The 57671-nt window shown below is 72.2% G+C and carries 37 protein-coding genes (1 of these 37 running past the window's edge); 22 read left to right on the top strand and 15 right to left on the bottom strand.

Translation table 11 applies throughout. The features are described from left to right. The 7 genes from AC0OO9_RS03700 to AC0OO9_RS03670 all read left to right on the top strand — a co-directional run. Window positions 1–1695: the 3' portion of a fatty acyl-AMP ligase gene (locus tag AC0OO9_RS03700; protein ID WP_484515580.1), read on the top strand. 1665 nt of this gene lie to the left of the window's left edge; the window shows 1695 of its 3360 coding nt (coding positions 1666–3360); its start codon lies beyond the left edge, outside the window; it ends in the stop codon at window positions 1693–1695. 10 nt (window positions 1696–1705) lie between these two features. Beyond that, entirely contained in the window at window positions 1706–8389 is a 6684-nt protein-coding gene (locus AC0OO9_RS03695; protein WP_484515579.1) for an amino acid adenylation domain-containing protein, read from the top strand. Between the two features lie 34 nt (window positions 8390–8423). Next, window positions 8424–11138 (top strand): amino acid adenylation domain-containing protein, encoded by a 2715-nt coding sequence (locus AC0OO9_RS03690; protein ID WP_484515577.1) that lies wholly within the window; start codon window positions 8424–8426, stop codon window positions 11136–11138. After that, on the top strand, window positions 11135–12409 hold the full coding sequence (locus tag AC0OO9_RS03685) for an MFS transporter (RefSeq protein ID WP_484515575.1): 1275 nt from the start codon (window positions 11135–11137) through the stop codon (window positions 12407–12409). The genes AC0OO9_RS03690 and AC0OO9_RS03685 overlap by 4 nt, the downstream gene beginning before the upstream one ends. Beyond that, window positions 12406–14715 carry a penicillin acylase family protein gene (locus AC0OO9_RS03680; RefSeq protein WP_484515573.1) on the top strand — a complete coding sequence of 770 codons (2310 nt, stop codon included), beginning with the start codon at window positions 12406–12408 and terminating at the stop codon, window positions 14713–14715. Before AC0OO9_RS03685 ends, AC0OO9_RS03680 begins: the two co-directional genes overlap by 4 nt. 284 nt (window positions 14716–14999) lie before the next feature. Further along, entirely contained in the window at window positions 15000–15806 is an 807-nt protein-coding gene (locus AC0OO9_RS03675) for a M23 family metallopeptidase (protein ID WP_484515572.1), read from the top strand. Between the two features lie 105 nt (window positions 15807–15911). After that, window positions 15912–16034 (top strand): hypothetical protein, encoded by a 123-nt coding sequence (locus AC0OO9_RS03670; RefSeq protein WP_484515570.1) that lies wholly within the window; start codon window positions 15912–15914, stop codon window positions 16032–16034. A 10-nt stretch (window positions 16035–16044) separates the two neighbouring features. On the opposite strand, the gene AC0OO9_RS03665 is transcribed toward AC0OO9_RS03670, so the two are convergent. The 5 genes from AC0OO9_RS03665 to AC0OO9_RS03645 form a co-directional block, all read right to left on the bottom strand. Further along, window positions 16045–16776, bottom strand: a complete 732-nt coding sequence (locus AC0OO9_RS03665) for an alpha/beta hydrolase (protein ID WP_484515568.1) — start codon at window positions 16774–16776, stop codon at window positions 16045–16047. 296 nt (window positions 16777–17072) lie between these two features. Then, complete coding sequence (locus AC0OO9_RS03660) at window positions 17073–18035, bottom strand: exonuclease/endonuclease/phosphatase family protein (protein WP_484515566.1); 963 nt, start codon at window positions 18033–18035, stop codon at window positions 17073–17075. A 73-nt stretch (window positions 18036–18108) separates the two neighbouring features. Continuing rightward, on the bottom strand, window positions 18109–18936 hold the full coding sequence (locus tag AC0OO9_RS03655) for a peptidoglycan-binding domain-containing protein (protein WP_484515564.1): 828 nt from the start codon (window positions 18934–18936) through the stop codon (window positions 18109–18111). A 649-nt stretch (window positions 18937–19585) separates the two neighbouring features. Continuing rightward, complete coding sequence (locus AC0OO9_RS03650) at window positions 19586–19882, bottom strand: hypothetical protein (RefSeq protein WP_484515562.1); 297 nt, start codon at window positions 19880–19882, stop codon at window positions 19586–19588. A 190-nt stretch (window positions 19883–20072) separates the two neighbouring features. Beyond that, complete coding sequence (locus AC0OO9_RS03645) at window positions 20073–23117, bottom strand: patatin-like protein (protein WP_484515561.1); 3045 nt, start codon at window positions 23115–23117, stop codon at window positions 20073–20075. Window positions 23118–23417: 300 nt separating this feature from the next. Here AC0OO9_RS03645 and AC0OO9_RS03640 point away from each other — a divergent pair, with 300 nt between their 5' ends. Further along, window positions 23418–25721: an HAD-IC family P-type ATPase gene (locus AC0OO9_RS03640; RefSeq protein ID WP_484515559.1), complete on the top strand. Its 2304-nt coding sequence runs from the start codon at window positions 23418–23420 to the stop codon at window positions 25719–25721. Between the two features lie 75 nt (window positions 25722–25796). Here the strand turns inward: AC0OO9_RS03640 and AC0OO9_RS03635 are convergent, their stop codons facing one another. Further along, complete coding sequence (locus AC0OO9_RS03635; RefSeq protein WP_484515557.1) at window positions 25797–26960, bottom strand: MFS transporter; 1164 nt, start codon at window positions 26958–26960, stop codon at window positions 25797–25799. Between the two features lie 209 nt (window positions 26961–27169). Here AC0OO9_RS03635 and AC0OO9_RS03630 point away from each other — a divergent pair, with 209 nt between their 5' ends. The 3 genes from AC0OO9_RS03630 (at window position 27170) to AC0OO9_RS03620 (ending at window position 32149) form a co-directional block, all read left to right on the top strand. Then, window positions 27170–30451, top strand: a complete 3282-nt coding sequence (locus tag AC0OO9_RS03630; RefSeq protein WP_484515555.1) for an AfsR/SARP family transcriptional regulator — start codon at window positions 27170–27172, stop codon at window positions 30449–30451. Between the two features lie 49 nt (window positions 30452–30500). Further along, window positions 30501–31142, top strand: a complete 642-nt coding sequence (gene wrbA, locus AC0OO9_RS03625; RefSeq protein ID WP_484515553.1) for an NAD(P)H:quinone oxidoreductase — start codon at window positions 30501–30503, stop codon at window positions 31140–31142. Window positions 31143–31252: 110 nt separating this feature from the next. Continuing rightward, on the top strand, window positions 31253–32149 hold the full coding sequence (locus tag AC0OO9_RS03620; protein ID WP_484515551.1) for an NAD(P)-dependent oxidoreductase: 897 nt from the start codon (window positions 31253–31255) through the stop codon (window positions 32147–32149). 161 nt (window positions 32150–32310) lie between these two features. Here AC0OO9_RS03620 and AC0OO9_RS03615 read toward each other — a convergent pair whose 3' ends face one another. Further along, complete coding sequence (locus tag AC0OO9_RS03615; RefSeq protein WP_484515550.1) at window positions 32311–33144, bottom strand: SGNH/GDSL hydrolase family protein; 834 nt, start codon at window positions 33142–33144, stop codon at window positions 32311–32313. A gap of 535 nt (window positions 33145–33679) precedes the next feature. On the opposite strand from AC0OO9_RS03615, the gene AC0OO9_RS03610 reads away from it, so the two are divergent. Further along, entirely contained in the window at window positions 33680–34732 is a 1053-nt protein-coding gene (locus AC0OO9_RS03610) for a S1 family peptidase (protein ID WP_484515548.1), read from the top strand. Between the two features lie 82 nt (window positions 34733–34814). On the opposite strand, the gene AC0OO9_RS03605 is transcribed toward AC0OO9_RS03610, so the two are convergent. Further along, complete coding sequence (locus tag AC0OO9_RS03605) at window positions 34815–35765, bottom strand: acyltransferase domain-containing protein (protein WP_484515546.1); 951 nt, start codon at window positions 35763–35765, stop codon at window positions 34815–34817. A gap of 246 nt (window positions 35766–36011) precedes the next feature. On the opposite strand from AC0OO9_RS03605, the gene AC0OO9_RS03600 reads away from it, so the two are divergent. The 6 genes from AC0OO9_RS03600 to AC0OO9_RS03575 all read left to right on the top strand — a co-directional run bounded on the left by AC0OO9_RS03600 (window position 36012) and on the right by AC0OO9_RS03575 (window position 39491). Next, the gene (locus tag AC0OO9_RS03600) at window positions 36012–36665 is read left to right on the top strand and encodes a hypothetical protein (RefSeq protein WP_484515544.1); all 654 of its coding nucleotides are present in this window, start codon (window positions 36012–36014) and stop codon (window positions 36663–36665) included. Window positions 36666–36671: 6 nt separating this feature from the next. Then, window positions 36672–37262, top strand: a complete 591-nt coding sequence (locus AC0OO9_RS03595; RefSeq protein WP_484515542.1) for a MauE/DoxX family redox-associated membrane protein — start codon at window positions 36672–36674, stop codon at window positions 37260–37262. Further along, a complete protein-coding gene (locus AC0OO9_RS03590; RefSeq protein WP_484515540.1) occupies window positions 37259–37804 on the top strand; it encodes a hypothetical protein in 546 nt (181 codons plus the stop codon). Before AC0OO9_RS03595 ends, AC0OO9_RS03590 begins: the two co-directional genes overlap by 4 nt. Further along, on the top strand, window positions 37801–38736 hold the full coding sequence (locus tag AC0OO9_RS03585; RefSeq protein WP_484515538.1) for a peptidoglycan-binding domain-containing protein: 936 nt from the start codon (window positions 37801–37803) through the stop codon (window positions 38734–38736). The genes AC0OO9_RS03590 and AC0OO9_RS03585 overlap by 4 nt, the downstream gene beginning before the upstream one ends. Next, window positions 38733–38906, top strand: coding sequence for a hypothetical protein (locus AC0OO9_RS03580; protein ID WP_311412517.1), 174 nt, complete (start codon window positions 38733–38735; stop codon window positions 38904–38906). The genes AC0OO9_RS03585 and AC0OO9_RS03580 overlap by 4 nt, the downstream gene beginning before the upstream one ends. A gap of 81 nt (window positions 38907–38987) precedes the next feature. Continuing rightward, a complete protein-coding gene (locus AC0OO9_RS03575; RefSeq protein ID WP_484515536.1) occupies window positions 38988–39491 on the top strand; it encodes a hypothetical protein in 504 nt (167 codons plus the stop codon). A gap of 127 nt (window positions 39492–39618) precedes the next feature. Here the strand turns inward: AC0OO9_RS03575 and AC0OO9_RS03570 are convergent, their stop codons facing one another. After that, on the bottom strand, window positions 39619–42489 hold the full coding sequence (locus tag AC0OO9_RS03570; protein ID WP_484515535.1) for an AfsR/SARP family transcriptional regulator: 2871 nt from the start codon (window positions 42487–42489) through the stop codon (window positions 39619–39621). A 156-nt stretch (window positions 42490–42645) separates the two neighbouring features. On the opposite strand from AC0OO9_RS03570, the gene AC0OO9_RS03565 reads away from it, so the two are divergent. Then, window positions 42646–43059, top strand: a complete 414-nt coding sequence (locus AC0OO9_RS03565) for a peptidase inhibitor family I36 protein (protein WP_421450939.1) — start codon at window positions 42646–42648, stop codon at window positions 43057–43059. After that, window positions 43050–44000: a hypothetical protein gene (locus AC0OO9_RS03560; RefSeq protein WP_484515532.1), complete on the top strand. Its 951-nt coding sequence runs from the start codon at window positions 43050–43052 to the stop codon at window positions 43998–44000. The genes AC0OO9_RS03565 and AC0OO9_RS03560 overlap by 10 nt, the downstream gene beginning before the upstream one ends. 165 nt (window positions 44001–44165) lie before the next feature. Here the strand turns inward: AC0OO9_RS03560 and AC0OO9_RS03555 are convergent, their stop codons facing one another. Continuing rightward, a complete protein-coding gene (locus AC0OO9_RS03555; RefSeq protein ID WP_484515530.1) occupies window positions 44166–44993 on the bottom strand; it encodes an SDR family oxidoreductase in 828 nt (275 codons plus the stop codon). A gap of 274 nt (window positions 44994–45267) precedes the next feature. Between AC0OO9_RS03555 and AC0OO9_RS03550 the strand changes: the two genes are divergently transcribed. Beyond that, window positions 45268–47247, top strand: coding sequence for an acyl-CoA dehydrogenase family protein (locus AC0OO9_RS03550; RefSeq protein ID WP_484515529.1), 1980 nt, complete (start codon window positions 45268–45270; stop codon window positions 47245–47247). 105 nt (window positions 47248–47352) lie between these two features. On the opposite strand, the gene AC0OO9_RS03545 is transcribed toward AC0OO9_RS03550, so the two are convergent. Continuing rightward, window positions 47353–48216 (bottom strand): DUF4328 domain-containing protein, encoded by an 864-nt coding sequence (locus tag AC0OO9_RS03545; protein ID WP_484515527.1) that lies wholly within the window; start codon window positions 48214–48216, stop codon window positions 47353–47355. Between the two features lie 339 nt (window positions 48217–48555). On the opposite strand from AC0OO9_RS03545, the gene AC0OO9_RS03540 reads away from it, so the two are divergent. Next, on the top strand, window positions 48556–50079 hold the full coding sequence (locus tag AC0OO9_RS03540; RefSeq protein ID WP_484515526.1) for a non-reducing end alpha-L-arabinofuranosidase family hydrolase: 1524 nt from the start codon (window positions 48556–48558) through the stop codon (window positions 50077–50079). A gap of 176 nt (window positions 50080–50255) precedes the next feature. On the opposite strand, the gene AC0OO9_RS03535 is transcribed toward AC0OO9_RS03540, so the two are convergent. From AC0OO9_RS03535 to AC0OO9_RS03520, 4 genes are all read right to left on the bottom strand, one after another. Next, entirely contained in the window at window positions 50256–51680 is a 1425-nt protein-coding gene (locus AC0OO9_RS03535; RefSeq protein WP_484515524.1) for a hypothetical protein, read from the bottom strand. A gap of 241 nt (window positions 51681–51921) precedes the next feature. Then, window positions 51922–53607, bottom strand: coding sequence for a glucuronoarabinoxylan endo-1,4-beta-xylanase XynC (xynC, locus tag AC0OO9_RS03530; RefSeq protein WP_484515522.1), 1686 nt, complete (start codon window positions 53605–53607; stop codon window positions 51922–51924). Window positions 53608–53906: 299 nt separating this feature from the next. Next, a complete protein-coding gene (locus AC0OO9_RS03525) occupies window positions 53907–55721 on the bottom strand; it encodes a family 43 glycosylhydrolase (protein WP_484515520.1) in 1815 nt (604 codons plus the stop codon). Next, window positions 55718–57235 (bottom strand): glycoside hydrolase family 27 protein, encoded by a 1518-nt coding sequence (locus tag AC0OO9_RS03520; protein WP_484517843.1) that lies wholly within the window; start codon window positions 57233–57235, stop codon window positions 55718–55720. The genes AC0OO9_RS03525 and AC0OO9_RS03520 overlap by 4 nt, the downstream gene beginning before the upstream one ends. Between the last annotated feature and the right edge of the window lie 436 nt (window positions 57236–57671).

Here is a 57671-nt window from a genome sequence, read left to right as displayed (position 1 = left end):
TTCGTCGGCGGGCGGCTCAAGCTCGTCGTGCCGGCGGTCCCGTCCGCAGCGCCCGGGCGGGCCGCCGCCGACACCCACCCCGGCGACCGGTCCCTCGCGGTGGAACAGCTCGTCCGGCGGTACGCGAACCTCGAAGGGTCCGAGTGGGACGCTTCGCTGCCGCTGGCGGCGCTGGGACTCGGTTCGCTGCGTCTGATCGAACTCAAGGCGGCGGTCGAGCGGTTGGTGGACGGCACCCTGGACGCCGAGCTGTTCTTCGGCGACCGGTCGGTGGCCGAGCTGGTCGCCGCCGCCGCGAGCCCCGGCCCGGCCGCCGTGCCGCTGCCGGCGCAGACCGGCGCGGTGAGCCCCGCCTCGGCCGGCCAGGTCGAGCTGCACTTCTACGACGAGGTGTCGCGCGGCAACCGGGCGAACAACCTGGCGATCGCCCTGCGCCTCTCCGGCCGTGTCGAGGAGGAACTGCTGCGGGCCGCGATCGACGAGGCCGTCGCTCGGCACCCCGCGCTGCGCACGACGCTCGGACCGCTCGGGTCCGGCGTCCAGACCGTGCACGGGCAGGGCACGGTCGACTGGGAGTGCCGGGCCTTCCCGGACGGCCCCGACGAGGCGGTACGCGCCTACCTGCACGAGCGGGCCTACCGCCCCTTTGACCTGGTGAAGGGCCCGTTGGCGCGGGTGGGGGTGGCGTACCCGCCGGACGGCACGGTGCTTCTCGTGGCGTGTCACCACGCGGTCGTCGACCACTGGTCGCTCCAGCTCCTGCTCGCCGAGATCCTGCCCCGGATCACGGGCGGCGACGCCCCGCCGGCCACGGCGGGACCGGGCGCGGCGGACGCCACCGACTGGGCCCGGCTGCAGCAGCAGGCGCGCCTCGATCCCGACCGGCGCGACCGGGTCACGGCCCTGGCGGAGAAGTGGCGGCCACTGCGTGACCTCGTACTCTTTCCGCAACGGCCCGCTGGCGGCGGGTCTGCACGACGACGGCCGGACCCGGACCGGCACCGGGCCGGCTGGCTCGACTTCGAGGCCGACCCGGACGTCGTACGGGCCCTCCACCGGCACGCGGCGCGGCGCGGCTTCACCCCGTTCGTCTCCCTGCTGGCCGCCTACGTCCAAGCCCTGCACGAGGTGACCGGCGAGCCGCGGATCGTGGTCGGCGCGCCGCACCACGGGCGCACCGACCAGCGCTTCGCCGGCACCGTCGGCTACCTGGTCAACATGGTGCCCATCCTCGGCGACCTGACCGACCGGCCCGATCCGTCGGCACTCGAGGAACGCCTGTGGCGGGAACTGCGGGCGGCACTGTCGACGGCGGACGTTCCCTTCAGCGACCTGGTCCGGGCACTCGCCGCGGACCGGCACGGCCAGAATCCGCTCTTCCAGGCGACGCTGACGCTCCAGCAGCCGGTGGACGGCGGCGACGTCGGGTTGTCCGTGCCCTGGAGCCGACGGCGGCGACGGATCGGGTCCCACGACGTCGAGACGGTCGACGTGCCGCCCGTGGACGTCGCCTACGCGACGAGCCTCTACGGCGCCCTCGACGCGGGCGGACTCACGTTCCGCCTCGTCCACCAACGCACCCTCGTGTCCGCGGAGACGGCAGCCGAGGTGTGCCGGCGGTTCTCCGAGAACCTCGCCCGGCTGGTCCGGCGGCCGTCCACAGCACTCGCCCACGACCCGGTTCGACTCAGCTAAGGCGGAGATGATGACTGCTTCCGATGGTGCCGTCGGCAATCTGGTGGAGTCGTTCGACGAGGTCGTCCGCGCTCACCCGGACAGCATCGCGGTGTGCTGCGGGGACCGGCGGATGTCGTACGCCGAGGTGGCCGCCCGCTCGACGGCGCTCGCCGCGGCGATCAGGGCGCGGGTCGACGACCCGTCGCGTCCGGTGCTGCTGCTCCTGCCGCGTTCGGTGGACATGGTGGTCGCGAGCCTGGCCGTGCTGCGGGTGGGCGCGGCGTACGTGCCGGTCGATCCGTCCACCCCCGCCGCCCGGCTGAGAATGATCGTGGCGGACGCGACGCCCTCGGTGGTGGTGACGACTCCCGGGCTGGCGCAGCTGCTGCCGCCGGACACCCCGGTGCTGGGGCCGCAGAACGTCGCGGAGGACCGCGGCGACGACACCGGCGGGCGGTGCCCCGCGGCGTGGGACACCCGCGCCTACGTGATCTACACGTCGGGCACCACCGGGCGGCCGAAGGGCGTGGAGGTCAGCCACGGCAACGTGCTGCGCCTGATCCGGGCCACCCGGCCGCAGTTCGGCTTCGGCGCCGGGGACGTCTGGACGATGTTCCACTCGTTCGCCTTCGACTTCTCCGTCTGGGAGATGTGGGGGGCGCTGCTGTCCGGCGGCCGGCTGGTCGTCGTGGGACAGGACGTCGCACGGGACCCCGTGGCCTTCCGGGCGTTGCTCGCCGACGAACAGGTGACGATGCTCAGCCAGACCCCGACCGCCTTCAACAGTCTGGTGGCGCACGAGGTCTCCCACCCCGACAGGCTGCCGCTGAAGTGGGTGGTCTTCGGCGGCGAGGCGCTGCGCTTCGGTGACCTCCGGCCCTGGGTGGACAGGTACGGCGACCAGCAACCGCAACTGGTCAACATGTACGGCATCACGGAGACGACGGTCCACTCCTCGTACCGCAGGGTCCTGGCGGCCGACCTCACGAACACGGCCAGCCTCATCGGTCGTCCGCTGGCGGACCTCGACTTCCTGCTCTCAGACGAGCAGGGCCGGCCGGTGGCCCCGGGCCAGACCGGCGAGATCGTCGTGACCGGACCGGGGGTGGCGATCGGATACCTGGGCCAGCCCGGAGCGACCGCTGAGCGGTTCCTCGACCTGACCGTCGACGGCAGACCCGTGCGGGGATACCGGTCCGGTGACCTCGCGCGGCTGACTCCCGCCGGGGAGTACGAGTACCTGGGGCGGGCCGACGACCAGGTCAAGATCCGTGGGCACCGGGTCGAGCTCGGGGAGATCCACGCGGCGCTGACCGCGGTGCCCGGCGTCGGACAGGTCGCGGTGACCGTCCGCCGGGCGCGGCCGCAGCGCAATCCGGTGGTGAAACAGGAGGCGGTGTCCGGGGGGATCTCCCCGGTCCGCAGTCTCGTCCGGGCCGGTCAGCCGGCCTCGGGCGCCGGCAACGACCGGACGCAGATCGTCGCGTACGTGACCCACGACCCTGGCTGCGAGCTGGGCGAGATCCCGGAACTGCTGCGGGCGAGCCTGCCGTCGTACATGCTCCCGGCATTCGTCGTCCCGGTGCCGGAGATCCCCGTGAACGCCAACGGGAAGGTCGACTTCGCGCTCCTGCCCGCACCGACCCCGGCCAACCAACTCCGGGCGCCGATGGCCACGGAGGCGGTCGCCGACGCCTCGTCGGCGACGGTGGAGCGGGCGATCTGCGCGCTGTTCGAGGAGGTGCTCGGCGTCGAGGGGGTGGGACCCGACGACTCCTTCTTCGGCATCGGTGGGGACTCCATCGTCGCGGTGCAGCTGCGTGCGGCGGCGGCGAACCGCGGGATGACGCTGGACCTGGCCGACATCTACGAGCTGAAGACGCCCCGTGCGCTGGCCTCGTACGCCGTCACCACGGACGAGACGGTGGACCCGCCGGTCGAGCCGTTCAGCCTCGTCGACCCGGCGGACCTGGCGCACCTGCCGGCCGACGCGGTCGACGCCTACCCGTTGGCCACCCTCCAGGCCGGCGTGCTGTTCCACAGCGCGTACGCCGAGGGCGTCAACATGTACTGCGACATCTTCATGTTCCGGTTGCGCGCCAGGTTCGACCACGACGCCATGAGCCGCGCGCTCGCGCGGGTGACCGAGCGCCACGAGATCCTGCGGACGTCGTTCCACCTGTCCGGGTTCTCGCAACCGCTCCAGGTCGTCCACGCGCGGGCCCGGACCCCGCTGAACGTGGCGGACCTGAGCCGGTTCGACGAGGACCGGCAGCTGGCCGAGTTCGAGGCCTGGCGACGCCGGGAGATGAGCAACCCGTACGACTGGGCGCAGCCGCCACTGGTCCGGTTCACGGCGCACCTGCTCGGCCCGGACGAGTTCATGTTCTCCATGAGCTTCCACGACACGATGTTCGACGGCTGGAGCGAGACGTCACTGCTCGCGGAGATCCTCGTCGACTACTGGCAGGACCTGCAGGGCATCGCGTCGCCCGACCGTGCCCTGCCCGTCCGCCGGTACGCCGACTTCATCGCGAAGGAACAGGCCGTGCTCCGCGACGAGGCGGTCCGGGAGTTCTGGCGGCAGGAGCTGGCCGAGGTCGAGCCGAGCCTGCTGCCCCGTCTAGCCCGGGGCTCCGGCGCCGTCCACGAGGGGCGGATGGGCTTCCTCAGCGTGGACCTCCCGGCGGAACTCTCCGACCGCCTGCACCAGCTCGCCGCCGCCTGCGGGGTGTCGGTCAAACACGTGGTGATGGCCGTCCACTCGCGGGTGGTGATGGCGCTCACCGGACGCGACGACGTCGTGCTGGGCGTCGCCGCCAACGGGCGGATCGAGGAGGAGGGCGGCACCGAGGTCATCGGCCTGCACCTCAACCTCGTACCCTTCCGGTTCCGGCCGCGGGGTCGCACCTGGCGCGACCTGATCGCGGCGACCAGCGACAAGGAGCGGGAGCTGCTGCCGGTGCGGCGCTTCCCGCACGCCGAGATGCTCCGTCTCGCCGGCGTGCCCGAGCTGACCGACATCATGTTCAACTACACCCACTTCCACGGCTACGAACGGCTCGCCCACGCCACGGGCATCGAGGTGGTCGACGGCTTCGGCTACATCCAGACGAACTTCACCCTGCGGGCCGAGTTCAACAAGGACCCGTTCAGTCGACTGCTCACGCTCGACCTCGAAGCGAACATGGAGCGGATCTCGGAGGAGCAGCTCCACGAGGTGGCGGACGTCTTCCTGCGGGCGCTGACCAGCGTCGTCGACCAGCCCGACGACGAGCCGACGCAGGTCGCGCTGCTCGGTGAGCAGCGGTACCGGGCCTTGGTGGAGATCTCCCGCGGGCCGGTCGAGCCGGCGACGGCCACGGGCTTCCTCGAACGGATGGCCCGTTCGGTGGAGACGTTCCCCGACGAGGTGGCCGCCGTCTGCCACGGCCGCGAGATCACCTACCGGGAGCTCGCCGCGCACGTCGAGCGGGTGGCCGGATGGCTGCGCGACCGGCAGGTGGGCCACGGCACCGTGGTCGGCCTGGCCAGCGGCCGGAACATCGACTACCTCGTCGTCACCCTCGCCATCCTCCGCCTCGGCGCGGTGTACCTGCCGCTGCCGCAGGGCCCGGCCGCACGCGTCGCCCGCATGGTCGGGCGGGCGGAGGCGAGGCTGGTGGTGTGCGACGAGACGCACCGCGCCGCGTTGGCCGCGGTCGGTGAGGTCGAGCTGGTCGATCTGGCGGAGGTCATCGTCGCCGCCGGTACGCCGGTCGCGCTCGGCCCCGCACCGGGCGGCCGGGACAGCGCGTACGTCCTCTTCACCTCGGGATCCACGGGCGATCCCAAGGGCGCCCTGATCCGGCACGACGGCATGCTCAACCACATCGACGCCAAAATCCAGCAACTGGACCTGCGGCCCGGCGACCGGCTGGCCCAGGACGCCGCCGCCACCTTCGACATCTCCGTCTGGCAGCTCCTCGCGCCACTCGCCGTCGGCGCCACGACCGTGATCTACCCGGACGAGATCGGTCAGGACGCGGCGTCGCTGCTGCGGGCCGTGGCCGAGGACGGGATCACGGTGCTGGAGGTGACGCCCTCCGTGCTCAACATCATGTGCGCCGAACTCGCGTTCTACGGCGTCGACGCGTTTCCCCCGTTCCGCCTGCGCTGGGTCGCCTCGCAGGCGGAGACGCTCACCCCGCAGTCCGCCAACACGTTCCGCCGGCTGCTGCCCGGGGTGGGGCTGCTGAACATGTGGGGGGCGACCGAGACGTCCGACGACGTCCTGCACCACCTCGTCGCGGCGGACGTCGACGAGCGGGACGCCTCCGTCCCCCTCGGCCGGCCCGCGCGCAACACCGCCCTGTACGTGCTGGACGGCGCCCGGGAGCCGGTGCCCATTGGCACGCCGGGCGAGCTCTACGCCGGCGGCGTCTGCGTCGGCGGCGGCTACGTCAACGACCTCGACCGGACCGCCGCGGTCTTCGTCGACGACCCCTTCGCCGGCGACGGGGACGGCGTCATGTACCGCACCGGCGACCGTGGCCGCCGGCTGGCGGACGGCTCGGTCGAGTTCCTCGGCCGGATCGACAACCAGCTCAAGATCAGAGGGAACCGGGTCGAACTGGACGAGGTCAGTCGGGCCCTCGCCGGCGTCGAGGGCGTCCAGGAGAGCGTGGTGATCGTCCGGCAGTCCGCCGACGGCGGCAAGCAACTCGCCGGGTTCTTCGTACCGGAGGTGGTCTCCGGCGGCGCCGACGGTGCGACCGAGGGTTCCCTGGTCCGCCGGGACCTGCGGCCCGAGGAGGTGCGCTCCGGGCTCAGCCAGGTCCTGCCCCGCAACGCCATCCCGGACTTCCTCGTCCGCATCGACCAGTTGCCGCGGACGAGCCACGGCAAGGTCGACACCCGCGCGCTGGCGGCGACGGCCCTGTCCCCGGTCGACGAACCGACCGGGGAGAGTTCCGCTCCGATGACCCCGACGGAGGAGGCCGTCGCCGAGATCTGGGCCTCCGTGCTCTCCGGTCGCCGGCCCGGGCCGCAGGTCAGCTTCTTCGACCTGGGCGGGCACTCCCTGCACGCGACGCAGGTCCTCGCCCGGCTGGGGGACCGCCTCGGGGTCCGCCTGCCGATCCGGGAGCTGTTCGAGAACCCGACGCTGCGAGGTTTCGCGGCCCGGGTCGAGGCGGCGCTGACCGACGACCGGGAGTCGGAGGTGCCGGTCCCGGCGAGGCCCGCCGGCCTGCGGGAGTTCCCGCTGTCCATGGCGCAGTCGAGTCTCTGGTACCTCGACCAGATCGACTCCGACGGCGCCTACACCGACGGGTACCTCCTGCATCTGCGTGGTGACCTCGACGTGACGGCGCTGCGGGCGGCCGTCGACCGGCTCGTCGCGCGGCACGAGGTGTTGTCCAGCCGGATCGTCGAACGCGACGGGGTGCCGTTGCTGGTCGTGGATCCCGACGCGAAGCCGCACCTGCGGGTCCGGGAGGCCACCGACGCGGTGATCGCGGAGGGGGACAGCGAGGCGATGCTGGAGTACGTCCGGCAGCGGGCGACGCGGCGCATCGACCTCGGCGGCGTGCTGACCCGGGCCACCCTGTACCGCTTCGCCGACCGGGAGCACGTGCTCGAATGGACGAGCCACCACGTGGTCACCGACGGCTGGTCCAACGAGCTGATCCTGCGGGAGATCGCGGAGTCGTACGCGGCCCACCGGGCGGGACGGGAGGCGGACCTGCCCCCGCTGCCGATCCAGTACGGCGACTACTCCCGCTGGCAGCAGGACTACCTCGAATCGGCGCCGGCCCGACGCGACGGCGACTTCTGGCGGTCCTACCTGAAGGGCTACGACGGGGAACTCGCCCTCGCGACCGACCTGGAGCGGACCGGAGACCGTACGCGGACCGCGGGCCGGCGCCGCCGGGAGTGGGACGAGACCTTCTCCGCCGAGGTGCGGGCGTTCGCGCAGCAGCACAACGTCACCCTCTTCATGGTCGTGCACGCCGTCAGCGCGGTGCTGATGGCCAAGCTCGCCCAGCAGTCGGACGTGGTGATCGGCGCGGCCGTCGCCGGTCGGCACCCGACGGAGACGAGGGACCTCGTCGGCTTCTTCGCCAACACCGTGCCGTTCCGCTACCAGGTCGACCCGGAGCACAGCGCGCGGGCCGTCGTCGCATCGGTCCGGGACAGCGCCCTGAACGCCCTGGACCACCAGAGCCTGCCGTTGCAGAAGATCGTGGACCTCGTGGGAGCACCCCGCCGACCCGGGGTCAACCCCCTGGTCCAGGTCGTGGTCTCCGTCGCCCGGTCGATGCACGGTGTCGCCGCGCTGCCGGGCCTGGACACGGGCGTGACCCCACTGGGCGCGCAGACGAGTCGCTTCGACCTGTTGCTGCACTTCACCGACGAGGACCGGATCGGGCTGACCATCGAGTACGACCGGTCGCTGTTCACCCCGGAGGCCGTCGACCGGCTGGCCGGCGCGGCCGACCGGCTGCTGAGGTTCTTCCTGGACAGCCCGGACCGGGCGGTGGAGGAGGCGACGCTCGTCGACGACGAGGACCGCGGGGCGCTCGGGGAGATCTGGCGGGAGGTGAGCGGCCAGTCCCTGGAGATCGACCACCGCGCGACGGCGACGCTCATCGACTCCCCGCACTGGGGCGCGTACGTGTCGCGGGTCGAAGCGGCAGGGCTGATCGTCCCGCTGGTGCTCGCCCTGTGAGGACCGGCGCGACGAGACCTGGGGAGAGATGCGCATGACGTCGACCGATCGCGCGCTACGGCTGCGTCGGCGGCTCGCCGGACGCCGCGAGGTGTCCACACCGGAGGTCGGCCCGGCCGCCAGCGCACCGGTCACCGCCGACAACCTCGTCGCCGCCTTCGACGAGGTCGCCGGACGGCACCCCGACCGGGTCGCCGTCCGCTGCGACCGGCAGGCCCTGACGTACCGGGAGCTGGCCACCGCCTCGCGGGCCCTGGCCGGCCGGATCGCGACCGTCGCGCCGCCCGGCCGGCCGGTCGGCGTGCTGCTGCCGCGTTCGGCGCGGATGATCGTGGCGGCGCTGGCGGTGCTCCGCACGGGTGCCGCGTACCTGCCGCTCGACCCGGAGGCGCCCGCCGCCCGTACCGGCACGATCGTCGGTGACGCCGCGCCGTCCCTCGTGATCACCACGGGTACGCTGGCCGGCTCCCTGCCCGCGACGGCCGCGGCCGTCCTGATCGACGCGCCGGACGGCGGCGGGGAGCGGCCGGATCCGCCCGCCGCGCCGGCCCGCCCGATCGCGCCCACCGACCGGGCGTACGTCATCCACACCTCGGGCACGACCGGCCGTCCCAAGGGCATCGAGGTCTCCCACGCCAACGTCCTGCGCCTGATCGGCACCACGCAGCCACTGTTCGGGTTCGGGCCCGCAGACGTGTGGACCATGGCCCACTCGTTCGCCTTCGACTTCTCGGTGTGGGAGATGTGGGGGGCGCTGCTCACCGGCGGGTGTGTGGTCGTCGTCGCTGGCGAGGTCGTGCGGGACCCGGTCGCCCTGCGGCGCCTGCTGCGGGCGGAGCGGGTCACGATGCTCAGCCAGACGCCCACCGCCTTCGGTGCGCTGGCGGCCCAGGAGGACGAGTACGACGACCGGCTGCCGCTGCGGTGGGTGGTCTTCGGCGGTGAGGCGCTCCGGTTCGCGGACCTGCGGCCGTGGGTCGCCAAGTACGGCGACGCCGCGCCCGAACTGGTCAACATGTACGGGATCACCGAGACCACCGTCCACGCCTCGTACCGCCGGATCCTCGCCTCCGACCTCGCCGGCACGACAAGCCTGATCGGCGCGCCACTTCCCGACCTCGACTTCCTGCTGTGGGACACCGACGACCAGCCGGTCGCCGACGGTCAGACCGGGCAGATCATCGTCACGGGCGCGGGCGTGGCCCTCGGCTACCTGGGGCAGCCGGAACTCACCGCGCAGCGGTTCGTCACCGTCACCGACGCGCAGGGCCGGCCCGTACGCGGATACCGCTCCGGGGACCTCGCCCGGCGGACGCCCTCCGGCGAGTACGAGTACCACGGGCGCAACGACGACCAGGTCAAGATCCGCGGCTACCGCCTGGAGCTGGGGGAGGTGCACGCCGCCCTGCTCGCCCTGCCCGGCGTGCGGCAGGCCGCGGTGGTGCCGCACACCGCACCCGGCGCGGGAACGCGGCTGGTGGCGTACGTCGTCGGTGACGCCGGCCCGGCGCAGCTGCGCTCCCGGCTGGAGGACCGGCTTCCGGGGTACGCCGTTCCGTCCGCGTTCATTCCCGTCGACGCGCTGCCGCGAACCGCCAACGGCAAACTCGACCGGGCAGCCCTGCCCGATCCCGGCCCCGTCCTGACGCCACACGTGCCTTCGGGCGTCGACGACGTCACGCGGTCCCTGCTGGCGGTCCTGGCCGAGCTGCTGCCCGGCACCGAGGTCGAACCGGACACCGACTTCTTCCGGCAGGGCGGGAACTCCCTGCTGGCGACCCGCCTGCTGGCCGCCGTACGCCGGCAGTTCGGTGTCGTCGTCCCGCTGCGCGACTTCCTGAGGGCGCCGACGGTGCGGGCGGTGGCGGGCGCGGTCCGCCGGGCCCGGCAGGCCGGACCGGGTGCGGCGTCCCGCCGCCCGGTCGACCTGTTGCCGCTGGGGGATTCCGCAACGGGCCGGGCGCCCGTGGTGGCGCTGCCCGGCGTCTTCGGGATCGCCGCCTCGATGGCGCGGCTGTCGACGCACGTCCGGGGCCGCCCGTTCCACGCCCTGCACACCCGCGACCTCCTCCGGTCGCAGGACGGCACGCCGTCCGCCGCCGCTGCCGCGCAGGCGTGCCTGGCCGAGCTGCTGCCCGTCGTCGATCCCGGGGTCCACCTCGTCGGACACTCCCTGGGTGGGGCGATGGCGCTGCACCTCGCCCACGCCGTACGGGCGGCCGGCCGCCGGGTGCGGAGCATCACCCTGCTCGACGCACCGAGCCCGCAACACCTGCGCCAGCGCCTCTCCGACGACCAGCGGACCCGGCTGGTCGATTTTCTCACCGACGTCGCCCTCGCCTTTCCCGAGCACACCCGCCGGTGGCGCGAACTCTCCCCGCAGTCCGCCGCCGGGATGGCCGACACGGAACTGCTGCGGTGGGCCGCCTCCACCGCGGCACCCGCGCTGGCTGCCACGATCGGCGGGCTCGCCCACGCCTTCGAGGACTACCGGACGATGGGACGGATCATGGCGGAGCCCGCGCCTGCGCTGGCCGTGCCCGCACTGCTGCTGGTGGCGGGCCTGGAGAGATCCACCGACGACGACGGGCACACCGGGGGCTGGCACCTGGTGCTGCCGAACCTGACCGAGACGGCGGTGGCCACCAGCCACGAGGGCATGCTGCGGGACCCCGACGCGGCGACCGTCGCCGAGACAATGATCGAATTCCAGCACCAGCAGGACAAGACGGAAGGACACCCGAGTTGACCCGGGAACCGGCTGCGAGCGCAGCGTTCCGCCCACCGCGACTGGCCAGGATCCTCGTCGGCGGTTCCGGCGTGATGAGCCTGGCCAACGGCGTGACGATTCCCTTCCTCGCCATCTACCTCCGCAACGAACTCGGCCTCTCCGTCTCGACGGTCGGCCTGGTCATCGGCTCCTCCGTCCTGTTCGGCATCTCCGGTGGGTTCCTCGGCGGCGCGCTCTCCGACATCGTGGGACGCCGCCGGGTCCTGCTCTCCTGCCTGCTGGTGGTGATCGGCAGCTTCGTCGGGTTCTACTTCGCGCGAGACGCCGTGACGGCGTTCGTCTTCAACGCGTCCATGGCGTTCGCCACCAGTGCCTTCAGCCCGGTCGCGAAGGTACTCATCAGCGACCTGCTCCCCGTCGCGCTGCGGGTGAAGTGGTTCTCCTACCAGTACCTCGCGATCAACGCCGGCTACGCCGTCGGTCCGCTGATCGGCGTGGCCCTCGGGTTCACCGGCGCCCGGATATCCTTCCCTGCCGCCGCCGTCGTGTACCTGGTCTACCTCGCCGTCCTCTGGGCGGCCACGCGGCAACTGCCACGACCGTCCACGGGGGACGGCGGGCTGACGACGCTCGGCCGCAGCACGGGCGCCATCGTCCGGGGACTGGGCGAGTCGGCCCGGGCGGTGATGTCGGACCGCCGCCTGCTCCTCCTGCTCATCGGCGCCATCCTGTTGGAGACGGTGCACAGCAGGATCTCGGTGCTGCTCGCCCAGAACTTCGTCATCGACTTCGCCGACAGCGCCCGGGTGCTCGCCGCGGTCATGACCACCAACGCGGTGGCGGTGATCGTTCTCCAGCTCTTCGCCGCCGGCTACGTGCAGCGCTACAACCCGCTGAACGCCATCACCCTCGGTGGGATCCTCACCTTCGTCGGGATGGCCGGCTTCGCGATCTCCGAGCAGATGTGGCACTACATCGTGGCGATGGTGGTGTTCACCGTCGCCGAGACCCTGATCGTGCCGTCGGAGTTCGCGCTCGTCGACCGCATCGCGCCCGAGGAACGGCGCGGAGCCTACTTCGGCGCACAGACCTTCGCGCAGGTCGGCGGGTTCACCGGACCGTTCCTCGGCAGTCTCGTCCTCGCGTCCTTCGGCGGGCCGGTCATGTTCCTCGCCATCGGCTCCCTGGCGTTGGTGAGCGTCGCGCTCTACCTGCTGGTCGGCCGGCGCATCCCCGACCTGAGCCGCCATGACACCCTCCCGGCGGCGGAGACCGAAAAGGCGTCATGAGAGCCGCGGCGGGCATCCTGCGCCTGGCCGCCTGGCCGAGCAGTCGTGCGCTCCGGCGCACCAGGGTGCTCTCCGTGGCGGCCCTGCACGGGACCGTCGACATCGACCGCGACGAACGCGGCATCCCGTGGATCCGCGCGGGCGACGAGCGTGATCTCTACGTGGGCGTCGGGGTCGCGATGGCGTACGACCGGCTGTGGCAGATGGACGTCCTGCGCCGGCGGGCGACCGGGCGACTGGCGGAGGTGTTCGGCGCTCGTGCCGCCGGTTCGGACGTCCTCGCCCGTACCCTCGCCTTCGAGCGGGCCGCCCGCCAGAGCGAGGCCCTGCTTCCACCGACTGCCTGCGCCAACCTCGCGGCCTTCGCGCACGGGGTCGACACCGCGGTACGCCGGATGCGGCGCCGCGGGCACCTCCCGCCCGAATTTCACCTCCTGAGGTACCGGCCGGGCCCGTGGTCGGTCGGCGACTCGCTGGCCGTCGTCAAGCAGCTCGGCTTCCACCTGGGCCGCAACCTGCAGCAGGAGGTCTTCCGTGGCCGGCTGCTGGCGGAGCGACCGGATCTCGTCCGCAGCTTCCTGGCACCGAAGTACCCGCCCGGCGGCAGCGTCACCATCAGAGGCGACGCCCCGGCGGGGCCGGCGGTACGGCGCGGCGACACCCCGCTGCTCTCCGCGGCCGGCGCCGCCCACCTCGGCGACCTCTTCGCGGGCCGGCAGGGGAGCGGTTCGAACGCGTGGGCGGTGTCCCCGGCCAGGTCCGCCACCGGCTTCGCCGCGCTGGCCAACGACCCGCACATCCTGTTCACCCAGCCGAGCCTCTGGTACCAGCTGGGACTGGACCTCGACGGCGAACGCGCGTACGGGGTGACGGTGCCGGGAGTGCCCGGGCTGGTGATCGGCGCCAACCAGGATCTCGCGTGGGGGGTGACGAACTCCACCATCGACACCCAGGACCTGGCTGTGGGGGAGCGGCCGGATGCGACGGGAGAGCCACGGTGGTCGCAGACCAGCGTCGTCCGGGTGCGCGGCGGGGCCGATATTCCCGTGCCCGCCGCAGGCGGGACGGGATACGTCGACCTGCCGGGCCCGCGCGGCGCGGAAGTGGAGCCGGTGGCCCTCTACTGGAGTGGTCTGCACCCGTCCACCGAGGCCGAGAGCTGCCAGCGGATGTGGCGGGCGCGCGACTACCCGGCGTTCCGCGAAACCCTGCGGGGCTTCGGTGTGCCCGTGCTCAACCTCGTCGTCGCGACCCGGGACGGTACGGTCGCGCTGCGGACGGCCGGAATCGTGCCTCGCCGGGACCGTCGGGAGGGCCTCGCCCCGGCCGGCGCGGCCGAGGTGGCCGCTCGCTGGAGCACCACGCTCGGGTTCGACGAGCTGCCGGAGGTCGTCGATCCGCCGGCGGGCTTCGTGGTCAGCGCCAACCACCAGATCCTGCCCGACGGGGTCGCCCCGCACCTGGGCAGCGACTGGGGCGGACCGTACCGGGCCGACCGGATCGAGGAACTGCTGACGGCGACGCCGACGGCCCGCCCGGACGACTTCGGCGCGTGGCAGATGGACCTGCGCAACGGCCGGGCCCGGCGCATCCTGCCCACCCTGCTGAAGGCGCTCGACGAGAATCCACCGGAGTCGCCACTGGCCGTGTTCGGCCACCAGTCGCTGGCCACCTGGGACGGCAGGGACGACGCCGGTCAGGCCGCACCTCTGGTCTTCGGGGCGCTGACCCGGGTGTTGACCGAGCGCTGGATCACCGGTCGGCTCGGCGCGGCCGTCGCCGACGCCATGACCGACGTGACCCTCCAGGTGGATCACCTGGTGATGGACGCGGACGCCCGCCGGCGGCTCGGCGAGACGGAGGGACTGCCGGTCGTCGCCGCCGACGCCCTCACCGAGGCGGCGCGTCGACTCGCCGACAGATTCGGCGACGACCCCGCCGGCTGGCGCTACGGCAGGTCGAACCGGATCGCGGACCAGCATCCCCTGGCCGCGGTGTCGGACACGCTGCGTTCGCTGTACGGATCGCCCCCGACCCCGGTGGGCGGCGGCGGGCAGAGCGTCTGTCTGATGTATCCCGACCGCGACGGCCAGGTGGTCGAGGGCGCGCCGTGGCGCTTCGTCGTCGAGTTCGGCCCCTCCGGCGGCACCCGCATCCGCGACGTGCTCCGCCACGGCAGCTCGGGACATCCCCTCTCGCCGCACTACGGGGACCAGACGCCGGCGCACGCCGAGGGGCGGCTGTACGAGGTACGCCTCGACAGCCCGCCGGAGGTGCGTAGCCGCCTGACCCTGGCGCCCGGGTAGTCGTCCTGCCACGTCCCGGCCTCGAACGGGTGCCGGCGCGGCTGAGGCGGCCGGCGCGGTTCCGGACCGTACCGACCGGGGCGGAAAGCGAGTCTTGACACCAGTGGAGCCCGATACCCTAATATCCAAGATCCCAGATGCATGCGGGCTCGCTGGTTCGCCGCCGAAGGGGTTGGTCGGCCCGTCCCGAACCAGCGGCCATCCCCCGTGGGCAGCAGCCGCAGCCGGTGGTCTCCTCGGTGCGGATCGTTTCCGGTCGTCATCCATCGCGAGCAAGGGGCCGAATGCGGACACTCGACGAAACACTGCCGGGGGACGGGGCGGAGTCGCGTGGCATCGGCCGCCGCCATCTGCTTGGCCTGGTCACCGCCACGCTGGCAGCCGGCATCATTCCGGAGGCGTGGCTCGCGGAGGCCGCGTACGGCGCGACGCCGAGATGGAACCGGCCATTCGACAAATGGGTGCCGATCACGTCCTCGTACGGGATGCGGACGGATCCGATCACCGGCGTGTCCCGGATGCACAACGGCACGGACTACAGCTACTCGGGGATCCTCGGCTATCCGATCCGTGCGATCGCGGCGGGCACCGTGACCGGCGTGTCGTACAGCGCGAGCGGCCTCGGCCACAACGCCACCATCACGCACGCCGACGGTTGGCGGAGTGTCTACGGGCACATGCGGGAGGCTCCCAGAGTCGGGACGGGCGTGCAGGTCGCCGCCGGCCAGCACATCGGCAACGTCGGATCCACCGGCCACTCCACCGGCCCGCACCTGCATCTTGAGATCTTCCAGCCGAACGGTCAGCGAATTAACCCCGAGTCGGTTCTCACGGGTGCCCCGTACGCCGGGGCGCCCGGAACTCCCCCTGAGATCGTCACTAAGGATGGACTGATGTACCTCATCTGGAGCACCGGCGGCACCGGTTACCTGGTCACCCCCAACCGCGTCATCGGGCTACGGTCGATGGCGCACTACAACCTGTTCAAGCGCATCATCAACTCGAACCAGGCCGCCGCCCAGCCTGAGGTCTTCAACGCACTGGAGATCGACCAGATCAACGCGTACCTCAACGGGACGGTGCCTGCCTGATCCGTCCGGGGGCCTCGGAGAGGCCCGCGCGGCTCGGGAGCCGGCCGCCGTGCCGTGGCGGAATCAGCATCGCGGCCCGCGCCGCCCCGACGGGCGGTACCGCCGTTGGCTGGTACCGCCGCGGTCGGGGCGGTTCTGCCCCTGCTGGCCACCGCCGTCGAGGAGGGGCCGGGGCCTCTCCTCGACGGCATCCTGGGCGACAGCTCCTATCGTCTGCTGCCGGCCTGACGGCGCGGCCTCACTTCAGGTGCCGGGCGAAGAACCGGTTCCCGGCCTCCCCCTCGAAGTGCGGGACGCCGGTGTGCCCGCCCATGTTGGCGTGCAGCGTCTTCTCCCTGGCGCCGAAGGCGTCGAACAGGTCCAGGGCCAGTTGCCGGTCGTTTCCTTCGTCGTCCCACTGCAGCAGGACCTGCAGCGGAATGGTGACCTGGCGGGCCTCCTGGAACATGGTGCGGGGCACGAAGCTCCCGGCGAACAGGAGGGCGGCCGAGATGCGCGGCTCGACCACCGCCAGCCGGATGCCGATGGAGATCACCCCTCCCGAGTACCCGACCGGGCCGCCGATCCCGGGCAGCAGAAGGAGGGCGTCCAGGGCGGCCCGCCATTCCGGGACCGCCTTCTCGACCAGCGGGAGGACGAGCCGATCAACGAGCTCGTCGTCGACCGGCTCACCGGCCTTCAGCGCCCGGTGCAGGTCGGCGCGGGCCTCCTCGGCGGCGGCGGAACGGGGCCGGTCACCGCTCCAGGGGAGCTCGAGGGTGGCTGCGGCGAAGCCCTCCGCCGCGCAGTGCCGGGCCCGGGCCTCCAGGCGGGGGTACATCCTGTGCAGCCCGCCGGGGTGGCCCATCAGAATCAGCGGGACCGGTGCGGAGGCGGAGCCCGGCGTCCAGAGGATGCCGGGGATCTCACCGAGGGTGAACTGGCGTTCGAGGACGCCGTCGTCGAGGCGCTGTTCGGCAGTGAATCGCATGGTCGTGCCCTTCGGGAGTGCTCGTGAGCGGCGCTCCCGGACGACCTATCGCCCGACCGTGACCCCGAAGGGGAGCACCCATGTCGATACTGCATTCACGGGTACCACCTCCTCGTTTGCTCGCACGGCCGTCGGCAGAGTAGCGGTGCTCGCCGTGGTCCGCCAACGGGTTTCCGCGGACGCGCGGCAGTCGGGTGTGCAGCGCGTCGCTGCGCACCACGCTGGGGCGGCGAGGGCACGGGCACGGGCGCGGGACGACGCCGCGCCTGTGCCGTCGGCCCCGCCGCCCCACGCGGTCAGTACTTGACGTACGCGGTGACGGCGCGGTGGTCGGAGTACGCCCCGCCGGTCATGGACTCGGTGACGGTGGCGACGTTGCTGAACCCGTTGCCGCTCTTGACCAGCAGGAAGTCGATTCGCCGGCTGTTCAGCGTGTCGTAGGCCGAAGAGCAGTTGCGGCTGCCGCACTTCTCGGCGATCGGGTCGCGGTAGCCGTAGCTCCTGCCGTCGTTCCACCATCCCGCGTCGTCGGGCTCGGCGTTGGCGTCGCCCGCGACGATCTTGAGGGCGCCGCCGAGGCGGCCCATCGCCTCGTCGGCCTCCTTGATGTTCTCGTCCGCGCACTTGGGGCCGTGCCAGGTGTTGGTGGGCCAGTGGATCGAGGCTACCGAGACGTCCTGGTTGGCGACCTTGTCGTGCAGCCGGATGCCGATGTTGTGGACCCGGTCCTGGCTGCTTCTGGTGGGTTCGAGGTTCTGGCATCCGCCGGTGCCCGCGTCGTAGTTCGCGGGGGCGTCGGAGCGCCAGCGGGTGGCGGCCTCGTAGGTGAACCGGTCGGAGCGGTAGATGACCGCGTTGGTCTGCTGGTTCTTCATCTTGCCGCAGGTGCTGGTATAGCCCATCGAGCCTGGGTTCGCGATCGCGATCTGTCCGGCGTAGGTGCCGGGCAGCTCGTCGGAGAGGCGCCTGGTCAGGGTGTCGAGCTGCGTCTGGTTCGAGACCTGCTGCACCGTGAAGATGTCCGGGCTCAGCGGCCGGCCCTTGAGGTAGGTGATCAGCCGGTCCCAGATGTGGCCGTCGGCGCAGGAGCTTGGCAGCCAGTTCTCGATGTTGTTGTTGTAGACCACCAGGTAGCTCGGCGAGGTGTTCACGGCGGCCTGGGCGGCGGTGGCGCCGGTGAGGCCGACCATCGCGGTCGTGAGGGCCGTGGTGAGCACAGCGACGGCGCCGCGTACGAGGCGGCTGTTACGGATGGACAACTTTCCTCCTGATCGGGTGGGGACACTCGGCACAACTGCGCCAGCGCCGATGAGGGCTCGCCGTACGCCACTGTCAGAGCGTCCGCTGGTATTCCTCCCAGGTCCGCTTGGGGCTGACCGCAGGACCGTCGTCGGGGCCGCGGTTCGCCAGGCCGTTGAGGCCGAGGTAGTAGTCGCCGGCCTGGTGCTGCGCGCCGGTCGACTGGTCGGTGTCCGCCAGCGCGATGGCGTGGATGTGGTACGGCCAGTCGCCCTGGGACGGCGTACGCAGCCAGGCGGCGAACCCGACCGTGCGCAGACGGCGCAGCACCTCGATTCGGGTGGTCGACGACAGGCCGTTCACGGAGAGGTCGAGGGCGCCACCGCCGTCGTGGGTGCCCGCCGACGCGCCCACGCCGGTGTTGTAGGACCCCTGCGTGATGGTGAGTTGGCGCCCGAGCAGGCGTTCGGCCTCGAAGAGCATGGCTCTGGTGCGGGTGTTGACGCGTACGTCACGCAGGGTCACCACGGTGCCGGGCGAGATCGCCTTGACCACTGTGTAGCGCCCCTCGCCCAGCAGCCGTAGCGACGACGGCCCGGGCAGGCCGGTCGCGTCGAGGCCGGTGTAGCCGAGGGACCGTTGGTACGCCGCGTACGCGGCGATCGTGCTGGTGCCGAAGTGCCCGTCCACGTAGGTGGCCGACAGATGTCCTCTGGCCTGTAGGGCGCGCTCGACCAGCAGGACGCTGTCCTTGGCGCCTGTCGTGATGGCGGTGTCCGCCCGGCGCGGGTCGATCTGGGCGGCCTTGATGAGCGCCTCCATGTCGACCTGGGGCAGCGCGGCGGAGGCTGGGCGGGCCAGCGGCCCGGCGGCGGCTGCGGCGGCGCCGGCGGCGACGAGCAGGCTTCTTCTCGTGATCACGGTTTCTCCGTCGGTGGGTGGGGTGTGGCCGGCCGGCAGCGTGGGACGCCGGGGATGAACCGGCCGTGCCGATCCGGTCCCAGATGGTGCTGATGCCGTACGTGTCGCCGAGGTCGGTCACCGCGTCGACCTGACCGCGATCACCCGCTCGGTCGCCCGACTATCAGGTACGACGGCGCCTTCGTCAAGATGTCCATCGATGGAGAGCTGGCCCGCGCTGCGTGCGGCGGTGGTGGCCACCGAGCCGTTCCGCGGGCGGGAGGGTCGGACGACGCTGTCGAGCTGAGTCGTCTGTGACATCAGGCGTCGTCTGGGCCACTGCGCACCAGACGGCGGTGAGTCGCCTGCGACATCAGCTCGACAGCGCGGCACGTGCGGATCCTCCGCCGACGGACACCAGGGCGGAGCATTGGAATTCGTCGCGAATCCGGATCTCGGTCGGAAGTGCCGGTTGCGCCCACGGTCACTCGACCAACGTTCTGAGACGAGGCACCAGCCTCGGGTGGCGGAGACGGCGGTGCGTGCCCCGGGAGGTTCCGGCAGCGACCGCGGCGAACCCAGCCCGCACGGCGATCTCTGCGCCTGGCTGTCGACCGCAGCCGCATGGCGCCGGCCGGAGCCGGCGCCATGGTGGTGGAGCGGCTCCGGTCTACCAGTTGCAGTTGGCGGCCGGGATCCAGCCGTCCTGCCCCGGCGCCTCGGCCCCGTGGCCGTAGTACCAGGTCTGGATGTCACTGCCGCCGTAGATCGAGTGAACGCGGAAGCCTCGCCCGGGGCTCAGGGTGCGCAGGGTGTTGCCCCAGGGCTGGTCGCGCAGCCAGGTGGCCTGGTTGGTCACGCAGATGTCACCAGGGCTGTCGCTGGCGGCGGCCGGCGCGGACACCACCGCCGATCCCGCGGCGACGACGGCCATGACCGCCAGCACGCGTACAACGTTACGCTTCATGCGTTTCCTCCCGATCGGGTGCCTTGCGAGGCATCGATTATGCCCAACGCCTCTGACACGACAGGTCGGGCATCCCGAGCAGTGGGTCCGGACCCAGCCGATGCGTTGGTGGGCGGCTTCCCGGCTGCCGGAGGTGGTGCCGATGCGCCCCGCATGGGGGTGGTCGTCGGCCGCCGGTCCCGGCGCCGGCCTACCTGCGGGTGCGGCGGTCGGAACGCCGGGGCTGGGCGCGGGCGACCCACCAGCCGAGCAGGACGATGAGGAGCGTGACCCCGAGCTTGATCGACAGGCTCCAGATCAACGCTGTGCCGTTGCGGTACCAGTCCCACCAGAGGATTCCGCCCAGTGCGAGCAGCACGACGAGCGCCGCTGCGACCAGGCGCAGGCCGACCGGCCTGGTCCGGGGCGAGAGCAGGGCGGCGGCCGAGAACCCGGCCAGTAGCAGGAGGACCGCGAGCAGGGTCAGCGCGATCGGCACCGCGGGCACCAGCAGGGACACGGCCAGCAGCACGGCGCCGGCCGCGACGGCGATCTCCACTGCCCGCGTGCCCATCGCGCTGCGGCGGGTGAGCAGGGCGACCATCGCCCAGACGGCGAGTGCGTAGCCGCGGAAGGCGGAGAGCACCACGGCCAGCGGCCTGGTGCGCGCCGTGTCGCCGGCGACGTTGGCGAGGACGGTGGCGGTGTGCGACGTGGTTCGGGCAAAGGTGTCGCTGCCGATGTCACCATCGATGCGTTCGCCGCCGATCTGGGCTGCCTCGTTCCACAGCCGCCACAGATCCTGGGCCGGCATCTCCCGACCGGCCTTCCGGTCGGCGGCGTCGAAGGACGCCAGCCAGGCGGTGCTCGTCCTGGCCCGATCGGTGCCCTCGGCGCGTACGGCGGCGGCGAGGCCGGGCAGGTCCTCTCTGAGCACCGAGGTCTGGATCGGTCGGGCGATGGCTCTGGTGCAGGCGCTCAACGATCGGGCGTCGGGATTGCCGAGGATCTGTTGGGCCTCGCGTTCACACGCCGCGCGGTCCCGCGCCCACTGGTCGGCCAGCCACCCGCGGTCCGGCGATCCGTCGGGAACCGCGCACCGCTCGAACGCCTCCATCAGCCGGTCCACCGCCGCAGCCTGGGTCGGCCGGGGCCCGGCGCAGATCGCTGACCCGGGGGCCAGCAGACACTGCCGTAGTCGCTCCGGTGCCAGCAGGATCCGGATGAGCTGCTCGACGGCGTCCATGCGACCGTGCAGCCAGTCGTTGAGGCGCCACGAGCCGCGGTAGAAGGCGCCGAAGTGGTGCAGCTGGATGCCGGTCAGCAGATCCGGGTGCAGCGAGGAGACCTTGGCGAGCTCGACCTCCTGCTCCGGGTCCTGACTGGCGCTGGTGAAGGCGAGCTGTACGACGTCGAGGCGCAACATGTTCCGCAGGACGGTCTCGTCGGCGGGCCGCACCGGGACGAGGAACCGGTGGAGTGCGGTGAGCCGCTCCGTCCACTCGCCATCCGGATCGAGCACGTCGTTGCCTGCCTCGCTGACCGTCCGCAGGGCGGGGGCGACCTCGCGAAGGCTCCGGGCCAGTTCGAGAGCTTGTCGGTGAAGTCGGGCTCGGCGCACGCCGTCACCCGGTACGGGCAGGGCGTCCCACGCCGCCATCGCTGTGGTGAGCCAGCGTTCGAGCTCGGGCAGGTTGTCGGCCGTCCGGTTCAGCGAGCCCCGGCGCCTGGGCATCGGATCGATGCCGTACTGCGCCGGTCCCGTCGGTGCGGTGGACCAGTAGCGGTTGAGGTCGGTGCGGTCTGCGTGGATCTCGTCCAGGGTGGCGGCCGCCTGTTCGCGGCAGCGCACGATCCTCGTTCGCTCCGGCGTACCGAGGTGAGCCAGCCACACCGATCGTTTGAGCAGGTCGACGGTCATGTCTGCCAGGCGCTGGACGGTGGTCTGCCCCCAGTCCCAGCCGGCTCCGGTTCTCCCGAGCGCCTCCGCGAGGGGACCCTCGGGGACGAACGACAGCCGTTGCCGCCGAAGCGCGGCGAGCAGTTCGTGCCCGCTCCACTGCTCGGCGGGTCGGCCGCGCTGCCCCACCGCCAGCAGGGGGGCGATCGTGGTGGCCGCGTTCTCGACGCGCACCTCCAGGTACGCCGGCCACGCCCCCTCGGAAAGCTGCTCGGCGACGCCGATCATCGCCGTCGCGAACCGGTCCCGGGCCCGGCGGCGCATCCGCACGGTGGTGTTGCGGCTGCGGATCTCGGTGAGTTCCCGGGAGACGGAGTCGGTGGCCCGCAGTCGGGTGAGGACTCCGAGCAGCACCTCGCGGGCCGACGGGAGCGGCACCCCCGGGCCGGCGGCGTCCGCATGCGGGGAGGCCGGCGAGTCGGCCGCGGGGGAGGGGCAGAGCTGCTCGCCCGGATCCGGGGCGACGTACGCGAGAACCCGGCGCACCTGGAAGCCGGCGGTCTGCCGGTAAACCGCCTCCAGGGCCGGGCGGATCGGCTTGTTGAGCAGCACTCCGCCGTCCACCACGTGCTGCGCGTCGCGGAAGTTCGATCGACCCGCCGCGGACTCCCACCGCAGATCGCTGCCGGGATCTCCGGGGCGCACCCGCACGAAGTGCGGCTCGAAGGCACCCGGGAACGACGACGTGCATCGCGCCGCGGCGGCCAACTCGTCGAGCACGGCATCGGCGGCGAGGTCCCCACTGACCGGTCGGCCGTCACGGTAGCCGGCCCGGAGGTCGGCGAACCGGAAGGTGGCGTCGTGATCGGTCTCGGTGATCCCGACACCCAGGTCGTCGGTGAACGTCGTGGACCTGCCCTGCCAGAGCGTCCCGGTCAGCACCAGCTCGATCGGCACCCGTTCATCGTCGGTCCGGCCCGAAGGCGCTCCGGTCGAGATGACCTTCTCCAGCGCGTCCCGCACCTTCGGAAGGAAGTAGTCGTCCCCCTTCAGCAAGGATCGTGGACGGCGCGTCAACGGGTCGCGCAACAACCGGTCCAGGCTGCCGTGTTCGTGCCACAGGTCCCGCATGACGGACAGGTCCCCGCCCCTGGCCAGGCCCAGCGCGAGGAAGGCGCCGTTGAGACCGCCCGCCGAGGTGCCCGAGATGACGTCGACGCGAACGTCCGCCCGGAGCAGATCCAGCAGCGACGCGTACGGCGACTCCGGGGCCGTGCGTGCCGCGGCCAGGCGGGAGACCTCGAGGGTGACACCGCTGATCCACACCGCCAGGCTGACTCCACCAGTCATCACCACGGCAAGGCGGATGTCCTGCCGGTCGGCTCTGTCACTGGAGGCCGCCGGCCGTGGCGGCTTGTGGTCCTCGCCTGTCTTCGCCACTGCTACCTGGCGGTGACGGCAGGCGGGGGCACGATCGCTCGGGCGGATCGTCCGTACATGTCCGACATGGTATGTCGGGCCGGCCGATCCGCGAAGCACGGCCACGTATCCGGATCCGGGTCGGGCTCGTTGGTCGTGCCATCGGGCGTCGTCGAGGGCGCACGCCTCGGCTCATGCGCCGGAACAGGAATGGTGGCCTGACGTGGGGCGTGGCACGTGCACCAGGGGCTGACGAGTGCGCAGGTCGCCGAGCGGGTCGCGAAGGGCTCGGTCAACACGACCGCCCGCCGGAGCAGCCGCACGTTCGGCCAGATCCTGCGCGCCAATCTGTTGACGCGGTTCAACGCGATCATCGCGGTGCTCTGCGGTCTGATCCTGGTCTTCGGCCAGCCGGTCGACGCGCTCTTCGGCTCGGTGATCGTGGTCAACAGCGCAGTCGGTGTGATCCAGGAACTGCGGGCGAAGCGGACCCTGGACCGGCTCACCCTGCTCACCGAGGCGCCGGTGCGTGTCCTGCGCGACGGCCGTGAGGTTTCTATCCGGCCGGGTGAGGTGGTCGTGGACGACCTCGTGCTGCTGGGGCCCGGGGAGAAGGTGCCGGTGGACGGTGTGGTCCAGGAGGCCGATGGGGTCGAGATCGACGAGTCGCTGTTGACCGGCGAGGCGGATCCGGTCGAGAAGCGGCGCGGCGACCAGGTCCGGTCGGGCACCTTCGTGGCCGCGGGCAGCTGCCTGCTCGCGGCGACCGGGGTCGGCGAGAAGGCGTACGCGGCGCGGCTCGCCGCCGAGGCCAGCCGCTTCGAGTTGACGGACTCCGAACTCATGACCGCCATCAACCGGTTGCTCCGGCTGGTCACCTGGATCATCGTGCCGATCGGCGGGCTGCTGGTCGTGCGGCTGTTCACCAGCGGGGCCAGCGTCTCCGACGCCGTGGTGGGCAGCGTCGCGGGAGTCGTGCCGATGATCCCCGAAGGGCTCGTGCTGATGACGAGCGTCGCCTTCGCGGTGGGAGTGATCCGGCTCGGCCGGCGCCGGTGCCTCGTGCAGGAACTGCCGGCGGTGGAGGTGCTGGCCCGCGTCGACACGCTCTGCATCGACAAGACCGGCACGCTCACCGAGCCCGGCATGGCGTTGCGCGAGGTGCGGCCGTGCGACGGCGTTTCCCCCGGTGTCGCGCGGGCGGCCCTCGCGGCGCTCGCCCGCGCGGAGGCGAAGCCGAACCAGACCATGCGGGCCATCGGGGACAGCCTCTCCGCCGACGGCTGGCACGCGGACGAGACCGTGCCGTTCTCCTCGGCACGCAAGTTCTCGGGCGCGTCCTTCCCGGAGCACGGCACCTGGCTCGTCGGTGCGCCCGACGTCCTGCTGCCCGACGACGACCCGGCCCGGCGCGAGGCCCAGGATCTCGCCGCGACGGGTCGACGAGTGCTGGCCCTCGTGCGGTCGGCCACGCTGGCCAGCCGCGACCGCAGGACCGCCGCCCTCGTCGTTCTCGAACAGCGGGTACGGGCCGACGCCCCGGACATGGTCCGGTACTTCGCCGCGCAGGGCGTCGACGTGAAGGTGATCTCCGGCGACGATCCGGCAGCGGTGGGCGCGATCGCGCGGCAGGTCGGCATCCGGTCGGCTGATGCTCCCGCCGACGCGCGCTCGCTGCCGCAGGAGCCGGACGCGCTCGCCGACGCGGTCGCCGGCCACACCGTCTTCGGCCGGGCGACACCGCAACGGAAGCGGGAGTTCGTGGCGGCCCTGCACGCGCGGGGTCGCACCGTGGCGATGACGGGCGACGGGGTCAACGACGCGCTCGCGCTCAAGGACTCCGACCTGGGCGTCGCCATGGGCTCCGGTAGCCCCGCCACCCGGGCGGTCGCCCAGGTGGTCCTCCTCGGCGACAACTTCACCGCGCTGCCGCAGGTGCTCGCCGAGGGACGCCGGGTGCTGGCCAACATCGAACATGTCGCGAACCTGTTCCTCACCAAGACCGTGTACGCGGCGCTGCTCGCGCTGCTCGTAGGCATCGCCCAGGTGCCGTTTCCCTTCCTGCCCCGGCACATCACCCTCGTCGGGACCCTGACGATCGGCGTGCCCGGCTTCTTCCTCGCGCTCGCCCCGAACAGCGGACGGGCGCGGCCGGGTTTCGTTCCCCGCGTCCTGCGGTTCGCCGTTCCCGCCGGTGCCGTGGCCGCCTCCACGACGTTCGCCGCGTACGCCGTCGCGCGGTCGAACACGGCGTCGAGCCTGCGGGCGGACCGCTCCACCGCCACGCTCACCCTGTTCCTCGTCGCGTTCGCGGCACTCGTCGTCATCGCCCGGCCGTACACCCGGTGGCGGCTTGGCCTGTTGACGGTGATGGCCGGCTGCTTCGCGGCCGTGGCCGTGCTGCCCGGACTGCGGCAGGTCGCCGACCTCACCTTTCCCGAACCGCGCGACACCCTCGCCGGGCTGGGACTCGCCGTGCTCGGCGCCGCCGTCCTCGTCGTGCTGCTGCGGCTCGACCGCTGGCTGACGAGGGTCGGCTGAGCGAACTGCCTCCCGACGTCGAAGGACGAGGCCAGCCAGGGCGTTCCGGGCAGGCGCGCAGAGGAACGCGGGTGCTCAGGCGGCGGGGTGCGCGAGCGTCACGGCGATCGCCGGTCCGAACGCGACGCTGAGCAGGTACGCGAGATTGAACAGACCCAGGGCCTCGGCCCGACGCGAGGCGGCTACCACTCCGGTCGCCTGCAGGGCGAGTACGCCCTGGCCGGTCGCGGCGGCCAGCGAGCCGAGTGTCATCGCCGCGAGCAGCAGCGGTACGGCGGTGGTGACCGCCGCCAGCAGCGGCGTGGCGGCGCCGGTGACGAGCAACGCGGCGGCCGCGACGCGGCGGGGCACCCGCACGGACGCCGCGACGAGGAACCCGGAGCAGAAGCCGCCGAGCAGGTACGGCGCCAGCAGCACGATCCCGCTGCGGGTGCCGTCCCATCCCGCGTGCTCCCGCAGCAGGTCCGGCGCGGCGTAGAGCAGGGCGAAGTTCACCACCCCCAGCGCGAAGGCCAACGCGCACGCCGCGAGGAACCGGCCGTTGCGGGCCACCGCGGCGGGCAGGAAGCCGTCCGGACGGAACTTGATCCAGGTCACCAGCGCGAGCAGCAGCGCGACGGTGGCCGGGCCGGCCACCAGCGGTCGGTGCGGGATGAGGACGGCCGCGGTGACCAGCATGGACAACAGAACCATGCCGAGGGGGTCGAACGACGCCGGCGCCGCGTCCGGCGAGGTGGTGCCGCGGCGGGCCGCGGGCACGGCGAGCACCGCCAGCAGCGGCAACGCCAGCGCCGCCTGCCAGGAGGAGACGTCGGCGACCAGCGCGCCGATCAGCGGGCCGGTGGCCCCGACGACCGCCAGCGACGCGGTGACCACCCCCATCTGCCGGGCCGAGTCGGCCAGCTTCATCGCCGTCACGGTGAGGCCGGCGGACCCCAGTGCCTGCACCGCCGCACCGGCCACCAACGCCGGCACGCTCGGCACCAGCACGAGCAGGAGCGTCCCCGCGCCCAGCAGCGCGGCCGAGACGGTCAGGACCGCCCGTACGCCGCAGCGGGCCAGCAGCGCCGCCAACAACGGCGTCCCCAACGCGATCCCCCAGCCGAAGGCCGTCACGCCGGCGGCCGCGGCCTGTTCGTCGGTACGCGTCGCGCGCGCCACGTCGTCGAGGAGCAGGGCCGGTGCGGCGATCCCGTACGACAGCGGGCCGGCCAGCAGGGCGAGCCAGGGTGTGGCCACCCGCCCTGGTGCGAACGGCCGGTGACCGTGTGCGGCCCGGGGCTCTTGCAGACGATCCATCTCATTCCTCCGGTGTCGGCTCGGATCAGCCTGCCCGGGGTCGCTCACCACCGACTGACGGCCGGCTGACGTACGCGTCGGCGCCGCGACCCGGTGGGCGTACCGACGGCCGACGGACGTGCGCGGGGCGGGACAGTCGACTGGCTAGTGTGAAAGTCGTGATGTTCGGGGTGCTGGGCGGGATCGCGGTCTGGACGTCGGACGGCAGGCCCGTCACCGTGCCCGGCCTGAAGGTTCGTGCTCTCCTGGCTGACCTGCTGCTGCACGAGGGGCGCCCGGTCTCCGCCGACCGGCTGATCGAGGATCTCTGGGGTGACGAGGCGCCGGGCAAGGCGCTCGGGGCGCTCCAGACCAAGGTGTCGCAGTTGCGCCGCGCGCTGGGGGCGGGTGAGGAGGGCGGTCGTGCGCTGGTCGAGTCCGGCGATGCCGGCTACCGGCTGCGGGCGTCGCCGGAGTCGGTCGACGCCGGTCGCTTCGCCGCGCTGGTAGCCCGTTCGCGCGCGCAGCGGGAGCCGGCGGGGCGGGCGGCGACGCTGACGGAAGCCCTGTCGCTGTGGCGCGGTTCGCCGTACGCCGACTTCAGGGACGAGCGGTTCGTGCGCCAGGCGGCCGAGCGGCTCGACGAACAGCGCCTGGCCGCGCTGGAGGACCTGGCCGAGGCCCGGCTCGATCTCGGTGAGCACCATCTGCTCGCCGGTGAGCTGGCCGACCTGGTCGCACGCCACCCGTGGCGTGAGCGGCTACGGGCCGCGCACCTGCGCGCCCTGTACGGTTCGGGACGGCAGCGTGAAGCCCTGTCCACGTACGAGCAGTTCCGTCGGCAGGTGCGCGACGAACTCGGCATCGATCCCGGCCGGGAGTTGGCCGAGCTGCATCGGGCGATCCTGCGCCAGGACCCCGCCCTGCGGCCGCCGGCACCGCCGTCGACTCCGGCCCGAACCAACCTGCCGGCCCCTGTGTCACCCGGTCCGTACGGCGGACTGATCGGGCGTGAGACGGCCGTCGAGACGGTACGGGAGCGGCTCACGAACGAGCGGCTGGTGACCCTGACCGGGATGGGCGGGGTGGGGAAGAGCCGGTTGGCGCTCGAGGCCGCCCGGGCGCTGGCCGACACGTTCCCCGCCGGGGTGTGGCTCGTCGAGCTGGCGGGCCAGCCGCACTGCGGCGGCCAGGCGACCTGCACCGAGCTCGTCGAGATGGTGGCGGCGACTCTGGAGATCCGGGACGACAGCCCGCCCGGCCTGCCAGGTGAGCGACCACGCGAGCCGATGGACCGGCTGGTCGCCGCGCTGCGGGACCGGCGGATGCTGCTGCTGCTCGACAACTGCGAACACGTGGTGGCACCGATCGCCGAACTGACCGAGAGCCTGCTCGGCGCCGCGGCCGACCTGCGCATCCTGGCGACGAGCCGCGAACCGCTCGGGATCCCCGGCGAGGTGGTCCTTCCGGTGCCGCCGCTGACCCTGCCGGAGCCGGGAGCCACCGCGGAGCAGATCGCCGACGCCCCGGCGGTCCGGCTCTTCGCCGCCCGCGCCCGCGCCACCGAGCCGGGGTTCACCGTCGACGCGCGGAACACGGACACGATCGCCACCATCTGCCGGCGCCTCGACGGCGTACCGCTGGCGCTGGAACTGGCCGCGTCCCGGCTGCCCGTGCTCGACCCGGGCGAGCTGGCGGCGCGGCTCGACGACCGTTTCCGGCTGCTGTCGTCCGGCCGGCGCACCGCGCCCGCGCGTCAGCAGGGGCTGCGCGCGATGATCGACTGGAGCTGGGAGCTGCTGTCGCCTCCCGAACGCGCGGTGCTGCGCCGGCTGGCGGTCTTCGCCGACGGCGCCACCCTGGCCGCCGCCGAGCAGGTGTGCCCGGGCGGGCAGGTGGCGTCGGACGACGTCCTCGACGTGCTGGCACGCCTGATCGACCGCTCGCTGGTCATGGTGCGGCACGGCGAGAGCCCGCGACGCTACCGGCTGCCGGAGACGGTGGCCGCGTACGGTCTCGAACAGCTCGACAGCGCCGGCGAACTGCGCGCGACCCGCCGCCGTCACGCCGCGTGCTTCGCGCGTCTCGCCGAGCGGGCCGCCCGGCGGCTACGTGGTCGCGAGCAGAGTCGCGCGCTGTGCGAACTCGACGCCGAGAACGCGAACCTCCGGGCGGCACTCGACGTCGCCGCCACCGACGGTCAGGCCCGCGTGGGCTTGGCGCTCGCCACCTCGTTGTGCTGGTACCGGCTGCTGCGGGGCCGGTTCGGGGAGATGAGCCGGTCCCTGCGGACGGCGTTGGACATCATTCCGGGCAGCGCGGACGACGCCGCACCGGACACCCTGCGGCGCCATGCGGACATGTGGCTGACCGCCCTCGCCACCCGCGACGGTGACCCGACCGCCCCCCGGCAGCGGATCCTGGAGCGCTACCGGGACGCCGACCGGCCGGAGAAGGCGTTCGCGCAGTGGTTGTTCGCCTCCATGATGCTCGGCTCCGGTGATCCGGGGGAGGCCGCCGACCTGGTCGACGCGGCGCTGGCGGCCTTCCGCGCCGACGGGGACCAGTGGGGCATCGCTGCCGCCTGCGCCACCCGGGCGGACCTCGCGCTCGTACACCGCAGCGACCTGCCCGCCGCGCAGCGTGACTGCGAGACCAGCCGGTCGCTGTTCGGGCAACTGGGCGACCGCTGGGGACAGGTGCATCCGACGAGCCTGTTGGGAACCCTGGCCGAGATCCACGGCGACTACGACCTGGCCGCCGCACACTACCGGGAGGCGCTGCGCACCGCCGAACACCTGCGGCTGTGGACGTCGGTGTCGCGGCAGCTGGCCTGTCTCGGTCGGCTCGCCCTGTTGCGCGGCGACCTCGACGAGGCAGCCGCCAGTCACGACCGCGCGCTACGGGTCGCGCGGGAACAGTCCAGCCGATCCGCCGCCGCCTTCGCCGGCACGGGCCTGGCGATGATCGCGCGACGGCGGGGCGACCTCGACGCCGCCGAGGCCCAGCAGCACGACCTGCTCGACTGGAACCGGCACGCCGGCTACCTGCCAGGCTGCGCGCTCGCGCTGGCCGAGTTGGGGTTCGTCGCGGAGCACCGTGGCGACGCCGTCCGCGCCGAGCGCCGCCACCGTGAGTCGCTCGACGCGGCGCGCGCCGCCGGAGACCACCGGGCGGTCGCCCTGGCCCTCGAAGGGCTGGCCGGGGCCACCAGCCTCGGCAGTGACCAGCGCCGAGCCGCGCGGCTGCTCGGCGCGGCCCGCACGCTGCGCGAGGCCGCCGGAGCGCCGCTGCCCCCCGGAGAACGGCACGACGTCCAGCGCGTGACCGGCCGCCTCCTGGAGGCGCTCGGCGGCGAGGAACTCGCTGCCGAGATGAGCCGCGGCGCGCAGCTCGACCTCGACGACTCGGCGTTCAGCGGCCTCGGTCAGGCGACGGTCAGCAGACGGTAAGCCTGCTCGGCACGGTTGACCGAGAACCGAGCCGACCCAGGAGGCAACCGTGCAGACCGATGCCAGGATCGCCGTCATCTACTACTCCGCCACCGGCACCGTGCACCGGGTCGCGCAGGCGTTCGTCGACGGCGCGGCCGACGCCGGTGCGGAGGTCCGCCTGCGCCGGGTGGCGGAGTTGGCGCCGGCGCAGGTCGTCGATGCCAGACCGCAGTGGCGGGCCCACCTCGACGCCACCGCCGATGTCCCGCTCGCCACCCTGGACGACCTCCGGTGGGCCGACGGGTACGCCTTCGGCACGCCGACCCGGTTCGGGAACGTCTGCTCCCAGCTGCGCCAGTTCCTCGACACCACGACCGCCCCCTGGCAGGCGGAGGAACTGGCCGACAAGCCGGCGACCGGCTTCACCGCCACCTACGAGGAGCACGGTGGGCAGGAGGCGACCCTGCTCAGCCTCTACCAGACCTTCCACCACTGGGGAGCGGTCATCCTGCCCACCGGCTACCTGAACTACGACACCGCGCACGCCGCCGGCGGCAACCCGTACGGCGTCAGCCTCGTGGAGAGCCGCGCCGGCCGGGATCCCGGGTACGCCCGGGCCGTCCTCGAGACGGCCCGCTTCCAGGGTGCGCGCCTCACCCGCATGGCAGCCGCGGTCGCCGCCGTCCGCGCGGAGCGCCAGCCCGGCTAGCAGCCCGCGACGGGAGCAGTACGGCGTGCGGGACGAGACCGTGCATGGCGACGAAGGGCTCGCGTTACCTGACGCGCCACTACCACCTGAGTGTGAGACGAGAGGAAATCATGCTGACAACGACCACAGCCGATTCGACCAACCGGGCCAGCCAGGTCACCGTGCTCGGCCTCGGTGACATGGGATCGGCGATCGCCAGGACGTTCCTCGACCGTGGACACCGTACGACGGTCTGGAACCGGACCGCGCGCAGGGCCCTGCCGCTGGTCGACGCCGGCGCCACGGCCGCCCCGACCGCCGCGGAGGCGGCGGCCGCGAGCCCGCTCGTCGTGGTGTGTCTGCTCGACGGCGCAGCGGTCGACGAGGTGCTCGGCTCCGTGGACGCCGCAGTCGCGGGCAAGGCGCTGGTGAACCTGACGAGCGGCTCGCCTCAGCAGGCACGGGCCAACGATCGCTGGGCGAGAGCGCGCGGCGCCGAGTACCTCGACGGCAAGATCATGGGAGATCCGCCGTACGTCGGTACGCCGCACGTCATGTTCCCGTTCAGCGGTTCCCGCACCGCCTTCGAGGCACACGGGCCGACGCTGCGGGAGTTGGGCACCGTCGTCTACCACGGGGAGGAGGCCGGCTCGGCCGCCGTGGAGTTCATGGCGCAGGTCGCGATGGGCTACGAGATCCTCATCGGGTTCCTGCACACGCTCAGGCTGGTGCAGGCCGAAGGGGTCGACGTGGCGGAGTTCGCGGAGCGTGCCGCCAACAACGTGGCCGCGCTGCCACCGCTGTTGACGTCGATCGGCAAGGCGGTCAGGGCCGGTGATTACCCACCGGATCTCGGCCCGCTCAACGTCCAGGCCGCGCTGATGGACGACCTGATCGGCCACCGGGAATCCATCGGCGTGGAGGCCGTGCGGATGCGGGAGGTCAAGGGCCTGATGGACCGCCGGATCGCTGACGGCTTCGGCACTCAGGGATTCTCGAGCCTGTTCGAGCTGGTGGCGAAGCCCTGACGGCGGCCTTCCCGGCGCCCGGGGGAGACGCTGCGGCCCGTGCGGCGTCGTTCCAGGTAGGGCGTGCGTCCAGGGGCTGGGTGGGGGAGTCCGGACGCCGGGATGGGGTCTCCGGTGCGGGTATGTTCGGGGGGAACAGGCCCGAACCGGAGACCTCGCGGCTACGCCTTGGCGCCGGCCTTCTTGGCGGTGGCGGACTGGCCGACCGCCTGGCTGAACACCGGGAGGTAACCGAGGGACTGCCCGGTCGCCATCGGGTGGTACGAGTTCGACAGGTTCAGGATGTCGACGGCGTGGATCCACTTGTTGCCGCTGCAGATCTGGTGTCCGACGAAGATGCCGCGTACGTCGGCGAAGGTGAACCCGGCGCGGGCCGCGGCGGCGGCGATCAGGCTGTCGGCCAGGTTGATGCCCTCGTTGACCTTCGCGCGGGCCGCCTCGCCGATGCCGAGGCAGACCGTGCCGAGCTGGTAGAAGACCGGGTAGCTCAGCACCACGACCTTCGCGTTCGGGGCCTTGCTGCGGATCGCGGCGTAGGCCCGGTCGAGCAGGCCGGGGAGGTTCGCCCGGGCCTGCACCTGGGCCGCGTCCACCGCGGCGATGCAGGCGCTGGAGCCCTGGAGGGCGCAGGTGCTCATGATGGTGCCGAACCCGGCGTCGTTGCCGCCGATGGTGATGCTGACCAGGGTGGTCTGTGCGCTGAGCGCGGCGACCTGGGAGTTGATCACGTCGGTCGTCTTCGCGCCGCCGCAGGCCACCGACTTGTAGGAGGCCGGCGCGTTGGCCGCCGCCCAGAGGGCGGAGAACGCCTTGGTGCTGCGCTTGCAGGAGCCGCTCTCCGTGGTGTAGCTGCCGGCGCCGACACCTGAGGCGTACGAGTCGCCGAGCGCCACGTAGTGGTGGCCGGCGGCCTGCGCCGGGCTGGCCAGCCCCAGTACCGCGAGTGTCGCGGAGAGGACGCCTGCGAGCAGGCTCAGCGTTCGGGATCTGGTCATGTACCCCTCCAAGGTCACCGGTTGGTGAACGATTAATAGCACTACATCGATGTTTAGGGATAGGTGCAGATCGACTCGATGTGGCGATCGGGTGGAATTGAGGGGTGGGCTCGGCGCGGGGCCGGGCCCACCCCTGCCCAGGACGCCGGATCCGGTGACCTGGCCGTCGATGTTGCGGGGGGCGTCGACGTGTGCGGTGCGGCCGAGCCGTCAGCGCCACGGGTTTTTTCGATGTCGTGGCCGTGTCCCGCCATCCGGTCGTGGCGGGTGAAGGGAGCCGGCCGGTGGGTCGCCAGTCGGGCTTGCTGACCTGCCAAGCCGCAGCGAATAGCGACTAATCGCCGCAGGCGCCACTCGTCGGGCTCTCCGGACCCAAGGTGTGAGAAGCGGCCGAGTCAGGCCAACCGTCACTCTTGCAATCAATGTGAATTCCATGAATAGATCGAACGCCTCCGGTCGGGTGAGCCTCACCAACCGATCGGGTGCCCGGGGCTACCTGACAGGCAGCCCGTGCTCAGCTCCATGGAGGTACCACATGCGACACTCCGGGTCATCGCTGCGCCGCGTCACCGCACTCTCGGTGGCCGGCGCGCTGGTCGTCGGCACGTTGACCAGCAGTCCCGCTCAGGCAGCACCCGCGACGCCCGCTTCCCCCGACCAGGCCACCGCGCTCGCCGCCGCACTCGGCGACCGCTCCGGCGGGGCGTACGCCGGGGCCGACGGCGCCATGGTCGTCACCGTGACCGACGACGCCGCTGCCCGCAAGGTCCGCGCGGCCGGCGCGACCCCGAAGCTCGTCGCCCGAGGTGCGAAGGACCTCGCCCGGGCCACCGCCGCGCTGGACAGCGCCGCGCGGGTGCCCGGCACCGCCTGGTGGACCGACCCGGCGACCAACCAGGTCGTGGTCTCCGTCGACAGCACGGTGACCGGCGCGAAGCTGGACCGCGTCGAGGCCGTCGCGGAGCGGCTCGGCGGTACCGTCCGCATCCAGCGGGAGGCCGGCACGCTCAGCACCCGGGCCGCCGGTGGCGAGGCCATCTACGCCGAGGGCGGCGGCCGCTGCTCGCTCGGCTTCAACGTCCGCAGCGGCGACACCCACTACTTCCTCACCGCCGGGCACTGCACCGACATCACCGCCAACTGGTACGCCGACTCCGGGCAGGGCAACCTGCTCGGCACCGGTGGCACCGGCAGCTTCCCCGGCAACGACTACGGCATCGTGCAGCACACCAACCCGGCCGCCGCCGACGGCAGCGTCTACCTCTACGACGGCACCACCCGCGACATCACCGGCGCGGGCGACGCCTTCGTCGGGCAGTCGGTGCAGCGTTCCGGCAGCACCACCGGCCTGCACGGCGGCGCGGTCGAGGCGACCAACGCCACGGTGAACTACGCCGAGGGCAGCGTCAGCGGGCTGATCCGCACCACGGTCTGCGCGGAGCCGGGCGACAGCGGCGGCGCGCTCTTCAGCGGCAGTACCGCCCTGGGCCTGACCTCCGGTGGCAGCGGCAACTGCTCCTCCGGCGGAACCACCTACTTCCAGCCGGTCACCGAGGCGCTGAGCGTCTACGGGGTGGAGATCGTCTGACAGTCGCGACAGCAGCGGGGCCGCCGGACACCGGCGGCCCCGCTGCTGTTCCCGGGCCGCCGTGTCCGGCCGACGGGTGCGGCTAGAACGGGAAGCGGCCGCGGCGCCACTGCCAGTGGCGGCCGGCCTTCAGGTGGTCGACGACCGCGCGCTGGAGCACGGTGCGGCGCGGCAGCTCGTCGAGCGGCGTGGTCAGGGTGCGGAACACGAACCGCAGCACCTCGACGTCGGCGTCCAGCCCCTCCGGATCCGGCTCCTCGTGGGGCTCCAGCTCGAATCGCCGCTGGAACCGGGCGATGTGGGAGTCCCCGGGCAGGTACTCCAGCAGCTGCGGATCCAGCAGCCACGAGCCGCAGGAGAACGCCGTGTGGCGCTCGTCGGGGAAGTGGCGCGGGAAGAACGCCCGGGCCTCGTCGAGCGACGCAGTGACCGACTCCGGGGTCAGCGGCCCCGACTCGGGGATGTGCAGGGCGATGCTGGTGTCGCCGCGCTGGTGTTGCAGCCGGCCCAGCTCGTAGAGGCCGCCGCGGGCGTGCAGCGTCAGCCAGCTCTGCATGACCGGCCAGCCCTCGCGGCGCATCCGCCGGTCGATCGCGAGGTTGCGGCCCAGGTCCGCGAGGGTCGCCCACGACACGGCGTCGGCGATGCCGTGCTCGCGGTGGTATCCCCTGACGACGTCGACCAGGGCCAGGTACGCGTACACGTAGAGGTGCCGCCAGGCGGGGCCCCGGTCGCGCGGCAGCACGGGACCGGGCGGCAGCCAGGCGTGGCCCCCGAGATCGGCGCGGACCAGGGCGATCGACTGGTCGAGCAGCCAGCGCAGCTCCGGAGTCCACAGCGGAGAGTCGGGGTCGGGCCAGCCTGCCATGATCTCGGCGGCGTCGTCCGGCCGCACCGCGAGCCGGTCGAGGAGCGCGGGCGCGCCGGCTCTGGCGGGCAGCGGGGCCGACGGCCGGTCGCCGGCGAGCCGGTGCAGGCGGTCGAGGTCCTCGACGGGGACGCCGAGCCGGGCGGCGGTGTCGTCCAGATCCACGCGGACGACCCTACCGGCCGGTCGGCGTCCTACCTGGTCCGTGCCGCTCGGGTCGGGCGGCGCGCGTCCGCAGTGCCCGCGCGCCGGGCCGGGACTGTCACCACCCGGTGACAGCAATCGACCTTGTCATATATTTACAGATCCGTATACCGTGCCGTTGGTAAGTTCCGGACCCGGACGAAGGGCGGGCGCATGGCATCCAGTGGGGCGCCGGTGACGCATCGGGCGATCGACCAGGGTCGGTTCATGCTCGATGGCTCACTCGACCTCAGCGCACCGTTCACCTCCGTGGCCGACGTGACGATCGGCGGCCGACTGCACGAGTTCACGGCCGGCGCGGTCGGGCTCGCGGACGACGTGGCCCGGACGCTCGGCGTCGAGACGTTCGACGAGGAACTCACCTACCAGGGCGGCACGCTGGCGACCGCGCGCATCCGGTCCTACGACCCGCAGATCCAGCTGGCCGAGGAGCGGCTCGTGGCGGTCTGGCGGGGAAGACGGCACTGCTTCTTCACGGAGATGTACGGCGCGTCGACCACCGATCTGCTCGGGGTGTTGCGGACGCTGCGCGTCGAGGAGCACGACGACGGGCTGGCCCTGCGCCCGGCCTCGAAGACCGGGGCCGAGTTCGCCGAACCCGCCACCGTCCTCAAGGAGATCCCCGGGCTCGGCCTGCTGGAGATCGCACCGCTCACCAAGCAGCGTGCCGGACAGCTGCCCTCCTGGCGCGGCCTGCAGACGCGGGCGGGCGAGCTCTTCCGGGACGTCCTGCCCGACGGGCAGCCCTATTTCGTGCTGGCGGCGGCGGACGCCTGGCTCAGCCTGGTGCCGTTCGGCGACACGGCCGTGGAGCAGGTGCCCACCCTGGTCGACCGGCTCCGCGTCCAGACGGTCCGGTAGGCCGGGATGTCCGGGCTGCTGGCCGGCGTGGCCACGTACACCGTCCTGTTCACCCTGCTCGTCAGCACCGCCGAGCACCTGTCACGGCCGGCGGCGCTCGCCCGGGCCCTGGCCGCGCACCGGGTGCTTCCGGCTCCGGTCGCGGTCGCCGTCGTCGCCATCGCCGGCGAGGGACTGCTCGCCGGCGCCGGGATCGTGGCGCTGCTCCACCCCGCCGGCGGGCGCCTGCTCGCCGCCGTCCTCGTCGGCAGCGGCGCGCTACTCGCCCTCTACGCCGGCTACGGCCTGTATGTGCGCTCGACCGGGCGCGCCGGGTCGTGCGGATGCTCCCGGGTGGAACTGCCGATGACCGGTTGGGTGGTGGCACGGGCGGCGATCCTCGCCGGGCTGGCGCTGCTCGCGCTGGCGCTGTCCGGCTCGATCGTCGCGCCGGACCGGGCCGACGCCGCGCTCGCCGTCGTGCTGCTGGCCTCCACCACGTTCACCACGCTGCTGTGGCACCTGCCCGCCGCGATGTACGAGCCGGCGACGGCGACAGCCGGGCGGCCCACGACCCGCCGGTCCATCGGCACGACAGAGGGAGGCATTGCCGGATGAGCTTCCAGACCAGCGCACTGATCCTGAGCTGGATCGCGATCCTCCTGCTGGCCTTCACGGTCTCGGGCCTGGTACGCCAGGTGCACGCGCTGTCGAGCGGGGCGGTCCAGCGCCGTCCCGAGTCGGTCGGCCTGCGGCCCGGCGCACCGGCCCCCGGATTCGCCCGGCTGGCGCCGGCGGCCCCGACGGTTCCGCTGGTGCTGCTCTTCCTGGAGCCCGACTGCGGGACGTGCACCGAGGTGCTGGCCGAGGCGGGCGAGCACGCCCGCCCCGGCCTGGAGTTCCGGGTCCTCTACCGGGAGGGCCCCCCGGCGCGGGCGGCGGAGCTGCCGATCACCGTGCTCGGCGGGCAGGCGGAACTGTTCGAGCGGTACGACGCCCTCGCCACGCCGTTCGCCACCGTCGTCGACGCGGCCGGGCGGGTGCTCCGCGCCGAGCCGATCGGCTCCCGGGCGGCACTGCACCGCCTGCTCGACGAAGTCGACAGCCCACCCGGCGGCCCCGCACCGGCGGTCGCCACGAATCAGGGAGATCGGGCATGACCGGTATCGACACGGTGCCCTGGTTGCGCGGGGACGACCCGGGGACCGGCGCCGCCGTCCGGCGGGTGCCGGCGCAGCCGGGCGGCCGCAGGCGCGCGGGCTGGGCGCTGTCGCGACGCACCCTGCTCCGGGCGGGCACCGCGGTGGGCATGGCCGCGCTCAGCGTGTTCCCGGCGGCCCGCCGCGCGTACGCCGACGGCTACACGATCTATGCCGGGTGCCCGACGTACGCCAGCGACCACAACTGCTCACCGGGGTGCGGCCCGAGCACGATCTTCGCGGACTCCTGCAACACCAGCGGGACGTACGCCGGCTTCCACAAGAACGACGGCGTCACGTGGATCCTGCGACCGAACCAGTGCTACGGCGGCACCTACGACGGCTGGCTGTGGGCGTACAACGGGGCGTGCGGCGCCTGCGCGTGCTCGGTCGAACGCCGGTGCCACGACGGGTACAAGAAGACCAGCTCGGGCTGGGTGAAGTCGATCTGCCGCTGGAACACCAAGTGCGGATGCCTGGGCACGGCCAACTGGCCCACCACCCGGCGGAGCAACACCGGGGTGAACGTCTACACCGTGCAGCACCTGCTGACCGCCCGCGGGCACGCGACCGAGATCGACGGGATCTTCGGCGGCGACACGGAGGCGAAGGTGAAGAGCTTCCAGGCGGCGGCCGGCCTCGGGGCCACCGGTGTCGTCGACGCGACCACCTGGCCGAAGCTCGTGAGCACGGTCCGCTCCGGTAACAGCGGCCACGTCGTCAGCGCGGCACAGCGCCAGCTGAACAGGCGCGGCTACGCGCTGGTGGTCGACGGGTCCTTCGGCCCGGCGACGGACAGCGCGGCGCGCGACTTCCAGCGGCAGAACGGGCTTACGGTCGACGGGGTCGTCGGGGTGAACTCCTGGCGGACGCTGACCGGCGCCGCCGTATGACCCGGACACTGCCAGGGCACGCCCGGGCGGCACTACGCCGGGCGGGCGACCCTCTCGTACCCCTGCTGCTGCTCGCCGTCGGTGCGCTCGCCGCCGCCGCGTACGGGCACGTGCTCACCTGGGCGATGATCGGAGGGCTCGCGGGTTACACGCTCTCCGGTTCCGTTTGAACGCACAACAGCGCGCACGCGCTGGCCTCGCCCGGGTGGCGGGATCGAGATCGGCAGGGCGTCGTCCTCACCCTGTTCGTCGTGGGGTTGATCGTCGGCGGCCTGCTCAGCGGATCGGTGCTGGGGTTGCTCTCCGGCCTGTCCGCTCCCTTGCCCGTCCCGTGGCGGTACGCGGGCATCGTGGCGGTGGCGGTGCTGGGGCTGCTCCGCGAGGTGGGTCTGGTGCCGATCCGGCTGCCGCAGAACGCCCGGCAGGTGCCGCAGGACGTGCTCCAGCGCAGCCTGCGCCGTGGGGCGCTGCAGTTCGGCTTCGAGATGGGCACCGGGGTGCGCACCTACGTCTCGGCGAGCGCTCCGTACGTGCTGGCGGTCGCTCTGCTCCTCGGCGGCCAGCGCCTGCACGTCGCGATGCTCGCCGGGGTCGGATTCGGCGTCGGACGCGCGATGACCCCGCTGGCCCGCCGCGCCGCCGGCACCGGCGACAGGTGGGACGCCGACCTGCGGGTGCGGATCCGGACGATCACCGTCACGGCGGGCGTCGTACTCGTGATCGCCCTCGGCCTGCTGGCCGTGCGCCAGTTCTGAACGCGGCGCGACATCACGACGCCGTCCACCGCGACGGTCAGTCACGACCGGCCGCGCACGTGTCCTGCCGGCCGGGGCCCGCGCGGCCGTCGCCTCGACCCGGCCGGGGGGCGCACCCGGCGGGGGATCACCGTCCCGCTGCGCCCTCGTCCGGCCACGTCCCGGACAGGTGCCTGCTGGCCGGCGTCGGCGGCTGCGGGAACCCGGGGACCGAACGGAGTCGGGCGCGGACGAGGTCGATGTCGGGGTGACCGAGGTCGGACAGGACGCACAGGGCGTCGGCCCAGGCGGCATTGGCCCGTCCCGGCTCGTCCGCGGCCAGCAGGGCGTCGCCCAGTCGGACGAGGGTCTCGGCCCGCAGGTACCGCTCGCCCGTGTGCTGGAAGAGCAGGAGGGCCTGCCGGTAGCACTCGATGGCCCTGCCGTGGTGCCCGAGGTGGTGGTGGGCGTAGCCGAGGCTGTCCCAGACGTTGGCCTGGCCGTGGCAGTCGCCGAGCCGGCCCATCAGCGTCAGGGCCTGGTGGCAGTAGACGAGGGTCTGGTGGTGGTTGCCGAGCAGCGCGTGGCTCCAGCCGAGCGCGTTGAGCGATTCCGCGTACCCGTCCGGGTGCCCGGCCCTGGCGTACAGCCCGAGCGCCCGCCGCAGGTGCGGTAGCGACTCGCGGTGCCGGCCGCGCTGGTTGAGGATGAAGCCGAGGCCGCCGTGGACGCGCGCCTCTGCCACCGGGTCGCCGAGTTCCTCGCAGAGGGTGAGGGCCACCCGCAGGTGGGCGTGCGCCTCGTCGTGGCGACCCAACCGGAAGTAGGCCCGTGCGAGGCCCCGGTGCAGGTGCGCCTGTCCGTCCTTGTCGCCGGCGTGCCGCGCCGCGCCCAGCGCGGTGTGCTGGACGGCCGCCTGGTCGTGCCAGTAGCCCTGCCGGCTGAAGAAGGTGTTGAGGATCCAGGCCAGCCGCCAGGCGTGGGCGGTGTGCCGGGTGGCGGCGGCCAGCTGGACGCTGGCGACCAGGGCGGAACGCTCGGCCACGAACCACGCCAGTGCCTCGGCGGCGGTGGCGAAGGTCGTGGGCGTGACGCCGGAACGGGGCGCGGCGAGCGTGAGCGGCTCCCGGTGGGGCTCCAGCATCCGGGCGGCGGCGTGTGCGGTGTGCAGGTAGTGGTCGAGGACCCGGTGCGTCGCGCCGTCCCGCTCCGACCGGCCGTCGAGGCTGTCCGCCAGCTCGGCGGCGTAGGCGCGGAGCAGGTCGTGGGCGGCGTACCGGCCGGCGGTGTGCTCGGCGAGCAGGTGGTTGTCGGTCAGCTCGGTGAGCAGGGCCCGCGCCTGCCGCACCGGCACGCCGCTCATGCTCGCCGCGCTCTGCACGGTGATGTCGGTGCCGGGGTGCGACCCGATCAGCCGGAAGGCCCGCGCGGCCTCGCCGCCGAGCGCCCGGTAGGAGCAGGAGAAGATGCTGCGCAGGTTGGTGGTCGGGTCGTTCGCGGCGAAGGCGTCGAGGCCGCCGCGTGCCTCACGCAGCTCGCCGGTCAGCACCGCCAGGGCGACGTCGGGCCGCATCACGGCGTGGGCGGCCACGACGGACAGCGCCAGGGGAAGCCGGGCGCACAGGTCGACGATCTCGTCGGCGGCCGCGGGTTCGGCCGACAGCCGGTGCCGTCCGAGCCGGCCGGCCAGCAGGCTCCGCGCCTCACCACGGTCCAGCAGGTCCAGCCGCAGCGGCGTGGCACCCTCGGCGGCGACCAGACCGACCAGCGCGTCGCGGCTGGTCACCACCACCAGGCACGAGGCCGCCCCGGGCAGCAGGGGGCGGACCTGTTCGGCATTGCGGGCGTTGTCCAGCAGGACGAGCATCCGTCTGCCGGCCAGCAGCGTGCGGTACAACGCCGCCTGCGCCTGCGGCTGCGGTGGCATCCGGTCGGCGGTCACGCCGAGAGCGTCGAGGAGACCGCGGACGGCCTCGGCGGGAGCCGTCGCCTCGCCGGTGGGCTCGAAGCCGCGCAGGTTCACGTACAGGTTTCCGTCGGGGAACCGCCCGGCGACGCGGTGCGCCCAGTGCACGACCAGTGCGGTCTTGCCGACCCCCGCGGTACCCGAGACGGTGACGATCGTGGACGCCGCTGCGGGCTGCCGCCCCGGCAGGTGCGCGTCGAGGCGGGCGAGGTGCTCCGCCCGACCCACGAATCCCGGGGTGTCGGGAGGCAGCTGGGCCGGCGTCGGGTGCGCAAGGGCCACCGACGCCGGGTGCCGACCGTGCGGCGCGTCCAGGTCGTCGCGCAGGATCGCCTGGTGCAGCGTCCGCAGTTCGGGCCCCGGATCGACACCGAGTTCCTCGGCGAGCCGCCGACGGACGACCGCGTACTGCACGAGGGCGTCGGCTCCCCGGCCCACCGCGTAGAGGGCGTGCATCAGCGCCGCGGTCACCGACTCCACGAGCGGATAGTCACCCACCAGTTCGGTGAGCCGACTGATCACCGGTTCCGGGTTCGCCACCCGCAACTCGGCGTACGCCCAGGTGACGACGGCCTCCGGGTAGTGCTGCCGCCAGCTCTCCCTGGTCCGCGCGGCCCAGGACCCCGACAGTCCCGCCAGTGGTTCGCCCCGCCACAGCGCGAGCGCCTCCCGCAGCAACGACGCCCGCCGGGCGTCCGGGCATTCCGGCTCCTTGGCCTGGGCGAGCAGGCTGCGGAACCGGTGTACGTCCACCCGGTCGGCGGCGACCTCGAGCACGTATCCGCCCGGCCGCCACACCAGCGCGGGCGGCTCACCGACGTCCACGAGGTGCAGGGCCTGCCGGATCCGGGTGACGTGCGCGTGCAGCGACTGCCGCGCGCCCCGTGGCGGGCTGTCCCCCCACACCCGGTCCAACAGGGTCTGCGGCGTCACCGACCGTCCGGCGTCCACGAGCAGCGCCGCCAGCACGGCGCGCTGCCTCGGCTGCCCGGCCGGCAGTCGCCGGTCGTCCGCCCAGATCTCCACCGGCCCCAGTACGCGAAAGTCGGCCACGAATCCCCCAAAGCGGCATCGCGATCGTCGCCCACCGGTCGCCCGCATCGATGCACAAGAATTTCACAAGCCGTCGACCCCACGCCACCGCCGACGCTGATGCGACAGATGTCGACCGCGTCCGGTCGACCGGTCCGGGCAGAGAAGAGGAAGATCATGAAAAACGTGCTGCGGCGGTGCGCGGCGGCGGCGGCGGGATCCGTGCTGGCGCTGGTGTGCCTGGTGGAGCCCGCGTCCGCGGGGGACAGGTACGCCGGCTGCCCGTCGGGTTCCGTCTGCGTGTGGGCCGCCGCCGACTTCAACGACGGCCCGGGGAAGTGGCAGAACAACGAGGCCAACTACGGCAACTGGGGCCACGGCACCTGCCCGACGGGCACCTGGAGCAACTGCGTGTCGTCGGTGTTCAACAACGGGCAGAACTGCGCCGTCACCTTCCACGACGGCACCAACTACACAGGCGCCTTCTTCTACCGGCTGCCGCGCGGCAGCTACCTCGCCAACCTGGCCTACGACAGGTGGAGCGACGGGACCAGCCCCAACGACAAGATCAGCTCGCACAAGTGGTGCTGACGACTCGACGCTCGACGTCCCGGATGCTCTCCGTGGCCGTCGGTCTCCTGGTGCTCGTCTGCGGGAGTGCCTGCACCCCGCAGGCGGGCACCACCGGCCGCCAGGAGTCCGCGCTCGGCGTCGACGCGCTGGACCTGCTGACCGGCTCCGGTGGCCATCCCGCCCGCAGGCGGGTGCTGGAGCTGGCCGAGGAGAAGCTGGTCGAGCGGTGCATGGCCGCGCGTGGGCAGGTCTACTGGCCGGTCACCCCGCCACCGGTCGCCGGGTCCGACGAGGAGCGTGCGGTCGACCTGCCCCGGCGCCGCGCGGAGGGTTTCGGGCTGGCGGAGGCGTCGAGGCCCCCGAGGGCGGGTCCGAACGACCGGCAGCCGGCGTTGCAGCTCGCCCTGTTCGGCGACACCCGGCGGTACGAGAAGCTGGAGCTGCCCGACGGCAGCGTCCTGTCCTACCCGACGCTCGGGTGCGTGGCCGAGAGCCGGGCCGCCCTGTACGGCGACGCCCGGCGGTGGGCCCGCGTCGACGCCGTCCCCCAGGTTCTGGACAACACCCTCAGGGCGCAGGTCGGGAAGACCCCGGAACTGGCACGGGCCCGCGCCCGGTGGCTCTGGTGCATGGCCGAAGCGGGCTACCCGTACCCCGACCCGGAGGCCGCGGCCGAGGACCTGTCGCGTGCGTACCGGCAGGACGGCGACTCCGCCTCCCTGCGCCGCCGGGAGATCGCCGTGGCCACCGCCGACGGCGAGTGCGCGCTGCGGGCCCGCGTGCCGTCGACGGAGCTCGCGCTACGTCGGGACGGGGCCCAGTCCCTGCCCGCCGTCCGGCGGCGCGAGCTGAACGACCTGGGCGCGGTGCACTGCGCCGCCCACCGGAGGGCGCAGCCGGTGGTCGGGGACCTGGCACACGCCCAGCCGTGCCTGTCGAGCCCGGAGGGCAGCCGGTAGCGCCCGGGGAACCGGAGGGCGGGTGAACGTCGCGTGGTGCCGGGCCGGCGCCGGGGTGCCGGCCCGGTGCGACGCGTCCCGCCGCGGCGCCGCGAAGGGCCACAACCGTCGTCGCGGTCGGCCGCGTCCGCCGGCCGTCGGTGCCGGCCGGGCCCGGGGGAGGGGTCACGCGAGGGTGTGGTGACCCGCCTTGACGACCTGGTCGTACTCACTGCGCCGGGCGTCGTAGGCGGCCTCCAGGAACGTCTCCGAGTCCGGACCCACCGGCAGCCGCAGCGGCGGCGACTCCAGCTGGCTGAGCCGCCAGACCACGTCGGCGAAGAGCTCGGGGGAGTTCACCTCGATCTTGGTGTTCATGCTGCGCAGCGCGCCGAGCAGGCCGTCACTGACCGCCGTGTACTCCGGGATCCGCTGCTCCGGCATCACCAGGTTGCCGCTGTACGCGGTGGCGAAGCCGCCCGGCTGGAGGATGGTGACCTTCACCCCGAGGTGCCCGGCCTCGGCGGCCAGCGACTCGGCCGCTCCCTCCACCGCGAACTTGCTCGCCGTGTAGGCGGCCAGCCCGGGGAAGGGAACCATGCCGGCGACCGAGCTGACGAAGACCGCGTGCCCGTGGCGCTGCGCCCGCCACAGCGGCAGCACGGCCCGGGTGAGCCGCCACGGCCCGAACACGTTGGTGTCGAACTGCGCGGCGAGTTCCGCGTCGGAGACCTCCTCGAAGGTGCCGAACTGGCCGTAGGCGGCGTTGTTGACCAGGACGTCGATCCCGCCGAAGGCGTCCACCGCCCGCTCGACCGCCGCCACGCACTGCGCCGGATCCCGTACGTCCAGCGCGGCGGCCACCACGTTGCCCGGATGCCGGGCTGCCAACGCGCCGAGGGTCTCCGGTCGCCGGGCCGTCGCCAGCACCTGCTCGCCCTCGGCGGCGAGCCGGGCCGCGAGGGCCTGGCCGAGTCCGCTCGAACACCCCGTGACCAACCAACGCTTCGCCATCGCTCTCGACCCGCCCAATCCGAAGGGTTACCCGTCGGGTGCAGAGTGTCAGAGCCGTCGCTGAGGGTGAAGGGGCGTGGGCTGTCGCCAACCGGATTCGTCGGGTACCCGCCGCACCCTCCGGCCGCTGACCGAGGGGGCGACGGCCGGCTGGCCCGGCTCTCCCGGGGCGGTCGCCGCGACCTGTCCCTGCCGGATCTTGATGCTGGGGGCGGCCGGTATCCTGGATCGGGTACGGAGTGTGACCATATATCCGCTATTTCGAGGGGTGACCATGTCCGATCACGCGTCCGGCCGCATCGAGGTCACCCGCCTGCGGGAACTGCTCGACGGGCCGTGGGCCGAGGTCCGCAACGCGCACCGGGACCAGCTCGACGCGCGCTTCCTCCCGGTGTACGGCGAGACCGGTGACCAGGCGCGCGAGCGGATCACCCGGTTGATCGCCGAGCTCCCGGTCAAGCTGGGCATCGCGTCGGCCTTCCCCACGGAGTACGGCGGCAGGTCCGATGTCGGCGGCTCGATCGTGGCCTGCGAGATGCTGGCGCAGGTCGACCTGTCGCTGATGGTCAAGGCGGGCGTGCAGTGGGGCCTGTTCGGCGGCGCGGTCGACGCCCTCGGCACCCGGCGGCACCACGACGCCTACCTGCGGGACATCGTCTCGGGCAAGATCCTCGGCTGTTTCGCGATGACCGAGACCGGCCACGGCTCCGACGTCCAGCAGCTGCGCACCACCTGCACCTACGATCCGCGGACGCAGACCTTCGATCTGCACACCCCGCACGAGGCGGCCCGCAAGGACTACATCGGCAACGCGGCCCGGGACGGGCGGATGGCCGTGGTCTTCGCGCAGCTGATCACCGAGGGGCGGCGGCACGGTGTGCACGCGTGGCTGGTGCCGATCCGCGACGCGCAGGGCAAGCCGCTGCCGGGCGTGACCATCGGCGACGCCGGTCCCAAGGCCGGCCTGCTCGGTGTCGACAACGGGCGGCTCAGCTTCGACCACGTGCGGGTGCCGCGGGACATGCTGCTCGACCGGCACGGTCAGGTCGCGGAGGACGGGACGTACTCCAGCCCGATCGAGGACGACTCCCGGCGTTTCTTCACCATGCTCGGCACCCTGGTCCGCGGCCGGGTGAGCGTGGGCGGCGCCGCGTCGGCGGCGACCAAGTCGGCGCTGGCCATCGCGGTGCGCTACGGCGACATCCGCCGCCAGTTCGACACGCCCGACGCGGACCGCGAGGTGCTGCTCAACGACTACCTGGCCCACCAGCGCAAGCTGCTGCCCGCCCTGGCCACCACGTACGCGCTGCACTTCGCCCAGGCTGAGCTGGTCGCCGCGCTGCACGAGGTGCAGGGCGGCGACGGGCCGGTCGACGCGCACCGGCAGCGGGAGCTGGAGTCCCGGGCGGCCGGTCTCAAGGCCGCACAGACCTGGCACGCCACCCGCACCATCCAGATGTGCCGCGAGGCGTGCGGCGGCGCCGGCTACCTGGCCGAGAACCGGCTGCCCAGCCTCAAGGCCGACACCGACGTCTTCACCACGTTCGAGGGCGACAACACGGTGCTGCTGCAGCTGGTGGCCAAGGGGCTGCTCACCGGCTACCGGGACGAGTTCGGCTCGTTGGACGGCTGGGGGCGGGCCTCCTTCGTCGCCGAACAGGTCCGCGAGATGGTGCTCGAGCGCACGGCCGCGCGGTCGGTCATCGAGCGGCTGATCAGCGCCGTGCCGGGCCGCGACGAGGAGGTCGCCGTCACCGACCGCGGCTGGCAGCTCAAGGTCTTCGAGGACCGCGAGAGGCACCTCCTCGACGGCGTGGTCCGCCGCCTGCGTAACGGCGCGGCGACGAAGAAGGACCGCCCCTTCGACATCTTCAACGACGTCCAGGACCATGTCCTCGCCGTCGCCGCCGCGCACGTCGACCGGGTCACCCTGGAGGCGTTCGTCGCCGGCATCGAGGACGCGACGGACCCTGCGGTCCAGGCGCTGCTCTCCCGGGTCTGCGACCTGTACGCGCTCACCGTCATCGAGGCCCACAAGGGATGGCTCCTGGAACACGGCCGCCTCACGCCGGCTCGCGCCAAGGCGATCACCGGCGTGGTGAACGGCCTGCTCAAGGAGCTGCGCCCGCACATGCGGACGCTCGTGGACGGGTTCGCCATCCCGGACGCCTGGCTGCACTGCGCTGTCCTGCGCGAGGAACCCCGCAGGCAGGCGGACATGGCCGCCCACGATGCCGCCGGGCGGGGCCGGTGACGAGAACCGCCCGCGACGACCAAGCGGACGAGAGGGCTGCGCGCTTGGCCCAGGGCGACGGTGACCGGGCTGCCCCGGCACGGCGCCGTGCGGCTGCGGTCGTCGCTACGTCGGCATCGAGCCCGCCGGGGACGCCGGGTGCCCGGGCGCGCTTCGAGGTGCCGCGTAGGGTGCGCCGGGCGCGAGCCCGCCGTGCCCGGTACCGATCGGCGTCGTCTTCGCGAGGCGGTCCTGCTGGGCGGCGGTGATCCGGCGGATCAGCACGATGAGCGAGGCGCCGGCGACCAGGCAGGCGACGGTGGGGATCAGCCGGGGGCCGAGCGATTCCTCGTAGTAGCGGATGTACGTGGCGAACTCCGTGTCGCTGCGGGGCCACGGGGTCAGCCGGTCGTACCGCTGGTTCTCGAGGCGGAGCAGGATCCGGTCTCCGACGCTGAACGTCAGCCATGCGGCCCACCAGAGCCCGACCAGCGCTGGCGTGGCACGTCGCCAGAGGCTGTCCCGGGCGACGTTGGCGATCACCCGGGCCGGCACGACGAAGTTGGCGAAGGGGACCAGCCAGCCGGCGATGGCCCAGCCGGAACTCAGTGTCGGCAGGGCCCCGGGGAACGCCTCCAAGTTCCTGCGCGCGCGCCAGGTCCAGATGATCAGTAGCACCGCGGCGGTGAGGAGCGCCGACAGGTGGAGCAGGGTGAGCAGCACCTCGGCGGCCACCGCGCCGAGTAGCAGATCGCGGTCGCCGCGTTCGGCGGCGGCGCGGGCCAGCTGGATGCCGAACACGGGGAACAGCCCGCTGGGCAGGTAGAGCAGGCTGGCCACGCCGACGGCGACGGCGGCAGCCGTGCCCAGGCGGCGCAGGGGATGTGTGGGCACTCCCGGAGCGACCGCCGGTTGGCCCAGCGGGGTGTTGCAGCGCCGGCACTCGTTGAAGGCGGGGGACGTGGCGTCCCCGCAGGTCTTGCAGATCAAGGTGACCGTCCAGGATGGCTGCGAGGGGTGACGCGCGCAGACTAGACGATCATGGCTGGAGGCGGTGACCCGCGCGACCAGGCCAGGCAGACGCGTCGACGCGAGCCGAGTGGGGAACGTTACGTCTTGACGAACGGCATGTTATCGCTCACAGTCGATGGCTGAGGCCGACGTCGCGTGGCTTTCCGGGCGAGCTTGCTTGTCGACCTTGAATCAGGCGTGCGCCTGGGCGCAAGCAGGTCTTGTTAGCGCTAACCTCTTGCCGCTCGTGCCCGGCCACGCGTCGCGGTGCGCCCATCTTCCGGGCATCCCGCTGACATCTCTCAGCCGAGGAGGATCATGTCTGTCTTCGAAAGGTCTCCATCTCTCGCACCGCCGCCGTTGCGGCGGCGCGGGTGGTTGCCGCGGGTCGTCGCCGCTGGGGTGGCCCTGCTGGTCGGTGGCGTCGCCGCGGCGGTGGTGTCGTCGGCACCCGCCGCCGCGGCGACGGTCGACACGAGCGCGTGGTACGTGCTGGTCAACCGCAACAGCGGCAAGGCCCTGGACGTGTACAACCTGGCCACGAACGACGGCGCGCGGATCGTGCAGTGGGCGCGCAACGACGGCAACCAGCAGCAGTGGCAGTTCGTGGACTCCGGCGGTGGCTACTACCGGTTGAAGTCGCGGCTGTCCGGCAAGGTGCTCGACGTCTACAACTTCTCGACCGCCAACGGTGCCAGCATCGTGCAGTGGGCCGACGGCAACGGGTCCAACCAGCAGTTCCGGTTGGCCGACTCCGCCGGTGGCTACGTCCGCCTGATCAACCGGAACAGCAACAAGGCGGTGGAGGTGCAGGGCGCCTCGACCGCCGACGGCGGCAACGTCGTGCAGTACGACGACTGGAACGGCAACAACCAGCAGTGGCAGCTCGTCCGCGTCGACGGCGGGGGCAACCCCACCACGCCGCCGCCCGGCACGTGTGCGCTGCCGTCGACGTACCGCTGGTCGTCGACGGGCGCGCTGGCGCAGCCGAGGGCGGGGTGGGTGTCGCTGAAGGACTTCACCCACGCCCCCTACAACGGCCGGCAACTCGTCTACGCGACCACGCACGACACGGGAACGACGTGGGGCTCGATGAACTTCGGCCTCTTCACGAACTGGTCCGACATGGCCTCGGCCAGCCAGAACCAGATGCCCTTCGCCGCCGTCGCGCCCTCACTGTTCTACTTCGCCCCCAGGAACATCTGGGTACTCGCCTACCAGTGGGGCGGACCCGCCTTCTCCTACCGGACGTCGAGCGACCCCACCAACGTGAACAGCTGGTCGTCGCCGCAGACGCTCTTCACCGGCAGCATCTCCGGCTCCGGCACCGGGCCGATCGATCAGGCGCTCATCGGTGACGACACCAACATGTACCTGTTCTTCGCCGGGGACAACGGGAAGATCTACCGGGCCAGCATGCCCATCGGGAACTTCCCGGGCAGCTTCGGCTCGACCTACACGACCATCATGAGCGACACGACGAACAACCTGTTCGAGGCGGTCCAGGTCTACAAGCTCCAGGGCCAGAACCGGTACCTCATGCTCGTCGAGGCGATCGGCGCGCAGGGCCGCTACTTCCGTTCGTTCACGGCCACCAGCCTGGGCGGTACGTGGACGCCGCAGGCCGCCACCGAGAGCAACCCGTTCGCGGGCAAGGCCAACAGCGGCGCCACCTGGACCAACGACATCAGCCACGGCGAGTTGATCCGCGCCAACGCCGATCAGACCATGACCGTCGACCCCTGCAACCTGCAGTTGCTCTACCAGGGCCGTTCCCCCAACTCGGGCGGCGACTACGGCCGCCTGCCGTACCGCCCGGGTCTGCTGACCCTGCAACGCTGACGACGGGCACCGGACCCCCCCGGATGTCGTAGACGTCCGGGGGGACACCGGCGGGGCCGCGCGGAAGCGTTCCGGTCCGGGACCATGATCGAGAGATCGGAGGGGCGGGCTCGGCGTCGCGCCGAGCCCGCCCCGGGCCGTGCGGAAGGTACGTGGCGGTCCGGATCAGCGGAGGGTCAGGTGTCGTAGCGGCAGTTGCCGCTGGTGTTCGCCGTGCAGTTGTTGAGCTGGAGACTGTCGATGTTGATCGCGTAGTTGCCGGTGGTTGACTGGTTGGGCACGGCCAGGGTGACCCGCACGGCGGTCGCGTTCGCCGGAGCGGTGGAGGTCAGCCGGTATTCCAGCCAGTTGCTGGCGAGCGTCGACGCGGTGCCGGAGCTGGTCGACAGCAGGGTGCCGCCGGAGTTGTACCAGGCGAGCTGGAGCTGCGTGGTCACCGCGGCGTTGGCCCGCAGCCTGGTGAAGAGCTTGTACGTGTTGCCGGCGGTCACCGCCGGCCGGTTGGTCAGCGAGATCGACGAGCTGTTGGAGGGGCCGGTGTAGGTGTTGAACTGCGCCGACCGACGCCCGTCGAAGTAGGTGCAGGAGATCCCCGAGGTGCCGCAGGAGGGGGTGACCTGGTGCCAGCCGCCGGACGAGGTCAACGTCGACGTACCGCTGCCTGGCGTGACCGCCTCGAACGTCCGCTGCTCGGCGGTGAGTGAGTCGTTGTTGGCGCCGACGTCGCAGCAGGTGGGGGCGGTCAGCATCGGGTGGTTGGCGATGTTCCCCTTGGACGTGGAGGGGTGCGGGTCGAGATAGAAGCTGGCCGACAGCTCGCTCGGGTCGTAGTAGTTGCGGAAGCCCGGGTCGAAGTTCCAGTTGTCCCACCAGCCGTACATGATCTCGGGGTGGTACGGCGCTCCCGTCTCGGCCATCCAGGCGTGCGGAGCGCCGAGCACGTGCCCCAACTCGTGCCCACCCACGCCGGTGGTCCACGACTCGGTCACCGCCGAGCAGTGCCCGCCGGAGGAGTTGTAACCGCCGCCGGTGGGGCACACGTAGGCGTCGGAGTTCGAGGCGAAGTCGGTGAAGACGAGATAGATGCGGTTGCTGTCGTCGTATCCGGCAGAGATCAGGTCACTGCGGACGACGGCTGAGCTGGTATTCGGGTTGGTCCCGGCGTCGATCTTCTCGGGGACGATCAGCGAGCGGGCGTAGCCGGCGTAGGTGCTGGTGTCGTACCCGGTGCGGCAGCTCAGCTTGACATGCTGGTCGTAGTTGCTCGACTGGTCCAGCGCCCAGTCGATGCGGTCCACCACCTTGGCGATGTACTCGACGTTGGCCTCGTAGTTGTTGCCGTTGCCGTCGTGCCAGGCATAGATGACCTGGAGGGCGGGGCTTGCCCCGGTCGGCGCGGACGGGTTGGCCACCGTCGACTGGCACCCGCGCACGGGCACGTCGGGGAGGGCCGGCAGCGCGTACGGCAGGGTGGGTTCAGCGCCGGGCCCCCACGCGTGCGCGGCGGTGGGTGTGAGCACTGTGAGGGCGGCCGCGAGCAGGGTCGCGGCGGCGGCGGTGAGGGCGTGTGCCCGACGTACCCGGAGGTGGAGCCTTGGCAACGGGTTCTCCTCGGTCGGCATGTGCGCGCTCCCAGGATCGGGAACGCCCACTCATCTAAACCAACCAAAGTGATGTCCATCAATGCATGATCGTGAAAGTTTCATGAATGAATCGCCTGGCGGCTGGCCGCCGCCTGACCACCGGTACGGTGGCCACGAGAAGGGTGCGGCCCCGCCGTTGCCGGAGGGGCCGCACCCGGTTCTGGTCAATCGCCAGGGTGGGGGCCCTGCGTCGTGGCGGTCAGACCACCGTGCAGGCGACGCCGTTGAGGGTGAATGCAGTCGGCTCGGCGGTGTTGCCGCTGGTGTTGGCCTGAAAGCCGATGTTGATGGTGGCCCCGGGGGCGATTGCGGCGTTGTAGTCGACGTTACGGGCGCTCACCTGGCCGCTGGACGGCGAGTAGGTGGCACCCCAGCCCGAGGTGATCGACTGACCCGAGGGCAGGTTGAAGGCCAACGTCCAGCCGTTGATCGCCGAAGTGCCGGTGTTGGTGATGTCGATGCTGGCCGTGAAGCCGGAGCCCCAGGAGTTCATCGTGTAGGCGACCCGGGGTCCCGTGCCCCCACCCGGGGGCGGGGTGACGGTGGGCGTGGGGGTCGGGCTGGGCGGCGGGGTGCCGTCCACACTGGTCACGAAGGTCATGATGCTTCGGGCGGGCAGGGTGACGGTGAGGGAGCCGTTCGACATGGTGAGCGCGCTCTGGGGCGCGACGGTCCGGCTCGCGTCGGTCAGCCAGTTCGAGACGCTGCCGGAAGCGGTGGTGCCCGACAGGCTGAACTGCTGGCTCACCGACGAGGTGTTCTTGTTGACGGCGACGATGACGACGGTGTTGCCGCCCCGGTACGCCGAGACGTAGACGTTCGATGCCGGGTTCGCCGTCGCGTCGATCCGGGTGTAGCCGGGCCGGACGAACCGGGCGAAGTGCGCCATCATGGCACCACGCTTGCTGACCTGGCCGTCCTCCCGCATCGGGCCGTAGCTGCGCCGCAGATACCACCAGACGTACGCCTGGAACTCGGCGTCCACCATGGCGCGGTGGATGTGCTCGCCCACGTCGAGCGCCTCGGGCCAGGCGTCGCCCGAGTTGGTGTTGCTGTTGGGGTAGTAGACCTCGGTCATCCAGAGCTCTTTGCCCGCGCCCTTCTGCCTGAAGAGCGGGTACGGAAAGTTCGAGTACGACGTCCCGTAGAGGTGGGCCCCGATGATGTCCACGTTGGCCAGCGCCGTGGGATCGTTGAGAATCGGGTCCGACACGGACTTGATGTACTGGAACGACTCGGGTGCCATGACCCGGGTGCTGATCGAGCCGGCGTTCTCCCGCAGGAACCTGACCATCTCGGCGGAGGTCCACCACGTCCAGTCGTGCGCGTAGTCGGGCTCGTTCTGCACCGAGATGCTGTACAGGGGCACCCCGTTGTTACGCATGTACGTGGTGAAGTCGTTGAGGTGCTGCGCATAGGCGGCGTACGAGCTGTAGCGGAGCCGCTTCGCGTTGGTCTGGCTGCCGCGGGTGAAGGTCTCGATCATGCTGGCGGGCGGGTTCCACGGCGAGGCGAAGACGGTCACCCCGAGCTCGGCCGCGCGCTTCGCCGTCGCGAGATCACGGCCGAAGTCAGCCGAGCTCTCGCCGACGGGAATCCGCAGGATGGAGAAGCCCAGCCGACCCTCGCCGGTGTCGAACGCCGTCTCCCGCTGGGCGGCCGTCAGGTCGCCGATCCAGGCCGCGTGGGCCATGGCGCCATAGCCCTTGATCGTCTGCCGCTGCGCCGACAGGTTGACGGTCGCGGGCGAGGCCGAGGCTCCCGTGGCTCCCAGCAGTGTGGTCGCCGCTGCCGCGACCGGCACGGCCCCCATCGTCGTCAGGACGGCTCTCCGGCTCAGCAGTCGCCGCTCGCCGCTGACCGGCCCGTTCTGATCGTGCGTCATTCTGCGTCCTCCTGGCTGGTGGTGGTGATACGCGCGTGCCCGGTCCGGTCCGGACCGGTCAGCGCCGCCCTGGGGACTGCCCTTGACCCCGGCGTCAATGACCCGTCGGCTCTCATCGACTGACGCCGCTGTTAGCGTTAACAAGTCGTGAGTTTAGGTTCCGACGCAGGGCGGGTCAAGCACCGGGCGGGCCGGGCGTGACAGACGCTCCTGCCGGAGGCAGCGAGCTTCGCCGGGATCCTTGAAGGGCTGTGCGGCGACGGTCGAGCGCCGCCGCACAGCCTTCTGCCGAGGTCGACTCAGGCGCGGGACCACTGCATGCTGGGGGCGGAGGCGCACGTCCGCTGTTCCAACGCGGCACCGGGAGCGGTGGAGCCGACCACGTTCAGGCACTTGTTGCTGTTGACGTTGACCAGCTGGTGATAGCCATCGCCGGTGGATCGCCAGCTGAACACCTGGTTGAGGCCGTCGTGGCAGGTGTACTGGACGATCCGGGCCCCGTCGGCCGTGGAGAAGTCCACCACGTCGACGCACTTGCCGCTGTGGACGCTCTGCAGGCGTACGTTGCCCCCGCCGGCGTCGAGGAACCGCCACTGTTGCCAGCTCTGTCCGTTGCCCGTCCACTGGCCGATCACGGCGAGGTCGTCGAGGTTCGGCTGTTGGACGTCGACGACCTGGCCGCTGTTGCGGTTGGTGACCCGGTACGCCGGGGTGGCCGTCCCGCCGCCGAACTGCCACCAGTTCACGTTGAACAGGTTTCCGGCGCCCCCGGCGAACCGCAGATACAGGTCCCGCGTCCCGGTGGCGCCGCTGATCGCGCAGGTGGAGGTGGTCCACGTCTGCCAGCCGCCGGTGCCGCCGACGGCGCAGGTGCCGGCGAGCGGGCCGGTGGCGCTGTCCAGCCGTACCTCGATCCGGCCGCCGGCCGCCCCGGACGCCACGCGGGCGCTGAAGGAGGTCGCGCCGGCGCCGAAGGCGACGCCCCTGACCTTGATGTAGTCACCGTTGGCGAGGTAGCCGACATTCATGCCGCCCTCGCTGGACGGCTCGGTCTCGATGCCGGAACCCCAGGCGATCGTCTCGGCCTCCTGCCGGGTGTACGGGTTGAGCGTGCCGACCTGCGGGACGCCGGCGGTGGTCATGTTCATCGTGGGAATCGTGCCGTTGGAGTTGTAGGCGAACTTCTCCACCGCCACGGAGCGGGTGTATCCGCCGCCGCCGGGCAGTGCCCCGTTGTGGTAGAAGAAGTACGACCCGCCGTTGAAGTCGACGATGCCGGGATGGTTGGTGAAGCTGGCGCCCTGCCGGGGCATGACCGTGCCCCGGTACGTCCAGGGTCCGGTCGGGCCGGGCGCCGTCGAGTAGCCGATGAACTCGGAGCAGCACTCCGCCGCGAACACGTTGTAGTAGAGCCCGTTGCGCTTGAAGACCCAGGGGCCTTCCTCGTAGAGGGTCGGGCGGCTCGGGTCGCCGGTTCGGGTGCCGAACCCGGCGGTGGTGAGCGGGATCCGGGTCGGGCTGCCGGAGAACGAGATCATGTCGGGATTGAGCCGCACGTACCACAGGTTCGGGTTGCCCCAGTAGAGATACGCCTGCCCGTCGTCGTCGACGAAGGCGTGCGGGTCGATCTCACCGTTGCCGACCAGGGGGTGGCCGAGCGCGTCCCGGAACGGCCCGGTCGGGCTGTCGGCCACACCGACCCCGATCACCATTCCGCCGCCGCGCTGTCGCACCGGGACGTACCAGTAGAACTTTCCGTTGCGCGGGACGACGTGGCCGGCCCAGGCGTCCGCGTCCGCCCAGGCGAAGGTGCCGAGGTTCATCGGTACGCCGTGGTCGGTCCAGTTGACCATGTCGGCGGAGGAGAACACCCGCCACTCGCGCATGGTGAAGTACGTCGAGCCGTCCTCGTCGTGCCCGGTGTAGACGTAGACGCGTCCGTTGTGCACCATCGGCGCCGGGTCGGCGGTGTAGCCGTGCTGGACGATCGGGTTGTCGGCCTGCGCGGTGCCGGGCAGCAGGGCGACGGCGCAGATCAGGCCGGCGAGTACGGCGATGGCGTGCCGGGCTCTCGTCCCGATCCGGCGTGCACGTGTCAGCTGGCCGTCGGTCACACCCGGCTCCACCGCTGGTTGGTGCCGCCGTGGCAGGACCAGAGGATGACCGTGGTCCCGTTGGCGGTGCCGCCGTTGTTGACGTCCAGGCACAGGGACGGGAAGCGGACGTTGCTCACCGTGCCGTTGCCGTTGAACGTCCACTGCTGGTTCGTGCCGCCGTTGCAGTCCCAGAGCTGCACGCGGGTGCCGTTGGCGGCGGTGCTCGGGACGTCCAGGCACTTGCCGAGGACGCGCAGCGTCTGCCCGCTCTGGCTGATCTGCTGGTTGGCGTTGCCGTGACAGTCCCAGATGAGCGTCCCGGTGCCGTTGGCGGTCTGGGAGTTGTCGACGTCGAGGCATCGTCCGGCCGATTCGCTGCGTAGCCGGAACGTGGTGGGGGGCGGCGGGTTCGTGGTGCCGCCGCCGCTGACCCGGTACACCACCGTGCCGTGCGCCGGGACGCTCGCGGAGATCGTTCCGGTGCTGGTGGAGGTGCCGTTGGTCCACGCGTCGCGCAGGGTGAACGAGGTGCCGCTCTTGCCGATCGCCGCCGCCGTCGTGGAGACCGTCGTGGTGGAGCTGCCCTGGTTGAACAGCGCGACCGCGACGTCGCCGTTGGCCAGCCGCTTCGCCAGCACCCGCCGGGTGCCGTCGTTCGACACCTGGACCGCCTGGAGCCCGAGCGGGTCCTGGTTGATCGCGACCAGGTTCTGGTTCCGCAGGATGCTCAGCGTCGCCGCGCTGGCCGAGCGCAGGTCGTTGCCCATCATGAGCGGCGCCGCCATGATCGACCAGAGCGCGAAGTGGCTGCGCATCTCGGTGTCGTTCATCCCGCCGTTGCCGACCTCCAGCATGTCCGGGTCGGTGAACCCGCCCGGTGCGGCGTACCCGGCCAGCGGCACGTTGACGTCGACGATGTTCCGGATGCCCATCGGGTAGCCGTTGGTCTGGCCGGTGTCCCACGCGTTGGTGATGTCCTCGGTGGTCCGCCAGAGGTTCGCCACGTCGCTCCAGTTGCGCTGCGGCCCGGTCTTCTCGTGGATGCTGTTCGGGTTGATGCTGTAGACGATCGGCCGGCCGGCGGCGGCCAGCGCGTCCCGCATGATGCCGAACCTGGCGACCTGGTCGTTGATGGTCCCGGTGGGGGAGCACCAGTCGTACTTCAGGTAGTCCACGCCCCAGGCGGCGAACTGCCGGGCGTCCTGGTACTCGTGCCCGAGACTGCCGGTGGAGCCAGGGAAGGCGTCGAAGTACTGCGCACAGGTCTGGTCCAGCGGCGCCTGGTAGAGGCCGAACAGCAGGCCGCGCGAGTGCAGGTAGTCGCCCAGCGCCTTCATCCCGCTCGGGAAGCGCTGCGGATGCGCCTGGAGGTTGCCCTGTGCGTCCCGGTCCGGGTTGAACCAGCAGTCGTCGACGACGACGTACCGGTACCCGAGGTCGCGCAGCCCGTTGGCGACGATCGCGTCGGCCGTCTGGCGGATGAGCGTCTCGTTGATGTTGCAGCCGAACGTGTTCCAGGTGTTCCAACCCATCGGCGGCGTCCGGGCGACGCCGTTGTCCAGCGCCTGTGCCGGGCGGGGCGCGACGGCCCCGTCCGCGACGGTCGCCGCGAGGGCCACCGCCAGGATGCCCAGGGCGGCCAGCCATTGTCTCGGTGTGCGCACGTGTTCCTCCTCGGTCGGAGCGGTGAGTGGCGTCGGGTCGGGCGCCGGCGCCGGGATGTGGCGAACGAGGGCGTCACGGGGCGTGGCCGGTGCGATGGTCGCCCGGCCGGCCCGCGGGCATCGATGGCCTACCTCGGGACGGGCTCGTCCGGCCCTCGGCCGGCCTCGTGCCGGATCACGTCGCTCGCCGTCCGTCGTCGCGTTCCCGGTCGGCTCCGGCCCGGTGGCCGCCCGGGGACGCGACGCGATGAGACGGATGTTATCGCTGACATCCATTGATGTAAATCACTCGTGACGATGTCGA

This window comes from Micromonospora sp. USAFONa4 (assembly GCF_057197825.1).
This window is presented reverse-complemented; position numbering and strand designations above follow the sequence as displayed.

Coding starts and splice junctions, on each gene's coding strand:
- AC0OO9_RS03620 (WP_484515551.1), top strand. CDS start 31,253: ATGCTGACAACGACCACAGCCGATTCGACCAACCGGGCCAGCCAGGTC.
- AC0OO9_RS03680 (WP_484515573.1), top strand. CDS start 12,406: ATGAGAGCCGCGGCGGGCATCCTGCGCCTGGCCGCCTGGCCGAGCAGT.
- AC0OO9_RS03540 (WP_484515526.1), top strand. CDS start 48,556: ATGTCTGTCTTCGAAAGGTCTCCATCTCTCGCACCGCCGCCGTTGCGG.
- AC0OO9_RS03585 (WP_484515538.1), top strand. CDS start 37,801: ATGACCGGTATCGACACGGTGCCCTGGTTGCGCGGGGACGACCCGGGG.
- AC0OO9_RS03520 (WP_484517843.1), bottom strand. CDS start 57,235: ATGGGTTGGAACACCTGGAACACGTTCGGCTGCAACATCAACGAGACG.
- xynC (WP_484515522.1), bottom strand. CDS start 53,607: ATGACGCACGATCAGAACGGGCCGGTCAGCGGCGAGCGGCGACTGCTG.
- AC0OO9_RS03580 (WP_311412517.1), top strand. CDS start 38,733: ATGACCCGGACACTGCCAGGGCACGCCCGGGCGGCACTACGCCGGGCG.
- AC0OO9_RS03665 (WP_484515568.1), bottom strand. CDS start 16,776: ATGCGATTCACTGCCGAACAGCGCCTCGACGACGGCGTCCTCGAACGC.
- AC0OO9_RS03550 (WP_484515529.1), top strand. CDS start 45,268: ATGTCCGATCACGCGTCCGGCCGCATCGAGGTCACCCGCCTGCGGGAA.
- AC0OO9_RS03695 (WP_484515579.1), top strand. CDS start 1,706: ATGACTGCTTCCGATGGTGCCGTCGGCAATCTGGTGGAGTCGTTCGAC.
- AC0OO9_RS03610 (WP_484515548.1), top strand. CDS start 33,680: ATGCGACACTCCGGGTCATCGCTGCGCCGCGTCACCGCACTCTCGGTG.
- AC0OO9_RS03650 (WP_484515562.1), bottom strand. CDS start 19,882: ATGAAGCGTAACGTTGTACGCGTGCTGGCGGTCATGGCCGTCGTCGCC.
- AC0OO9_RS03595 (WP_484515542.1), top strand. CDS start 36,672: ATGTCCGGGCTGCTGGCCGGCGTGGCCACGTACACCGTCCTGTTCACC.
- AC0OO9_RS03690 (WP_484515577.1), top strand. CDS start 8,424: ATGACGTCGACCGATCGCGCGCTACGGCTGCGTCGGCGGCTCGCCGGA.
- AC0OO9_RS03600 (WP_484515544.1), top strand. CDS start 36,012: ATGCTCGATGGCTCACTCGACCTCAGCGCACCGTTCACCTCCGTGGCC.
- AC0OO9_RS03615 (WP_484515550.1), bottom strand. CDS start 33,144: ATGACCAGATCCCGAACGCTGAGCCTGCTCGCAGGCGTCCTCTCCGCG.
- AC0OO9_RS03675 (WP_484515572.1), top strand. CDS start 15,000: ATGCGGACACTCGACGAAACACTGCCGGGGGACGGGGCGGAGTCGCGT.
- AC0OO9_RS03555 (WP_484515530.1), bottom strand. CDS start 44,993: ATGGCGAAGCGTTGGTTGGTCACGGGGTGTTCGAGCGGACTCGGCCAG.
- AC0OO9_RS03565 (WP_421450939.1), top strand. CDS start 42,646: ATGAAAAACGTGCTGCGGCGGTGCGCGGCGGCGGCGGCGGGATCCGTG.
- AC0OO9_RS03590 (WP_484515540.1), top strand. CDS start 37,259: ATGAGCTTCCAGACCAGCGCACTGATCCTGAGCTGGATCGCGATCCTC.